Annotated in this window: 48 protein-coding genes and 1 pseudogene (2 of these 49 running past the window's edge); 25 read left to right on the top strand and 24 right to left on the bottom strand. The window is 59.1% G+C overall.

Annotated features, from left to right (window positions below):
• Window positions 1-1,149 carry the 5' portion of a hybrid sensor histidine kinase/response regulator gene (locus B0G73_RS20715; protein ID WP_106283148.1) on the bottom strand. It extends 1,425 nt beyond the left edge of the window, so only the first 1,149 of its 2,574 coding nucleotides appear in the window; it begins with the start codon at window positions 1,147-1,149; its stop codon lies off the left edge, out of view.
• 28 nt (window positions 1,150-1,177) lie between these two features.
• On the bottom strand, window positions 1,178-2,215 hold the full coding sequence (locus B0G73_RS20710) for a 3-oxoacyl-[acyl-carrier-protein] synthase III C-terminal domain-containing protein (protein ID WP_106283147.1): 1,038 nt from the start codon (window positions 2,213-2,215) through the stop codon (window positions 1,178-1,180).
• A gap of 592 nt (window positions 2,216-2,807) precedes the next feature.
• On the opposite strand from B0G73_RS20710, the gene B0G73_RS20705 reads away from it, so the two are divergent.
• Complete coding sequence (locus B0G73_RS20705; protein WP_106283146.1) at window positions 2,808-3,005, top strand: hypothetical protein; 198 nt, start codon at window positions 2,808-2,810, stop codon at window positions 3,003-3,005.
• Window positions 3,006-3,109: 104 nt separating this feature from the next.
• On the opposite strand, the gene B0G73_RS20700 is transcribed toward B0G73_RS20705, so the two are convergent.
• Window positions 3,110-3,295: a hypothetical protein gene (locus B0G73_RS20700; protein ID WP_106283145.1), complete on the bottom strand. Its 186-nt coding sequence runs from the start codon at window positions 3,293-3,295 to the stop codon at window positions 3,110-3,112.
• A 772-nt stretch (window positions 3,296-4,067) separates the two neighbouring features.
• On the opposite strand from B0G73_RS20700, the gene B0G73_RS20695 reads away from it, so the two are divergent.
• Together B0G73_RS20695 and B0G73_RS20685 are read left to right on the top strand one after the other, a co-directional pair.
• Complete coding sequence (locus tag B0G73_RS20695) at window positions 4,068-5,138, top strand: GlxA family transcriptional regulator (RefSeq protein ID WP_106283144.1); 1,071 nt, start codon at window positions 4,068-4,070, stop codon at window positions 5,136-5,138.
• 923 nt (window positions 5,139-6,061) lie between these two features.
• Complete coding sequence (locus B0G73_RS20685) at window positions 6,062-7,057, top strand: GlxA family transcriptional regulator (RefSeq protein WP_106283142.1); 996 nt, start codon at window positions 6,062-6,064, stop codon at window positions 7,055-7,057.
• A 57-nt stretch (window positions 7,058-7,114) separates the two neighbouring features.
• Here the strand turns inward: B0G73_RS20685 and rfbD are convergent, their stop codons facing one another.
• The 13 genes from rfbD to B0G73_RS20620 all read right to left on the bottom strand — a co-directional run bounded on the left by rfbD (window position 7,115) and on the right by B0G73_RS20620 (window position 19,373).
• Window positions 7,115-8,017, bottom strand: a complete 903-nt coding sequence (rfbD, locus tag B0G73_RS20680) for a dTDP-4-dehydrorhamnose reductase (RefSeq protein WP_106283141.1) — start codon at window positions 8,015-8,017, stop codon at window positions 7,115-7,117.
• Window positions 8,017-8,565, bottom strand: a complete 549-nt coding sequence (gene rfbC / locus B0G73_RS20675; RefSeq protein ID WP_106283140.1) for a dTDP-4-dehydrorhamnose 3,5-epimerase — start codon at window positions 8,563-8,565, stop codon at window positions 8,017-8,019. The genes rfbD and rfbC overlap by 1 nt, the downstream gene beginning before the upstream one ends.
• On the bottom strand, window positions 8,562-9,449 hold the full coding sequence (gene rfbA, locus B0G73_RS20670; RefSeq protein WP_106283139.1) for a glucose-1-phosphate thymidylyltransferase RfbA: 888 nt from the start codon (window positions 9,447-9,449) through the stop codon (window positions 8,562-8,564). Before rfbA ends, rfbC begins: the two co-directional genes overlap by 4 nt.
• Before the next feature lie 3 nt (window positions 9,450-9,452).
• Entirely contained in the window at window positions 9,453-10,514 is a 1,062-nt protein-coding gene (gene rfbB, locus B0G73_RS20665; RefSeq protein WP_106283138.1) for a dTDP-glucose 4,6-dehydratase, read from the bottom strand.
• A 115-nt stretch (window positions 10,515-10,629) separates the two neighbouring features.
• On the bottom strand, window positions 10,630-11,637 hold the full coding sequence (locus tag B0G73_RS20660) for a helix-turn-helix domain-containing protein (RefSeq protein ID WP_181196605.1): 1,008 nt from the start codon (window positions 11,635-11,637) through the stop codon (window positions 10,630-10,632).
• 219 nt (window positions 11,638-11,856) lie between these two features.
• Window positions 11,857-12,792, bottom strand: coding sequence for an SIS domain-containing protein (locus tag B0G73_RS20655; protein WP_106283136.1), 936 nt, complete (start codon window positions 12,790-12,792; stop codon window positions 11,857-11,859).
• Window positions 12,789-13,580, bottom strand: a complete 792-nt coding sequence (gene kdsB, locus B0G73_RS20650) for a 3-deoxy-manno-octulosonate cytidylyltransferase (RefSeq protein WP_106283135.1) — start codon at window positions 13,578-13,580, stop codon at window positions 12,789-12,791. The genes B0G73_RS20655 and kdsB overlap by 4 nt, the downstream gene beginning before the upstream one ends.
• Window positions 13,564-14,118, bottom strand: coding sequence for an HAD family hydrolase (locus B0G73_RS20645; protein WP_106283134.1), 555 nt, complete (start codon window positions 14,116-14,118; stop codon window positions 13,564-13,566). Before B0G73_RS20645 ends, kdsB begins: the two co-directional genes overlap by 17 nt.
• Window positions 14,115-14,975, bottom strand: coding sequence for a 3-deoxy-8-phosphooctulonate synthase (kdsA, locus tag B0G73_RS20640; protein WP_106283133.1), 861 nt, complete (start codon window positions 14,973-14,975; stop codon window positions 14,115-14,117). Before kdsA ends, B0G73_RS20645 begins: the two co-directional genes overlap by 4 nt.
• 114 nt (window positions 14,976-15,089) lie before the next feature.
• Window positions 15,090-17,330 (bottom strand): polysaccharide biosynthesis tyrosine autokinase, encoded by a 2,241-nt coding sequence (locus B0G73_RS20635; protein ID WP_106283132.1) that lies wholly within the window; start codon window positions 17,328-17,330, stop codon window positions 15,090-15,092.
• 42 nt (window positions 17,331-17,372) lie between these two features.
• On the bottom strand, window positions 17,373-17,810 hold the full coding sequence (locus B0G73_RS20630) for a low molecular weight protein-tyrosine-phosphatase (protein WP_106283131.1): 438 nt from the start codon (window positions 17,808-17,810) through the stop codon (window positions 17,373-17,375).
• Window positions 17,811-17,812: 2 nt separating this feature from the next.
• Entirely contained in the window at window positions 17,813-18,886 is a 1,074-nt protein-coding gene (locus B0G73_RS20625) for a polysaccharide biosynthesis/export family protein (protein ID WP_258193391.1), read from the bottom strand.
• A gap of 196 nt (window positions 18,887-19,082) precedes the next feature.
• On the bottom strand, window positions 19,083-19,373 hold the full coding sequence (locus tag B0G73_RS20620) for a hypothetical protein (RefSeq protein WP_106283129.1): 291 nt from the start codon (window positions 19,371-19,373) through the stop codon (window positions 19,083-19,085).
• Between the two features lie 83 nt (window positions 19,374-19,456).
• On the opposite strand from B0G73_RS20620, the gene B0G73_RS20615 reads away from it, so the two are divergent.
• The 10 genes from B0G73_RS20615 (at window position 19,457) to B0G73_RS20570 (ending at window position 31,650) form a co-directional block, all read left to right on the top strand.
• Entirely contained in the window at window positions 19,457-20,872 is a 1,416-nt protein-coding gene (locus tag B0G73_RS20615; RefSeq protein WP_106283239.1) for an undecaprenyl-phosphate glucose phosphotransferase, read from the top strand.
• A gap of 138 nt (window positions 20,873-21,010) precedes the next feature.
• Entirely contained in the window at window positions 21,011-22,150 is a 1,140-nt protein-coding gene (locus B0G73_RS20610) for an NAD-dependent epimerase/dehydratase family protein (RefSeq protein ID WP_106283128.1), read from the top strand.
• A gap of 28 nt (window positions 22,151-22,178) precedes the next feature.
• Window positions 22,179-23,045, top strand: a complete 867-nt coding sequence (locus tag B0G73_RS20605; protein WP_106283127.1) for a glycosyltransferase family 2 protein — start codon at window positions 22,179-22,181, stop codon at window positions 23,043-23,045.
• Window positions 23,046-23,092: 47 nt separating this feature from the next.
• Complete coding sequence (locus tag B0G73_RS20600; RefSeq protein WP_106283126.1) at window positions 23,093-24,373, top strand: capsular biosynthesis protein; 1,281 nt, start codon at window positions 23,093-23,095, stop codon at window positions 24,371-24,373.
• Between the two features lie 6 nt (window positions 24,374-24,379).
• Window positions 24,380-25,744: a lipopolysaccharide biosynthesis protein gene (locus B0G73_RS20595; protein WP_106283125.1), complete on the top strand. Its 1,365-nt coding sequence runs from the start codon at window positions 24,380-24,382 to the stop codon at window positions 25,742-25,744.
• 4 nt (window positions 25,745-25,748) lie between these two features.
• Complete coding sequence (locus tag B0G73_RS20590) at window positions 25,749-26,390, top strand: DapH/DapD/GlmU-related protein (protein ID WP_106283124.1); 642 nt, start codon at window positions 25,749-25,751, stop codon at window positions 26,388-26,390.
• Window positions 26,383-27,564 carry a hypothetical protein gene (locus tag B0G73_RS20585; protein ID WP_106283123.1) on the top strand — a complete coding sequence of 394 codons (1,182 nt, stop codon included), beginning with the start codon at window positions 26,383-26,385 and terminating at the stop codon, window positions 27,562-27,564. The genes B0G73_RS20590 and B0G73_RS20585 overlap by 8 nt, the downstream gene beginning before the upstream one ends.
• Before the next feature lie 149 nt (window positions 27,565-27,713).
• Complete coding sequence (locus tag B0G73_RS20580; RefSeq protein ID WP_106283122.1) at window positions 27,714-29,147, top strand: mannose-1-phosphate guanylyltransferase/mannose-6-phosphate isomerase; 1,434 nt, start codon at window positions 27,714-27,716, stop codon at window positions 29,145-29,147.
• A 379-nt stretch (window positions 29,148-29,526) separates the two neighbouring features.
• The gene (locus B0G73_RS20575) at window positions 29,527-30,117 is read left to right on the top strand and encodes a WecB/TagA/CpsF family glycosyltransferase (protein ID WP_258193390.1); all 591 of its coding nucleotides are present in this window, start codon (window positions 29,527-29,529) and stop codon (window positions 30,115-30,117) included.
• Between the two features lie 21 nt (window positions 30,118-30,138).
• The gene (locus B0G73_RS20570; protein ID WP_106283120.1) at window positions 30,139-31,650 is read left to right on the top strand and encodes a glycosyl hydrolase family 28-related protein; all 1,512 of its coding nucleotides are present in this window, start codon (window positions 30,139-30,141) and stop codon (window positions 31,648-31,650) included.
• 69 nt (window positions 31,651-31,719) lie between these two features.
• Here the strand turns inward: B0G73_RS20570 and B0G73_RS20565 are convergent, their stop codons facing one another.
• Complete coding sequence (locus B0G73_RS20565; protein WP_106283119.1) at window positions 31,720-31,905, bottom strand: hypothetical protein; 186 nt, start codon at window positions 31,903-31,905, stop codon at window positions 31,720-31,722.
• 536 nt (window positions 31,906-32,441) lie between these two features.
• Here B0G73_RS20565 and B0G73_RS20560 point away from each other — a divergent pair.
• From B0G73_RS20560 to B0G73_RS20550, 3 genes are all read left to right on the top strand, one after another.
• Window positions 32,442-33,437 carry a helix-turn-helix domain-containing protein gene (locus B0G73_RS20560; protein ID WP_106283118.1) on the top strand — a complete coding sequence of 332 codons (996 nt, stop codon included), beginning with the start codon at window positions 32,442-32,444 and terminating at the stop codon, window positions 33,435-33,437.
• 399 nt (window positions 33,438-33,836) lie between these two features.
• Window positions 33,837-34,718, top strand: coding sequence for a UTP--glucose-1-phosphate uridylyltransferase GalU (gene galU / locus B0G73_RS20555; RefSeq protein WP_106283117.1), 882 nt, complete (start codon window positions 33,837-33,839; stop codon window positions 34,716-34,718).
• 284 nt (window positions 34,719-35,002) lie between these two features.
• Window positions 35,003-35,311: a hypothetical protein gene (locus tag B0G73_RS20550; RefSeq protein WP_106283116.1), complete on the top strand. Its 309-nt coding sequence runs from the start codon at window positions 35,003-35,005 to the stop codon at window positions 35,309-35,311.
• Here B0G73_RS20550 and B0G73_RS20545 read toward each other — a convergent pair whose 3' ends face one another.
• On the bottom strand, window positions 35,312-38,053 hold the full coding sequence (locus tag B0G73_RS20545; RefSeq protein WP_106283115.1) for a glucosidase: 2,742 nt from the start codon (window positions 38,051-38,053) through the stop codon (window positions 35,312-35,314). It abuts the gene before it with no gap.
• A gap of 233 nt (window positions 38,054-38,286) precedes the next feature.
• Between B0G73_RS20545 and B0G73_RS20540 the strand changes: the two are divergent.
• Together B0G73_RS20540 and B0G73_RS20535 are read left to right on the top strand one after the other, a co-directional pair.
• A pseudogene (locus tag B0G73_RS20540) lies at window positions 38,287-39,236 on the top strand (pseudouridine-5'-phosphate glycosidase).
• Between the two features lie 71 nt (window positions 39,237-39,307).
• Entirely contained in the window at window positions 39,308-39,757 is a 450-nt protein-coding gene (locus B0G73_RS20535; protein WP_106283114.1) for a DUF2501 domain-containing protein, read from the top strand.
• Between the two features lie 147 nt (window positions 39,758-39,904).
• Here the strand turns inward: B0G73_RS20535 and B0G73_RS20530 are convergent, their stop codons facing one another.
• Window positions 39,905-40,867 carry a GlxA family transcriptional regulator gene (locus B0G73_RS20530; protein ID WP_106283113.1) on the bottom strand — a complete coding sequence of 321 codons (963 nt, stop codon included), beginning with the start codon at window positions 40,865-40,867 and terminating at the stop codon, window positions 39,905-39,907.
• A 148-nt stretch (window positions 40,868-41,015) separates the two neighbouring features.
• On the opposite strand from B0G73_RS20530, the gene B0G73_RS20525 reads away from it, so the two are divergent.
• Window positions 41,016-41,735 (top strand): GNAT family N-acetyltransferase, encoded by a 720-nt coding sequence (locus B0G73_RS20525; protein WP_106283112.1) that lies wholly within the window; start codon window positions 41,016-41,018, stop codon window positions 41,733-41,735.
• 328 nt (window positions 41,736-42,063) lie between these two features.
• Here B0G73_RS20525 and B0G73_RS20520 read toward each other — a convergent pair whose 3' ends face one another.
• Window positions 42,064-42,864: a hypothetical protein gene (locus B0G73_RS20520; protein ID WP_258193389.1), complete on the bottom strand. Its 801-nt coding sequence runs from the start codon at window positions 42,862-42,864 to the stop codon at window positions 42,064-42,066.
• 10 nt (window positions 42,865-42,874) lie between these two features.
• Between B0G73_RS20520 and B0G73_RS41340 the strand changes: the two genes are divergently transcribed.
• Both B0G73_RS41340 and B0G73_RS20515 read left to right on the top strand, forming a co-directional pair.
• The gene (locus B0G73_RS41340; RefSeq protein ID WP_258193388.1) at window positions 42,875-43,378 is read left to right on the top strand and encodes a hypothetical protein; all 504 of its coding nucleotides are present in this window, start codon (window positions 42,875-42,877) and stop codon (window positions 43,376-43,378) included.
• A 1,115-nt stretch (window positions 43,379-44,493) separates the two neighbouring features.
• Complete coding sequence (locus tag B0G73_RS20515; protein WP_106283110.1) at window positions 44,494-46,311, top strand: serine aminopeptidase domain-containing protein; 1,818 nt, start codon at window positions 44,494-44,496, stop codon at window positions 46,309-46,311.
• Window positions 46,312-46,333: 22 nt separating this feature from the next.
• Here the strand turns inward: B0G73_RS20515 and B0G73_RS20510 are convergent, their stop codons facing one another.
• Together B0G73_RS20510 and B0G73_RS20505 are read right to left on the bottom strand one after the other, a co-directional pair.
• Complete coding sequence (locus tag B0G73_RS20510) at window positions 46,334-47,593, bottom strand: RNA polymerase sigma factor (protein WP_106283109.1); 1,260 nt, start codon at window positions 47,591-47,593, stop codon at window positions 46,334-46,336.
• 6 nt (window positions 47,594-47,599) lie between these two features.
• Window positions 47,600-47,971 carry a YciI family protein gene (locus B0G73_RS20505; protein WP_106283108.1) on the bottom strand — a complete coding sequence of 124 codons (372 nt, stop codon included), beginning with the start codon at window positions 47,969-47,971 and terminating at the stop codon, window positions 47,600-47,602.
• A gap of 484 nt (window positions 47,972-48,455) precedes the next feature.
• On the opposite strand from B0G73_RS20505, the gene acnB reads away from it, so the two are divergent.
• Window positions 48,456-51,041: a bifunctional aconitate hydratase 2/2-methylisocitrate dehydratase gene (acnB, locus tag B0G73_RS20495; protein WP_106283107.1), complete on the top strand. Its 2,586-nt coding sequence runs from the start codon at window positions 48,456-48,458 to the stop codon at window positions 51,039-51,041.
• 6 nt (window positions 51,042-51,047) lie between these two features.
• Here acnB and B0G73_RS20490 read toward each other — a convergent pair whose 3' ends face one another.
• The gene (locus tag B0G73_RS20490) at window positions 51,048-52,487 is read right to left on the bottom strand and encodes a DEAD/DEAH box helicase (RefSeq protein ID WP_106283106.1); all 1,440 of its coding nucleotides are present in this window, start codon (window positions 52,485-52,487) and stop codon (window positions 51,048-51,050) included.
• A gap of 518 nt (window positions 52,488-53,005) precedes the next feature.
• On the opposite strand from B0G73_RS20490, the gene B0G73_RS20485 reads away from it, so the two are divergent.
• Window positions 53,006-53,797: an IclR family transcriptional regulator gene (locus B0G73_RS20485; protein ID WP_106283105.1), complete on the top strand. Its 792-nt coding sequence runs from the start codon at window positions 53,006-53,008 to the stop codon at window positions 53,795-53,797.
• A gap of 18 nt (window positions 53,798-53,815) precedes the next feature.
• On the opposite strand, the gene B0G73_RS20480 is transcribed toward B0G73_RS20485, so the two are convergent.
• A complete protein-coding gene (locus B0G73_RS20480) occupies window positions 53,816-55,150 on the bottom strand; it encodes an MFS transporter (RefSeq protein WP_106283238.1) in 1,335 nt (444 codons plus the stop codon).
• 247 nt (window positions 55,151-55,397) lie between these two features.
• Here B0G73_RS20480 and B0G73_RS20475 point away from each other — a divergent pair, with 247 nt between their 5' ends.
• Both B0G73_RS20475 and B0G73_RS20470 read left to right on the top strand, forming a co-directional pair.
• Entirely contained in the window at window positions 55,398-56,180 is a 783-nt protein-coding gene (locus tag B0G73_RS20475) for an enoyl-CoA hydratase/isomerase family protein (protein WP_106283104.1), read from the top strand.
• Between the two features lie 20 nt (window positions 56,181-56,200).
• A protein-coding gene (locus B0G73_RS20470; protein ID WP_258193387.1) for an acetate--CoA ligase family protein crosses the window boundary here: on the top strand, window positions 56,201-57,671 show its 5' portion. The gene runs 701 nt beyond the window's last position; the window shows 1,471 of its 2,172 coding nt (coding positions 1-1,471); the start codon lies at window positions 56,201-56,203; its stop codon lies beyond the right edge, outside the window.

Here is a 57,671-nt window from a genome sequence, read left to right as displayed (position 1 = left end):
ATTGCCCGCGGTGCGGAAAGGCTCGAAAAGATGAGGCAGGAGGTCGGGCGCGATGCCGGGGCCGGTGTCATGAACCAGCACCGTCTGGCGGTCGATCGTCAGCGTGAGTGTCGCCAATGGATGCGCCGCAATGTGATGCAGCGCGTTCTTGATCAGATTGAACAGCGTGAACAGATAGACGGTTTCGTCGACCTTGAAGATGAAGTCGTCCAGCACCACGAGCCGGACTTTGGCGCGCTCCTTCTGATCGCCGAAGCCGTATTCGTCCAGCGCTTTACGCGTGGTGGCCGCCGCGCTCAGATAGGTGAAATGATCCGCGCGGATGGGTTTCGCACTGACCTCATCGAGTGTCATCGCGATGATGCGCAGCCCCCGATCGATCGACAATTGGCCATGGGCAAGATGCCGATAAAGCAATGCCGCCCTGTCGTGCGACATGGCCGGCGTCGGGCTGACATCCGTCACCGCGGGCAGCGCCTCTTCCATGCGATCCAGCACGTGCCTCAACTGGCTCAGCGGATTGCGCATTTCATGAGCGATCGAACCGGCGAGCGCACGAAACGCCACATTCTTTGCCTGCGCGACGATGCCTTTCAGGTTGCTGTAGCTGAACGTAAGGCCGGCGAAAATGCCGAACGTGAAAACCGGCAGATACGTGTAGAGAAATAGCTGCCCGTCCACGTGCAGGGATTGCGGAATGACGATCCTGGCGCACAGGACGGCAAAACCAATACCCAGCATCAGATTGAGTGCTAACGCAACGACCGACGGAAAAATGGCGATCAGGAAAAACACCATGCCGAGCTCGGCCATCGACCAGAGCATCGAATAGTGACCGGCAATCAGGTAGTAAGTGAAAAAGAACGGTAGCGAATAGGCTACCGTTACGAAGTAATACCACGGCAGGAAGCGCGCGACCGAAGCGGGCCAGAAACGGTGCAATAGCAGCAGCGTACAGGCCGCCGTACCGATAACGCGCATCGGCAGGCTTTCGTTGGGTTGAGGATCGATGTACGTCCACCACAGCCAGTACAGCGGATGCCCGATCGTACCGATTACGCCAACAGCCAGCACGCTGTAGTCCGACACCTTGGCCGAGTCATAAACCAGTCGGTTGAGATAACGGATGCTCCCTGAAATGGCTCTCATGTCGTGCTTTATCTTGACTTGCCCAGCCTCAGAATTTGAAGCTGCTGACGTTGAACGACATGCCGGCGCTGCCGACCCAGCACAGCACTCTGTCGCCTCTCTTCAACCGCCCGCCGTCTTTTGCCAGTGAAATGGCAGCCGGAATCGACGCCGAAACGAGGTTTCCCGTCTCCGGATAGATGTGATACATCTTGTCGTCGATCCCCACCTTGGCGCCATAACCCTGCCACGCCGCCTTGGAGGATGCGTGGGTGAAGACGATGTCGATGTCCTTCTTGGGAACTGGCAGTTTAGTCAATACCGCGGACAACTCGTCCGAATTTTTGTGAAGCTCATGGCCGAATGACGTGAAACGCATATCGCCGTTCTTGCCGATCCGTTCGGTCGGGTGGCAATACCCTTCATAGCCGGGAATTGGAATAGTGCACAGGTCCGACACTGCCGGCTTCGCGCGGAACGCGAACGTGAAGTTATCCGGCTCTTTGGCGACGAGCAAAGTCGCGGTCGCCGCCTCGCCAATCGTGAACGACGGCAACGTATATTCGATTTGAGCCTGGCTCTTCAACGCGAAATTCCCCGGATAGAGTGGGCCGCCCGCAAGCATATTGAACTCGGCATTCACAATCATAGCGTTTCTGTACTGACCCGACTTGAAAAGGCTGTCGATGATCGCCATGGCCCGGGTCCAGCTCATGCAGGCGTCGACCACATCGAAACACTCGGCGTTCACGAAGCCGAGCGTGCTGGCCATCATGTGGCTGTTGCCGGGCTCGAGGAAGCCTCGTCCAATACCGACATAAATAAACAACTCGATGTGTTCCGGCTTCAGATACGTTTCCGATAGCGCCTTGCGCGTCGCCATGGCGACGTGATCGATAGGCGACTCGTGGCTTTCACACCAGCGCCGGTTGACCAGTCCGCTTCTGTCGAGCAAGGTCTTGATGGTGCGCATCCCCCGGTCGATATCACCCTCGTAGTCCCTGGAATGGAATCGAATCATATCGATCACTTCCTCGTTCGTCACGATCCTGGAGGGCAAGCTGACGGCTACGTCTTTGATAAGCATAAAGAATCCATGAATAAATTAACGCGGTGGGTAGAAGTACCTTTTGCGCCATGGCACGCGAGTATCTGGGACGCCAGATACGCGGCCTCGCGGCGCTGGTACATTAACGCGTCCACCGCGATTCATGAAAAAAGTCGCGTCTGGTGTGTTGGCAATGGGGATGTTGGGTGGTGGGGAGGGCTGGAGCGCCGATGGTGCCGTCGCTGCGGATCTGAGCGGTGGCGTTCGGCGGCGTGTCCTTCTGCCTGCGTGAGCCCTTTTTCATGTCCTGTTCCGTCAAGAACGTGACCTCATCCGCCGCGCGCGTCCGTAGCCTCCTTTGAGCGACTAGACTTGGCTTCGGTCTTTCGAGGGGGCGCTTCTCTCAAGCGAACCCCACCCCTCGATCTTTCAGCCTGCCGCTCCCTCGGGCGGCAGGCTCTTTTTTTTGTGGACCGCTTCAAATTCAGGCAATAGTCGCTCGTGAGCCGGGAGGATCAGGCCGCTGCATGCGGCTCCAGCTTCATCCGCGACGGCGGCTGCTGTCGTAACCCGTGGGTCGAAGACGAGTACCGTTCCAGTGGGAAAACCGCGTGACGCTTTCGAGGCAAGCATGCAGCTACCGAACGTAGACAACTTCATCAAAGACTCGCAGCACGGCGTCACCTACAACATCTGCGCCTATCGCAAGCTTTCGGTTCAAGAGATGACACGCGCGATGCAAGTCTTTATACAACAACAGGGCAAGCGTCAACCGAAGCAAGGAACAGTCGTCAAGATCTTTTCCCTGCTCGGGTTGGGGGATCAGTAGCCGTGTTGAAGCCTGGGACGTCGATTGACGGAGGTTGAACGGGCTCGCCATTGCAGGTCTGCCGGCATGCTGCGCGGCAAGATGAACAGTGTCGACTAAACCGTCTAATCCAACATTGACAGCAGATCGGCGAGGTTCGTGTCGGGCAAGCGCTTCGCAACCATGTCCCAGAAGATCACGTCGTGCATTGCGCTCGCATCTTCCGCCGTCTTCCATTCGCGCGCACCGACGATCGAATCAGCCGTTTCGCGAGCTGCGGATACGATGGTCTGAATGTCTTGTTTCTGCATGAACCCGTTAACGGTCGCATAACGAGCTTATTTAGCCTCATGCGCAATCGTTTGCCAAAAAAGTTTAATCACTGCCCCCCGCACGGGACGATGCCAGCGGTGACCTGACTGAACATGGCGCATCACGGAGTTCAAGCGTCCGCTGTGCCCGAGGAGGCGGGACAAGACGGCCGCTCTGCGACTCAGGTGAACCGCGGTGCATGTGAGCACGCACTTGTACTTCGCGCATCCTGAGCGTCGGGCGAAATTCTACCTCTTCCGCCGCGCCGCACCGTTTTGCGGCGTTTATTGGAAAACTTAAGTCCGAAACGAGCACATGGTTGGAGCCGCCTGACGACTACCTGAGACAGGTATTCCCGACATCGGCCATGACGCTCGCCGGCGACACCCGCGGGGCCGCAAATGCACCACCTTTGATCAACCCGACATGCATTCACCAAAAAATATTTCGCCGCTAATGGACTATGCACTTTTATAGAGCAGAATTATCATATCGACGAGATAAATCGATAAATGGATGCACTTTGCATGCCGCCCCTGTCTGTTGCGAACTACGATAATCATTTCTCAATCTTACCCATTACGGAACGAATCAGGCGCTCAGCAAGGCTGTTCGCCATCTTGCCACTCAACTCCGCAACAGCCAATGTGTTGGTTAATTCAGCCATGAAATACTGCCAAGAGAATTACACGTATAGCATGATCTAATAAGAAAAAAGACGGAGTCTTGGGGAGAAGTCTCTGTAGAACACATATTTCCGGGGGAAAATAAATGGATTTGGTACATACTCTGCCGCGCAGTTCGCGGCACAGTGCCGTGCCGATGCAAAAGAACGATCTGACTCGCATCGACATCGCGCTGTTCAACGGATTCGCATTGCCTACGGTCGCCGCACTCATCGAGATTTTTCAGCGAGCCAATTCGCTGGTCGCCGCACCGCGATCCGGCCGCGCACGTTACGACGTCTCGCTGCTTTCCGCCGCGGGCGGACGCATCGCCAGTTCATCATCGGTCTTTGTCTGGACCGACGACGTCCAGTCGCATCGGGGCACCAATGAGCCGCACTTGTTGTTCATCGCAGGCGGCGCCGGCGTGCAGCAGGCATGCCGCGACGAGCGATTGAGCGAGTGGCTTCGCCGCAGGCATCCGTTCAGCGAGATCGTGCATCCGATCGCGGAAGGCCAACTGCTGCTTCAGGCCGCCGGGCTGCCCAGCCGGTACTGCCCGCTTCTCTACGGAGACAACGAAGCATCCGGGTTGCATCGGGCGCGGTTGACGGAAGCGCCGGGCGCTGTATCGACCGCGTTGCGTATCGTCGAAGAGGATCTCGGCGCCGATCTTGCGCGGCGGGTTGCCGAGTCGATCGCACCGCAACCCAAGACGCCCTTTAGCTCGTCGGTCACACTTGACGTGACGCCGCAGATCAGCGAGAAGATCCTCGCGTCGGCGCGCTGGCTGGAAGCAAACGTCGCCCGGCCTATCTCGATCGACGACGCGGCCCAGGTCGCAGCGATGAGCGAGCGCAACTTCCTGCGCCGCTTCAAGAGCGAGATCGGCATGACGCCCTCCGACTATCTGCTTCGCGCGCGCCTGAATATGAGTTGCCGGATGCTGATTGAATCGCGCCTGCCTGTCGACAAGATCGCGCGCCACTGCGGTATCGGCAGTGGCGGACAGTTGTCGAAGCTATTCAGGAAATATCTGGAGACCACGCCAACGGACTATCGAATGCGCAACCACGTGGCACTGCAGAATCCCAAAACACCGCTACCGGATCAACGGCGCGAGTTCGATCCAGGCGTTCTGATCGAAACCGACTACGCAAGTCAAGTCGAAGCGTAGGACACAACCCAGCGGCACTTGAAAGAACATGCCGCGTTGAGCGCCTTCCATGTCATGTTCAGTCAACAGCGTGACGCAATCCGCCGCTCGCGTCTTGAGTCCGCTTCGAACGAATACACTTGGCCTCGGCCTTTCGAGGGGCGCCTCTCTTGGTCAACCCCCAACCCCTCGATTTTTCCAGCCTGCCGCTCCTTCGGGCGGCAGGTTCTTTTTTTCCCCGTCATATCAGGGTGGAGTCGCGTGTGCCACTATGCGCCAGGCTTCTCGCGAGGCACATGCATCCGCGTCCTTGATTCATACGAAACCTCCCTAACGGAGCGCGCATGGATGACAAAGTGACTTACGTGTACGAGTACACGGGTGGTTTCGGTACGTACCGTACTACTGGAAAAGGGTTCGCATGTCATCTTCCCCTTGTTGGCGACAATGTAGTCATGAAGGTCGATGAACTGGGATTCGACGATGTTCTTAAAGTGAAGTCTCGACTCTTCGAGTACGACAAAGCAGGGGCATTGACCGTTACGTTCACACTATCTCATACGGTCACATAGGATCACTATGTATCGTCGACAAGTTAACTTTTTCGTTAATCGCGCGCCCTATCAGGCCCACACTCGATATTCAAATTCCCTCCAAGGATGAAGGCATCCTGATTCTTTGCTCGATACTCCATTAGCGCCCGTTCAATAGAGCCGCATTTCATTCCCTCTCAAGACTTACCCGCGTTTAAAATTAAACCCACCTCCTATCCGACGGATAAATCCATTTCTCCCGAAACACCCCATGACTTGCCAATTCTTGCCAACACCTTGGCAAATTCGGCCAGTCATTAATGCAGTGCAACAACGTTATGTAGCATTCGATCAAACAATTAAGAGCGGCTTAGAGACGGCCGGCAAGTCACTCATTTCCGGGAAAGTACGATGGAGTTTCTTTGCAACGTGAAGCATAAGAATGCACTTCAAGCACCCGCTTTGCCGCAGAGCACCGGCGCAATCCATATCGGCATTGCATTGTTCAATGGATTCGCTCTGCCCGATGTGGCTTCCATCATCGAGATATTCCAGTCGGCGAATGCCCTGAGTGACACCGGCGAGCCCCGTCGAACGCGCTATGAGGTCTCGCTGTTGTCGGCATCCGGCGGGCGTATTGCCAGTTCTTCCTCGGTGTTCGTGTGGACCGACAGTGTCGAATCGCGCGGGCACGACGATAACTTCCGCGCGCTTTTCATTGCCGGCGGCACCGGCGCAACGAACGCGTTCCGTGACGATCGTCTGATCGTGTGGCTTCAGCAGGCGTTTCCGAGAAGCGGCATGGTCCATGCCATCGCGGAGGGACGCCTGATGCTCGAAGCGGCGGGTTTCTCGAACGCCTACGGCGCTCGCATGGAGAACGAAAGTTACGCACGGAGCGCATTCCCGTCGCGACCTCTCGTCGACTCGCCCAGCCCGCTGCGGACCGCGTTGCGCATCGTTGGCGACGATCTTGGCCCCGAGGTCGCGCGGCAGGTCGCCGACTGGGTTGCGCCTCAGGGCGAAACGCAATTCAGTGCCATCTTGCGCAGCAAAACGGCATCGCATATCAGCGACAAGATCCAGGCATCGGCGCAATGGCTCGAGGCCAATGGCGCTCGCCCGATATCCATCGACGATGCCGCGCAGATCGCGGCAATGAGCGAACGGAATTTCCTGCGGCGCTTCAAGAGCGAAATGGGTGTGACGCCGTCGGAATACCTGCTCTATGTGCGACTCGACATGAGCTGCCGCCTTCTCGCTAAAACGAGCTTGCCCGTGGACAAGATCGCGCGTCGATGCGGCATTGGCAGCGGCGGACGGCTCGCCAAGCTGTTTCGCAAGCACCTGCTTACCACGCCGACGGAGTATCGAATCAGCAAACAAGGTTCGCGCAGTGCGTCCTAACGCACGCCGGCGGTAAATCCACGGTCTCTTTCCAGAGCTCCGAGAACTCTGGAATCTTCAAGCGGTGCGCTCGAATCGCTCGTCTAGCGTCTGAGCAAGCGCATCCCACCAATGGGGTCGCACAAGGCCGAATCGCTCGTCGAAGCGGTCGTTGTTGAGAGCCGAATTGCGCGGACGTGCCGCACGTGTCGGAAACGCCTCGCTCGGTACAGGCTCGATGTGCGTGACGCGTACCCGGCCTGACGGCGCGAGATTGCGCGCATAGTCGATGATCGCAGAAGCATAGCCGTGCCAGCTGGTCACGCCTCGCGAGGTCAAATGAAAAAGTCCGCTTTGAAAACGTGCTTCCTGACGCTCGCGCATCGCTTGTGAAATAGCGTGGGCAGTGACGTTGGCAAGCATTCTTGCGGGCGTCGGTGTGCCGAGCTGATCATCGACGATCTTGAGCGCTTCACGTTCTGCGGCGAGCCGAAGCATCGTCAGCATGAAGTTTGCCCCGCGTGTCGCGTAGACCCAGGAAGTGCGGAAGATCAGATGATCGCACTCGGACGCGATGATTGCGAGTTCCCCATCGCGCTTGGTCGCACCGTACACATTCAGCGGCGCAGTCTCGCTATCTTCCGTATAAGGCTCCGCCGACTTTCCGTCAAATACGTAGTCCGTCGAGAAATGAACAAACAATGCGCCCGCACTTTTTGCCGCGCGGGCCATTACGTCGACCGATTCGGTATTGACGAGCCGTGCCGTCACGCAATCGTCTTCCGCCTTATCAACCGCCGTATAGGCCGCGGCGTTGACAACGACGTCCGGGCGGTAAAACCTCATCAACCCGTCAAGCAGCGCCGGTTTGCTGAGATCCGCGACTTCCCGATCCCAACGAACTACCTCACCCAGCGGCGAAAGCGAGCGCGCGAGCTCCCAGCCGAGTTGTCCTTGCACGCCTGTGACCGCGATTCTCATCAGTAAACCTCAGCTTCGTTGAAGCGGCTACCGGCGGCGTCTTTCGACGAAACGAACGGAACACCGTTCAGTTCCCATTCGACGGCGATGTCCGGATCGTCCCAACGCAACGTACGTTCGTGTTCCGGATGCCAGAATGCAGTCGCTTTATAAAGGAACTCAGCAACGTCCGACAATACGACGAACCCGTGTGCAAAACCCGGCGGAATCCATAGCTGCCGCCGGTTCGAAGCGGACAGCCGTACGCCGACCCACCGCCCGAACGTGGATGACCAGCGCCGCAGATCGACGGCGACGTCGAATACCTCACCCACTACCACCCGAACCAGCTTGCCTTGTGGATGCTGGACCTGGTAATGCAGGCCTCGCAGAACGCCTTGCGCTGAAATCGAATGATTGTCTTGCACGAACGTATAGCCGCGCGCCACTTTTTCTTCGAACTCAACCTGATTGAACGTCTCGAGGAAAGCACCGCGTGAATCTCCAAACACTTGGGGCTCGATGACCTTCACGTCAGGAATTGCGGTATGTCGAACTTGAATGGTCATGTGTGGATAGTCGGAATGAGAGATGACAGATATCGGCCGTAGTCAGTCTTTTGCAAAGACGCCGCAAGGCGGGCCAGTTGCTCGGCATCGATCCAGCCACGCCGGAATGCGACTTCCTCCGGACTTGCAACCAGCAAGCCCTGTCTCTGTTGTAGCGTCGCGATAAACGTCGCCGCATTGATCAGCGATTCGTGCGTGCCGGTATCGAACCAGGCAAAGCCTCTGCCCAGCGTTTCCAGATGAAGGGCTTCGCGCTCCAGGTAATGCCGATTCACATCCGTGATTTCCAGCTCACCGCGTGCGGATGGCTCAATATTCGCGGCAATGTCGCAGACGTCGCCGTCATAGAAATAAAGACCTGTAACGGCAAAATTGGAACGCGGTTTCTGGGGCTTTTCCTCGATACTCAGAACCTTACCGCGAGCATTGATCTCCACCACGCCGTAGCGTTGCGGGTCGTGCACGTGATATCCAAAGACAGTCGCGCCTTTGGTTCTCAAATGCGCATTGCTCAGATGCGCCCCCAGGTCCGCGCCATAGAAAATGTTGTCGCCGAGAATCAGCGCGGACGGTTTCCCACCGATAAACTCGCGGCCGAGTATGAATGCTTGTGCGAGTCCGTCCGGCGACGGCTGTACAGCGTACGTGATCTGCATACCCCACTGACTGCCGTCGCCGAACATCGCCGCGAAGCGCGGCGTGTCGTCCGGCGTCGAGATCAGCAGGACCTCGCGAATGCCCGACATCATCAGCGTGGACAGCGGATAGTAAATCATCGGCTTGTCGTAGATCGGCAGCATCTGCTTGGAGATAACCCGCGTGATCGGGTACAGCCGCGTACCAGACCCGCCGGCGAGAATAATGCCCTTACGGTTCGAGTCCATCGTTCAAGCTCTCTTGAGTACGCTTTCGGGGTTCCAGCGCCGATAGGCGCCGGAGCGGATTTCCTCGAGCCACGCATCGTTTTCGACGTACCACTGCACCGTCGTCGACAACCCGCTCTCAAACGTCTCGCGCGGCACCCAGCCGAGTTCGCGACGCAGCTTCGTCGCATTGATCGCGTAACGCCGGTCATGTCCCTTGCGGTCCGAGACGAAAGCGATCTGCTCGCGATAACTGCCACTCTCGCGCGGCTTTATCCCGTCGAGAAGATCGCAGATGAAATGAACGACTTCGACGTTGGTTTTTTCGCTATCGCCGCCGATGTTATATGTCTCCCCCGGTATGCCACGGGCGAGCACTGTGCGGATCGCCTCACAATGGTCGCCAACATACAGCCAGTCACGCACATTGCCGCCGTCGCCGTACACTGGCAGTGCGTCGCCGCTCAGCGCACGTTGGATCATCAACGGAATCAGTTTCTCCGGAAACTGATAAGGCCCGTAGTTATTCGAACAGTTCGTGGTTAGCGTAGGCAATCCATAGGTGTGGTGGTACGCGCGGACGAGATGGTCCGAACTCGCTTTCGATGCCGCATAGGGACTGTTCGGCGCGTACGGTGTCGTTTCCGTGAATGCGGCATCGTTGGCCGACAGCGAACCGTACACTTCATCTGTCGACACATGCAGGAAGCGAAACACATTACGGTCCGTACCGTTCAGCCGCTCCCAATACAGCCGCGCGACATCGAGCAGTTCACCGGTGCCCGTCACATTTGCATCGATAAACTCGCGCGGTCGGTCGATCGAGCGGTCGACGTGACTCTCTGCTGCAAAGTGCACCACGGCACGCGGTCGATATTCTTCAAAGATCGCGCTCATGGCTGCGCGATCGCCGATATCGCGGCACACGAAAACGTGACGAGGATCGTCGTGCAGCGCTCGCAACGTGCCGTAATTGCCGGCATACGTCAACTTGTCGATATTGAGTATCGGCTCATCGTGTTGGGCAAGCCAGTCGATGACGAAATTTGCGCCGATAAAACCGGCGCCACCCGTGACGAAGATCATTTGAAGTTCTCTTAGATGACGGCTCTTACACTGTGAATCGTAAAGGCGCGACTATTTTTCTATCGGCCATATCGTTGGCGCATTCCGACATTCGCCAGTTACCCGCGTGGATCGCTCACACTGACTCATTCGGATCGATCGCGTCAGTCGCCGAATTCAATCCCTGCCGATTCGCATCACGAAACTCGCTCGGCGTGAGAGAGAGTCGACGTCTGAATATTTTTGCAAGCCTCTCGCCACTTCCCATTCCGCAACGTCGCGCGATCGTATCGATCGGCAAACTGGTTCGCTGGAGCAGACTGCATACGACACCCAATCGAATCTCAAGCAAATACTCCGAGGGCGTGATCGACACCTCCGCCCTGAAACGACGCAAAAAGGTTCGCTCGCTCATATTCGCGACCTCGGCCGCGTGAGCAATCGAGATCGGGTGCATATAGTTCTCTCGCAGCCAATTTGCCCCCGCTCTGATCGGTGGCGTCCATTCCATCGATGACGCGCCGACGGTTTGCGCATCAGGACTGCTATTCGACGCCCGAGGACTCGCATGTTTTCTCACAGCATTACGCGACGATGTGAGATAAAGCAGAATCTGCGATTCGATCTGCTTTCGCGCATGCGTGCTGGTCGCCGCCAACGCCGCAACAAACGATACCCCTGCTTCTGTCATAGACAACGCCAGTCTCGAGCGCGTGCGAGCGCTGCTCAACTGTCGTCCGCGCCGCGCGGTACTCGGCGAAGCCATCACGAATCGATGCAACGAGCTATCGCTATCCCACACGACGATATCGGCTCGCGCCACCAAGGTCGACACGACGCGCAACACTTCAGGATCTTCAGCCGCACCCACCCTGCACTCCGCACCGACTACGAACACACCGTCGAATTTCTCCGATAACCGCGGTCCGATCGCCTCTGTCCAGATCCGGATTGAAAGCGAGTCATCCACATACCCACCTCCAATCGACAGTAACGACACCTTGAATATCAGGCCAGGTGACGGCGACCTTTCCTCCCCGATACCGTCGCCGTGATCGCGATTAAAGATATCCGCCAGCGCGTCGACCTCTTTGATAGAGAACCCGGCGAATACGACTATCGCAATCTTCACTTCCGATTCCATGGAAGGCGCCGCGGCGCTCTCGGAGAATGCTCCTTTAGCTCTTGTGCGGTTTGTGTACGGGTGCATGTTCCTGTTTCCGCGGCCAGCGCTGGCGTGTCACCTATTCTCACCGCCGATATTACTCACAGCGTGCTGTCGACAACGATCGCTGGCTACCGGTGCCATGGATTTGTCTGAAATGACGCTAGCCACTGTGCGAAACGCACCAAGCATGCACCTTTACTTCTTAAAGACACCGACAATGTGCTGTTGTTCCAATACCAGTAACGAAGTAATCCGCCGTTCGTCGAGCAATGCCAACGCGTCCTGCACGCGCGTGGCGGGTGACACCATCGTGGGCCCTCTCGACATGAAGTCTCGCGCGCATTTTTCGAATGCATGAGGTCCGTGGAGCTCGATCAAGCGGCGAACGTCACCGTCGGTAATCAGGCCCCAACCCGTTTCGTCGCGAACGATTGCAATCCCAAGACTGCCGCGCGTCATCTCGCTGACGATCTCCATGACCTTCGCATCGGGTCCGACGAACGGAAGCTTGTCGCGCACCATCTCGTCACCCACGGTGCTCAGCAAGCGCCGCCCAAGCGATCCTCCAGGATGAAAACGCGCGAATCCCTCCGGCTTGAAATCGCGCGCCTCCATTAACGTCACGGCGAGCGCATCGCCCATTGCCAGCGTCGCAGTCGTCGAAGCGGTCGGCGCCAGTTGAAGCGGACAGGCTTCTTTCTCGACACCGATATCCAGATGGCAATGCCCCGCGCGCGCAAGCGTCGACTCACGATTGCCCGTCATTGCGATCACGAAGTTGTGATTGTTTCGCAGAAATGGGAGCAGCTGCACAACCTCGTGAGTTTCACCCGAATTTGAAATGGCGAGAAACACGTCGTCACTGGTGACCATTCCGAGATCACCGTGGTACGCCTCGCCGGGATGCATGAAAAACGCCGGCGTGCCGGTGCTCGCGAAAGTTGCCGCGATCTTCTTGCCGATGATTCCAGACTTACCCATGCCGCACACGATCACACGGCCGCGCGTTTCGAGAATACGCGCTATCGCCTGCGTATAGTCGTCGTCCAAGGCCGACGCGAGCGCGGCAACGGCACTGGACTCCAAAGCGAAAACCCGTTTCGCCGACGAGATGTAATCGTGAGCCGTCATGATCTCCCCGAAGCGTTCACAAACAGTATTTCCCTTACTCGCGCCACATCCTCGTTCGTATCGACACCCGGCGGCGGAGCTTCAGGCCATTCGAATACGCGGATGGCCATACCCAGCCAGATCGCACGCATCTGTTCCAGCTTCTCGAGTTCTTCGAGTTCGCATGAAGGTGTCTCCGTCAATCGGTAGAGCGCGGAGCACCGATAGGCGTAGATACCGATATGACGCAAGTACGCGGCCAACGGCCAGTCGTCCTGCGGAAGATCGCGGCAAAACGGAACCGCCGAACGTGAAAACACGATTGCCTGCCCTTGCGCGCCGACCACGAGTTTGACGACGTTTGGATCAGTCAAATGGGACACTTGGGTCAAAGGGACCGCGACAGTCGCCATGTCGAGAGCCTGCGCATTCGCGCAGAATCGCACGAACGACGCAAGCAACGGCTGTGGAACGAGCGGTTCATCGCCCTGCACATTGACGACGAGATCGTCTGGATTCCAGTTCAATTCACGCGCAACTTGCGCGCACCGATCAGTTCCGGACTGATGTTCGGGGTCGGTCATCCGGACCGGAATCCGGTATGCCTCCAGACTGTCGACAATCCGCTCGTCGTCTGTGGCCACCACGATACCCACCGTCTCGGGCAATGCCGCTCGAACGGCTCCATACACACGCACGATCATCGGTTCGCCCGCCAGATCGATCAGTGGCTTGCCGGGCAGCCGAGTCGACCCAAAGCGAGCTGGAATCACCACGTGGATCGAAGCAAGGCTACTGGACGATCGCACTGCGCACCTCCCCAGTCAAAAACGATTGATACATCTCGTCGAGCGTCATCCCGTCGGCCAACAACACGTTCTCTGCGACTTCACGAGCGACGCCGTGGCCGCCACGTGCGCGCGTGACATGATCCGCGTGCCGCAATACAAGCACGTGTGCATCGCCGGGGGCGAACGCGCGGCCGGCGCGCAACATCACCGGCAAATCAATCACGTCGTCGCCGACGTAGACGATCTCCTCGTCCTGCAAGCCCCGCTCCAGCTTGATCGCCTCGTACGCGGACAACTTGTCGTGGCTGCCGGTCACCACCAGGTCGAAACCGAGTTCTTTCGCCCGGCGTGTAAGCGGCGCACTCGATCGACCGGACAATACGCCCGTCGCAATTCCGTATTCCCGCAGCAGTCCGATCGCCACGCCGTCGCGTACGCTGAAAGACTTGAGGTGTTCACCTTCGCCATTGAAATGCAACGAGCCGTCCGTCAGCACGCCGTCCACATCGAATAGAACAAGGCGGATTTTTCCCCGATACTCTCGTGGCCCGCTCATTGAATATCCAGCGCCGGGAAGCTCTTGACCAGATCGTCAAGGTCCTTCATTTGCTGGAGAAACGGTTCGAGCACGGCAAGCGGAAGCGCGCTCGGACCATCACAGCGCGCGTGATCGGGATCGGGATGTGCTTCCAGAAAGAGACCGCCCAGACCAACTGCCAGACCGGCACGTGCGAGTTCGACGACCTGGCGGCGCCGGCCACCTGAAGCGGCGCCCCCCGGATCGCGATATTGCAGGCTATGCGTCACGTCAAAGATCGCCGGCGCGCCATCCGACGCTTCGATCATCTGCCGGAAGCCAAGCATATCGACCACCAGATTGTCGTAGCCGAACGAACTGCCCCGCTCGCACAGAATGACGTTGTCGTTACCGACTTCACGGCACTTGCCGACAATGTGAGCGACCTGCGTCGGGCTCATGAATTGCGGCTTCTTGATGTTGATCACACGGCCCGTTTTCGCAATAGCTACGACGAGGTCCGTCTGCCGCGCGAGAAATGCCGGCACCTGGAGCACGTCGACGATCTCCGCGACACGCGCGGCCTGCTCGACTTCGTGGACATCGGTAATGACCGGCACGCCGAACTCACGTTTGACAGCCGCAAAGATACTCAAACCTTCATCCATTCCGACCCCACGGTAAGAATGGATCGACGAACGATTCGCCTTGTCGAACGAAGCCTTGAAGACGAATGGAATGTTCAACTTCGCCGTCGTCTCGACATAGTGGCGGCACGCATACAGCGTCGAGTCGAGGTCTTCGAGAACGTTGATGCCGCCGAACAATACGAACGGCAGACGGTTCGAGACCGTTACCGCACCTGTGATTTCTACCGCACGATCGTTTATCTTCATCGCACACGTCCACGCCAGAAAGAGTTAGAACGGTTGACCTGAATCGCCCTGCTCAGAGATATCCGAGCGCAGCGATCTTCAGTCTTTGGGTCTCATGCACTGCACGCGTTGACGTTAGCTACGCGTCTCGCCACCGTATTCATAGGCTGCATAGCGATATGAGCCATATTTGGAGCCGTAGCCATACCGCGCGTGCGACAGATTCAGCCCGTTAAAGAGTACGCCGTTTGCCTCAACCCCGTTTTGGGCGAGCCGCTTGACCGACTCCCCAATCTCACCCGCTTTCGTCACCGCCGCCCGCGCGACCAGGAACACAGTGCCGGCGTTCGGCGCGAGAATTCCGGCGTCGGCGGCTGCGAGTGCAGGCGCCGTGTCAATCAGCACGATGTCGTACATCTTCGACAGGTCCTGGATACAAGGCGTCACCCGGTCACCTAGCAACAACTCTGCGGGATTTCGCGGCAGTGTTCCAGTCGAAACAAAGTCCAGTCCCGGAATCAGATCGCGCCGCACGACCTGCTCGAATGTCGAGAGCCCCGACACCAGCTCTGAAAATCCGCCACCGCGTTCAAATCCGAACGACTGATGCAAATGCCCTTTGCGCAAGTCACCGTCGATCAGCAGCACTCTCTTGCCTCCCGCCGCCAGCACCGCCGCAAAATTCACCGACACGAACGACTTACCGACGGCTGGCGCCGACCCTGTCAACAGTACGACGTTGTTTCGCGCGTTGACCATGGCAAACTGCAACGCAGTTCTCAGACTACGTAAGCTCTCGATAGCCGGATCGCTGGGCGAATCGGCGGCGAGAACGTGTGTACCCGCTTTCTTTGCGCTCGACGTCTTGGTTAACTCCTGTTGACGCTTACTCAACGGGATCGTCGCGTACACATGAAGCCCCGTGCGGCGCTCCAACTCGGTCGGATCGCTGATGCCGCGGAACAGCATGTTGCGCACAAAGGCAAGCACCGCGCCCGCAAACAGGCCGACGACCAGCGATCCCGCAAGGACGATCAACTTTTTCGGCTTGACCGGCTTCTCAGGAATCGCTGCCGTGTCGACAAGCCGCACATTCCCCGTCTTGCCCGCCTTGACGAGCTGCAATTGCTGAAAGTTGTTCAGCAACGACGTGTAGAGATCGGTATTGACCTGAACGTCGAGTTGCAACTGAACAATCTGCTGCTGCACGTCGGGCAGTTGCTTGATTCTGGAGGTTGCCGCATCGCTGTATTGACGCAACGTCGCAATCTGCGAGTCGATCGTGCGGATCGCCGGATGGTGTCCATTGAATCGCGCCGCGAGCCCTTGGCGTTGTTCCTCGAGTTCGAGCAGCTTGGTCTTCGCATCGACGGACTGCTGCAATACCACCTTCGCTTCCTCAGTCAGGTCCACGCTGCCGAGTTTGTTGCGTGCCGCCGTATAGCGTTGCTGGGCTTCGTCGAGACGCCGCTTGATCACCGGCAATTGCGAGTTCAGAAACTCCAGAGACTGCGCCGCTTCAGCAGACTTTCGTTCGACGTTCTGCCGGATGTACTGATCGCCCACCGCGTTCAACTCCGCCGCTACGCGCACCGGGTCGGTATCAAGCAGACTCGCGATCAATACGCCCGATTGCTTCACCTTCTCTTGAACGTCGAGGTTGTTTTGCAAGTCGGTGATACTTTTCATTCTCGAATGGCGTCTAAGGACAAACTGCGTATCCGGCTTGCCTCGAATGGATTTCACCCAGAGAAGGATCTTTCCGCAGCACGACGGCACTGACTCGACCCGTCCAACCTGACCGACAAACGGTTCGGGGAGATCGTCGCCGGTCAACCGGTAGTGCGTCGCGTCAATGACCGTCAAGCGGAATTTGTCGTCCTCGAGCGATGTCGGTACGTCGAACTGCGTCACGTCGATACGCTCATTTCCCCATGCATAGCCGCCCATGCCGAATAGGCCTGGCGTGGAAAGCTCCTGATTGCGGCGGGCTATCCAGTTCCCGATCAATGGAAAGTAGCGCGGCTGTGCGTCGATAAACAGTTTGAGATTGTCGACCGCACGCGTAACGACAAGGCGTGATGCCAGAACCTGACTTTCCGCAGCCGCCGTCGACTTCACGTCGAACAACGATGAAACATCGCCCAGCAGGCCTTTTTCCGCCGAGCTTTCCGGGCTGTCTTCGACCTGTATGAGCAGATCGGCTTCATAGACCGGATTGCTCAGAAACGCGTAGAGCGTGCCGGCCACGACGAAGAAGGCGACGACAATGCCGATCAGCCAACGGCTTTCTATCAGCACGTCGAGGATCGTGACGAAGTCCAGTTCCTCTTCGCTATCGGGTGCCCCCGTGGGAGGCAATTTAGTTTGCGTCATCAAATAGGTGCCAAGGTAGCGAGCGGAAAAACGCCCGCTCGGTTAAGCCACAATTTTGAGTCGCTCGACCCAGTCTTCGATCGCGCGGTCAATCAAGGTGAGGCACGCTTGAAAATCTGAACGCTCGCCTCCGTAAGGGTCGAAAATATCCTGATCAATGAATTCGCCCAGCCGAAATACCTTTCCACGCGTGGTCGGATAACGATCGACCACGCTCTGCTTCTGTTTTGCGTCCATCACGAAGATCGCATCCGACTGCGCACACAGAGACGCCGAGAGCGGCCGGGCGCGGTGATCGTCGATCACAATGTCGCGCTCGCGCATCAACTCACGCGCAATCCGGTCGGCAGGGTGGCCGATGAGCGCGCCCAGTCCCGCGGACTCGACCCGAACATGGCGCAGCCGTGCACGCAAAAGGCCGACCGCCATTGGACTTCGGCAGATGTTGCCAATACAGACCACGAGAACCGATTGGACCATGGTCAGTTACCCGATGCGGTTCGTTGCAGGTAGTACGCACCGGTCGCACTGCCCACCAGAGGTGTCACGACGCGGTACCACCTGATTACGCCTGGCGCGTCCACATACACGACGTCATCCGGCTTCATTTCAAACCCGGCGGCAAGCACCATTCCGGTCGGCGACTTGCTGTCGAGATGGAATATCTTCGGAAGCCCATCGTCCGATTTCGCACGCACCACGTAGATTTCACCCGCATCGCCGGTCAACTGGCTGACACCGCCCGCGTCGCCCAGTGCATCGCTTAGCGTCAGGTGACCATTCGTCTTGAAGACGACAGGCCCCGGCTTCACGACTTCGCCCGAGACCACGACCCGATGTTCGATTAAAGGTGGGACCCGGATCGCGTCCTGGTCACGGATCGCAATGTCCTTCGGATTGAGCCCACGCTTCAGCATTTCAGGAAGATTGATCCGATACGTGATGCCGCCGCGGGTCAGTTCGATTCTGCTCAGGTCGCCGGTTGCCGCGACGCCGTTTGCCTGATTCAGCATCTCGGCCAGCGTCATCGGGACATCGGTGATTTGCTTGACGCCCGGCTGGCGCACTTCGCCGTCGATATAGGCTTTCTGACTGCGGTATCCAATGACGCGCACCGTCACCTGCGGATCGTTGAGGTTCTGCTTCAGGTGATCGATCAATTGTTGCTGCAATTGCAGTTCAGTCAGCCCACTGGCCTTGATCTTCCTGACATAGGGAAACTGGACGTATCCGTCCTTACTGACGACAAAACCAGGCAGACTCTGCGCCGTCATACCCACCGTAGCCGGAGAAGCGCCCGAGTCCGTGCCGATCGCGTAACTGAGGTTAGGCATTACCAGTTCAGGGTGGTCCCAAACGATGATGGACAGTACGTCCTGCGCTCCGATCCGATAGGGCGCGGGTGGTGCGATCAACGATGCATAGCTGGTGTCTGCCGCAATGGCCGCCTTGCGAGTTGACGACTCCTGCTCGATCAGCTTGAACGTAATCGGCGTGATAACCGGCACTGAAGAAGGATCCTCGGGATCGATCGGCTTATGGGGATCGAAACTCATCCCTGGCGCAAATGCGCAAGCGCCAAGTGCAAGCACCGAACACAAGGACAAGCGTTGAATAAGTAATGCAAAGCGATTTCTCATTGGCAGTGTGCTAGGGCAGTATGGATCTGCAGACTTCGAAATGACCGACTGCAAAAGCGAAGACCCGTGGACTATTCGAGGGCCCTTGAATGTCAGTCGCGCTTTACGGCTGTTAGACCGCATCGCACAGTCTGCCGTCGCTTTCTTGACGGCTTGTCTTACCGGGATCGGATATTACCGATGCTGCGACGCGGCGAATCGCGTTGACCGAAAACGGCATGCATTTGGCGAAATACGGAAAGTCCCGGGCGGCGCCGGGCGACTTCGAGGCTGGGTCTCCGGACTTTTTACCCAATATGACTGAATCGCACATCAAGGCGCCACGCGGCTTCCGGCCGATGTCAAAACGCCATGCATGAGCACGTTGAGTCGATTCGGACGATTCATTGCCGTTTTCCGTCATCGGAATTTTCGTCGCCAACCTCGTGGTTATGATGCGACGCAAAACCGGTTAGCGTCTGCAAACAAATCGCTAGGGGAATGAAAATGCAATCAGTCAAACCGCTTGAGTTTCATCCCGGTACTCGCGCACCTGAATTTCTCTTCGCGTTGCTTGATGCGTGTCTCGTATTGGCGGGCGCCGAGATTGCGTATGTATTCCGTTTCGAAGACTTCACTGCGTGGAGTAACTCCACGCTGCTTCTCGTCGCCTTCAATACGGCGATGACCGCACTGCTATTCCCCACGTTGGGTATCTATCAATCCTGGCGAGGACGGAATCCGCTGGAGATGGTGACGCTCGTTACGATCGGCTGGGTGGCCGTCTTCGTCCTGGGACTCGTACTGGTCTTCACGACACATCAGGCACACACCCTGTCGCGGCTCTGGTGCGGGACGTGGCTCGTCACGTCGCTTGCGCTGCTCGTCACCTTGCGGCTCGCGCAATATCACTTGTCGAAACAGCTATGGCGACGCGGCATCAATGTCCAACCGGTCGCCATCGTCGGCGCGAATCCGCTCAGCCTTACGTTGATCGATCGCTTGCGTAAGAACGCCCAGTCGGGTTTCTCTCCGGAATGTGTCTTCGACGAGGATCCGCAGGCCTCCACGTACGCCGGCGGACTTCCGGTGATCCCTTCTCTCGACGGACTTGCCGATGCGGTGCGCACCCGAAGCATCAAGGAAATCTGGCTCGTTCTGCCGCTGCGGGAAGAAGCGCGCGTACACGCCGTACTGAACGCATTTCGGCATGACTTCGTGAACGTCCGCTTCATTCCGAACGTGCGTGACATTTCCCTTTTCAACCACTCGGTCTCCGAGGTCGTGGGGCTATCCGCAATCAATCTATTGGCGTCGCCGTCAGCAGATCCACGTTTTGTACCGAAACAGATTTTCGACCGCACATTCGCGGCTCTTGCGCTGCTCTGTTTGTTGCCGCTGATGCTCATCATCGGAATTCTCGTGAAGCTGTCCTCGCCCGGTCCGGTTTTCTTCCGCCAATGGCGCAAGGGCGCGAACGGCAACGAATTCCAGATCTACAAGTTCCGGACGATGGTGGTCCATTCCGAAGATGCCGGCCAGTTGACTCAGGCCAAACGGCGCGATCCTCGTGTGACGCCGATAGGTGCGCTGCTACGCAAGACCAGTCTCGACGAGTTGCCGCAGTTCATCAATGTCCTCAAAGGCGACATGTCCGTAGTCGGTCCGCGCCCGCATGCGTTGCAGCACGACGAACTCTACAAAGACCTCGTGAACGGCTACATGTTTCGCTACAGGATCAAACCCGGCATTACGGGCTGGGCGCAAATCAACGGCTATCGCGGCGAAACCGACAAGATCGAAAAGATGCAAGGACGGATCGCGTTCGATCTCTATTACATCGAGAACTGGACGTTCGGTCTCGATCTCAAGATCGTGCTGAAAACCTTTATCCATGGTTTCAGCGGCGCCCAAGCGTATTGACGGCACGCGTTACTTTCGACCTGCACGCATTCGGGATTTGCCAGTCGCCAAATCCGTGTCTCGCGTCCCCGGTTCAGCGCTGCGATTCACAGTAAAAGCAGCCCTTTTTTTGACCTTTATCTCAATCTTCGAGCTCGCATGAATATCCTGATCACCGGCGGTGCCGGCTTTATCGGCAGTGCACTCGCGCGTACGCTTAACCGCCTCGGCGACACTGTTACGGTACTGGACAACCTTTCTCCGCAGATTCACGGGACTAATCCGGATGAATCCCCGCTGTTCAAGTCGTTGCCTGAATCCGTGCGCTTCATCAAAGGCGACGTGCGTCGCCGTGAAGACTGGCAAGCCGCACTGGAGGGTCAGGAAGCCGTCATTCACCTGGCTGCGGAAACGGGGACCGGTCAATCCATGTACCAGATCGACCACTATGTCGAGACCAACGTCCGCGGCACGTCGCTAATGCTCGATTTACTCGCCGAAGCGCGCGACGCTGGGCATGGCACCGTCCGCCGGCTCATCGTGGCGTCGTCCCGTTCGATCTATGGCGAAGGCAAATACCGCGGCCACGCGGGCTACGTATATCCGGGCACGCGGAAAGCCTCTGACATGCGTCTCGGACTGTATGATTGCCTTTGCCCGGAAACCGGCGAACGTCTCGAACTGGTCGCAACCGACGAGACCTCCAAGACCCATCCCAGCTCTGTCTACGGCATCACGAAACTGTTTCAGGAACAACTGGTTCTCACTGTCTGCGAGACGCTCGATATCGGCACGATCGCACTCCGTTTTCAGAACGTGTACGGACCGGGCCAGTCGCTGCGTAACCCGTACACCGGCATTCTCTCCATCTTCTCCACGCTGCTGCTTCAGGGCAAAGACGTCAACATTTTCGAAGACGGCCTCGAGAGCCGCGACTTCGTCTATATCGACGATATCGCCGAATCCATTGTGCTCGCGCTCGATGCAACGAATAAAGCCGGTGTCGCCTACAACGTCGGATCCGGTAAAGCAACGAGCGTGCTTCAGGTCGCGCAAACGCTGAAGCGCTTCTACGGCGCCACCGGCGCGCTCAACATCACGGGCAATTTCCGTCTCGGCGACATTCGCCATAACTACGCGGATTTGAAAAAGATTCGCAAGGAGCTCGACTTCGAGCCGAAGGTGTCGTTTGCAGAAGGCGCGATGCATTTCTGCAAGTGGGTCGAGGAACAAACCATCTCTGACGCAGGCTACGACCAGTCGGTCGCCGAGATGCGCAGTCGCGGGCTGTTGAACTAAGCGCCCTCACTCTTCAAGGAAATTCGTGATGAAAATTGGCATTGTGACCGTGCTTTTCAAATCGGCCCCGGTGATCGCAGGGTTTATTGCGAGCATGAACGCTCAACGATTCACGGATTTTCATGTCCTCTGTATCGAGAACGACGTCGACAACCGTGCGTGCGAAGCGGCAATTCGCGCAGATCTGAAGGTTCCGTTCACATTCATTCGCAACAAATCGAACCTGGGTGTGGCCACGGCGAACAACCAGGGACTGGACTTCTTTCTTCCGGATGAGAGCTTCACGCATATCCTCTTCCTGAATAACGACATTGAAGTCAACGCCGATTTCCTCCAGCAGCAAGTGGATATTCTGAATGCCAATCCACACGTCGATGCGCTCGCGCCAAAGAGCTTTTACTATGACACGCCCGGCAAGCCGTGGTACGCCGGTGGCAAACTGAGCTACCTCAAAGGCGGCTGCCGTCATTTCGGCCATAACAAACCCGATCGACTGACCAAAAATCTTTTGTATCCGGTTGACTACGCGCCAACTTGCTCGCTCATCGTCAGGTCGCGTCTGTTAAAGGAATCGGGGATCCGGATGTGGGAGGAGCTCTTCGTCTACTACGACGACACGATCTTCTGCCTCGAACTGAAAAGGGCCGGAATCAAGATGTATTACACGCCGACCATTCATCTTCAGCACAAGATCAGCTCTTCAACGGGCGGCAGCCGCTCAGATTTTTCACGTTATTACTTGACGCGCAACTGGCTTTACTGCGGATTGAAAACACGCAATCTCGCTGTCGCCGCGTCGGCAATCGTGTTGACCGTTTTTCATGCGGCGGCACGTCACAAGATCGAACTTCGCGCATTACGCGACGCGCTTCTGATGAAACGGGCTGTCGCATAACTACGTTCGACATCGTATCCGGCCGGCGCCTGGCTCGCTCACACACTATGAAAACTAAAGTTGTCACGCTGGTTTACTACCATCCAATGGCGCGCTTCTTCTGCGCGATAGAGGATGCATGGAAGCAGTTGGATCCCAACGTCGAATTTCTCCATCTGGCCGTTTTCCCAAGTGCGTGGGCGTACTTCCGGTTGCATGGGCGGGCGACCAAGGCGCTGTCGTGGAGGGCATTTCTGAAGAGGGCGAAGGACCGTTCGACCGACCCTGACGTCATTTCGGCTCTGATCCGCTTCCACTTGTCCGATCCGGGTATGACAGATCCGCAACGGGACGCGCTTGACCGCCACGCACGCAAAATGCTCGACGTGAGCCGATCGGTGATCGAGCAGTTCGATCCGGACGTAGCAATCCTGAGTGGCGACACACGTTTGCCCGCCGAGGTGTTGATGCGCACCCTGGCCGATTCGCGCGCGACCACGTGGTTTTTCGAGCAGGGACCGTATCGCACCACGCTTCTGGATCGCGAGGGAGTCAACGCGAATTGTTCGTTCCGTACGGCTCTTGCCGATCTTCCTGCGACGGGTCCTGAGCTGGTCGTACCTGGTCAGCGTCCGAGATGGAACAATCGTCTGTACTCGATGGTCGACAAGCTTGTCGTCGCACAATCGCGGCTTACCGGGTTGCTGCCTCCCGATCTCCGACCGTATCGCCTGGAGAAGTGCCCGTCTGCGCGTTACAAGGCATTGGTGCGCCAATCGGACACCGTGTCCGACCGGCGAAAGACGCTCCTGCTCGCAATGCAGGTGCCCGAGGACGCGAACAACATCTATCACAATCCACTTCAGCTCAGCGACGCTGGATTGATCGAGTTCGTCATGTCGGGTATCCCGCCGGACTGGAAGGTCGTCGTCCGTGAACATCCGCTGTACCGCCGCAAATACAGCGCGGCATTTTATGCGCTGGTGGAGCGCCTGGAGAGAATCGAACTCAGCGGTCGGTCGCTTCCCGAGGATATTGCCCGGACATGTATAACGGTCACGGTCAACTCGTTAACGGGACTTGATGCTTTCGCGGCCGGCCACAGGGTCATCGTGCTCGGCGAATCGTTTTACGATCATCTCAACGGAATTCTGCCGGCACGCACGCCAGCCGAACTCGGACATCTGATCGAACACCCCACCGACCGGTCCAATCCCGCGCCGAACATGTTGCTTGGCACGCTGGTCGACCGGTACTTCTTCCCCGGCCACTTTACCGACGTCGATCTCGGCTATACGCGCGGTATCGCTGCGCGCGTAATCGAGTCGCTCCGCGTCGAGACTCGATAAACAGTTATGACAGCAGCCGGACTTCCGCCGTCGCCGAGCATTGTCAAACGTATTGCGTCGAGTTTCGTCTTCAGACTCTCGGGCGCAGTGACGAATTTTTCGTTCGTGATCTTTCTCGGCCGTTACCTCGGCGCGTCGCAGACGGGTCTCTACATGATTGGCCTGGGGTTTCTGTCGGTGCTGTCGACATTCTGCCGTCTCGGTCTCGAACAGATCGTGATTCGCGAGGGTGGTCCGATGGTTCGCGATCGTCAGTGGGCACAGCTACGAAGCTTGTACCGCCAAACCATGCTCCTCGCCGCTGTCGCGAGTCTCGCCCTCACGCTGACGGTCATTCTTCTATCGAAACCCCTGGCGCTGTACGTCTTTCATAAGCAGGAACTTGCCTCTGTATTGGTGTGGTTCGCAGTAGCGTTAATACCTACTTCGATCGCGATGATGCACGTACCGTTTCTGCAGATCATCGGCAAGCCGGAAAGAAGCATTGCCGTGTTCAGCGTTTGGGTTCCGCTCCTCTCGTTCCTTTCACTATTCTGCATGCCGCCGTCGAACGCGGTGACGGCGGCATATATCTTCGTCGGCGCATCGACCGTTAACCTCGCTATTGCGTACATTCCCTTCAGCAGGTTCATGCGCAGTGCCGGTGGTCTCACCAGTCCGATCGGCCCGGTATGGAATGTCCGCTTGCTGCGGCCAGCACTGCCGCTGCTAATCGGCAACACCTGCCAGATGGCGCTGCTCTGGATCGCGGTTTTTGCGGTGGGCATCCACTCTTCTCCTTCCGACGTGGGCGGGTATTCGGTCGCACAACGCGTTGCGCTGACGCTTTCGGGCTTTCTGGTCCCACCCATCGACGCGCTAGTCGGGCCCAAACTTTCGATGATGCGCGGTACCGCCAGCAAGCACGATATCGAGTGGATTGTTCAACGAGTATCGGCTGCACTGCTGATCCTGGTGTCGGGTCTTTTCGTCGTCCTGGTCATATCGGGTCACCACCTGTTGCGACTATTCGGCAATGACTTTGGGGCGGGTTACGGCCCCCTTCTATTTTTGAGCGCGGGACAGCTCGCCGTGGTCGCAAGCGGTTCGATACGTCCTTTACTGGTCGTTCACGGACTGGAGAGAGTCATCCGTAATGCGATGGTTATAGCGACCCTGGCGTGCATTGCCCTTGCCGCGATTCTCGTACCGACGCTTGGCGGGACCGGCGCGGCACTCGCTACCGCTCTCGCACTGGCGGGCGAAAAACTCGTAGAGGGATTTGTGGCGTGGAAGGTTCTGGGTATCTGCGTCTATCCGTCGCTGTCGTTCTACCGACGTGAGATCACCACCCTCCTGAAGCCCCACGCCAAACGCACACAAACGGAATAGACACGTGAACATAGGCATCTTCTTCAAGATCCGGAATCGTCTTCGGACGTCACTTCAGAGCATCGTGTATCCATTTTTCTTCGCGCGGTTCGGGGCACGTTCCCGCATTCTCAGGCCAATCCGGATCGACGGATCGGACAACATCGCGATCGGCACAGACGTCTTCATTAACAACTTCGCATGGATCGAGACGATTCACGCGTTCTCCGTGCAACCCAGACTTGAGATCCGCGACCGTGTATACATCGGCAACAGCGCACATATTATCGTCACCCAGTCGATCGAAATCGGATGCGACGTACTGATCGCCGACCGGGCCTATGTCGCCGACTATATTCACGGATATGAAAACGTCGACAAACCAGTCAAGACACAAGACCTGATTCAGCGCCGCCCGGTCAGCATCGGGGATGGCTCGTGGATTGGCGAGAACGTCGTAATACTCGGAGCCAGAATTGGCCGCAACTGTGTGATCGGCGCTAACGCCGTCGTCACGAGCGACATCCCCGATTTCTGCGTCGCCGTCGGCGCACCTGCCCGCGTGGTTCGACACTGGCATCCGGATCATAGGCAATGGTTAAAGGGCGGTCCTTCTGCGCGCAACGCCTGTCCCGCTAGTGTCACAACCGAAATCAATCATGCTTAGTGCCCTCTTCCGGCGCGAAATCCGCGCCTCGTTACTGCTGACCGCAATCCTGCTTGTCAGCGGCGGTTGGATCGTTGTGGTCCGAGTTGGCAATTCCGCGATGATCGCCGCGATCCTGGTCGTTCTATTTTGCAGCTTCCTGGTATCCGTACGCTTTCCGCGAGCAATCCGCGGAAGCTACGGAATTCTGGTTATCGCGATCTTCGTTGCCAGCTACGCGCAGGACTTTCAGATCGACGACAAGGAACTCTTCGTCATTCTAAAAGCGCTAATCGCGGGCGTCGCTTGCATCTATTTCAAGCGGACACGCCGCGACTTCCGCGAGCTTTTCGTTGACGTGATGTATTACATGGCGATCATCTCGCTGGTACTTTATCCGCTCGCGTACGTGGCCCCCGGCATCGCACGCCATATCGATGACGAATACAGCACGGTCTTCGGTCTTCTCTATGTCCGCTCGACCGATCTGCAGCGCTTCAATCACTACCGCAATCAGGGCATCTTCTGGGAAGCCGGTGTTTACGGCGTCATGCTGACGATGGCCTTCGCATACAACTGTCTGAAGTACAAGAAACGACCCAACTGGGTATTTCTTCTGGCCGCTCTCTCCACTCAATCCATGGGAGCCCTGTCGGTCTTGATGCCATTCGCTGCCTATTGTTACGTGCATCAGCGCCAGCCGCGCCTCGCAAATCTCGCGGCCGTTATGCTGGGCATTGTGGTGGCACTTGTATTGGCCGCCCCTGGCGCGATCGACGACGCCTTCTCGACCCTCTTCGGCCGCTCGCTGCAAGGCGACTCGAGTATCACCGTGCGAATCAACGACATGACACTCGGGGCGCGCGCCGCAGCTGACAGCTTGCTGCTCGGCCGTCCAAGCGGCGATCTCGACGCCTACAACGCACTTGCACTGGACGAGTATGGGTACATCAAGGAAAACGACGCCGGCATATCGAACTCGATTACCGGCATGATCTACAAATACGGCGTACCTGTCACCGTGATCTATTGCTGGGTTCTCTGGCTCCGGGTGCGTAGGGATTTCGGATCTATGGCGCCACTTGTTTTTGCCGTTTTCGCCGGCTTGCTGATGATCGAACCACTCGGTCTGTCTATCTTCATCTTCATGCTTCTCGCCTATCGAGACTATCCGTCGGTAGCCGGCCGGCAATAGGTCCGACATGTCTCACGAAGCCCGTTTTCAAAGCGGTTGTAGTGGGTTACCCGGATCTGCCAAAAGTATGTCGAATAAAGACAGTCGACGCACAACACATAGGTTGCTCAGTAGAGTCACTCCGAACGAGGCACACAGGATAGAAGCACATGAGCATTTTCCCAGTTGTTCTATGTGGCGGCAGTGGAACGCGGTTGTGGCCGATGTCTCGTGGCGGTCAACCAAAACAGTTCCTTACGCTGGCGGGCGAGCACTCGCTGCTGCAGACTACGCTCAAACGCGTCAATGCCCTCGACAACACCAAGCCACCGGTTCTGGTTTCAAATGCCGAATACCGCTTTCAGCTTGCCGATCAATTAAAGGAAATTGCTCTCGACGTCTCTGCGATCATTCTTGAGCCAGTTTCGAGAAACACCGCGGCGGCGATTGCGGCCGCGGCACATTTCGCTATCCAGCATGATCCCAAGGCACTGTTGCTGGTACTGCCGTCCGATCACGTCATTCAAAACGTAGACGCGTTTCACAACGCCGTCGAAACCGGCATTGCTCTGGCGCGCGATGGACGGCTGGTCACATTCGGAGTAGTGCCGACTGCGCCGCACACCGGGTTCGGTTATATCCGCAAGGGTGAGTCGTTGGCGGACATGGAGCACGAGGCATACAACGTCAGCGCCTTCGTCGAGAAACCTGACGCCGCGCTCGCTACCGAGTTGCTGGCCAGTCGCGACTACTTGTGGAACAGCGGGATTTTCCTGTTTGGCGCAGCCGTCTACCTGGACGAACTGAAACGATACGAGCCAGACGTTGCCCGTCTCGCGGATCAGGCATACAAAGATGCACGTCCTGAACCGCAATTTTTCAGGCTCGGCAAAGAAGCCTTCACCGAATGTCCCAGCATCTCGGTGGACTATGCGGTCCTCGAGCGTACCGATCGCGCGGCGGTTATCTCTGTGGACAATCTCGGCTGGAGCGATATCGGATCGTGGTCCGCACTGCATGAGATTGCGCCGCAAGACGAGCAGCGCAATGCGCTTATAGGCGACGTATTGCAAGATTCCGTATCGAATTCTTATATCCGCGCTGAACATCGCATGGTCGCGGCAATTGGCATCAGCGACCTGGTAATCGTCGAAACGGCAGACGCTGTGCTCGTCGCCCATCGCGATCTGGCCAAAAACGTAAAGACTATCGTCGACAGCCTCAACGCAACCGGACGGCGCGAATCCGTTACCCATCGGCGCGTGACGCGCCCTTGGGGCTCGTATGAATCCATCGACCAGGGCGAGCGCTTCCAGGTCAAACGGATCGTTGTCAATCCCGGTGCTCAATTGAGTCTTCAACTGCACCATCATCGAGCCGAGCATTGGATCGTGGTCAAGGGCACGGCGTTGGTTACGAACGGCGACCGCGAGGACTTGTTGACGGAAAACCAGTCTACCTATATTCCCGTTGGGGTATCGCACCGACTGTTCAATCCGGGAAAGATCCCACTTGAGCTGATCGAAGTTCAATCCGGAGCGTATCTCGGCGAGGACGACATCGTTCGGCTTGAGGACCGCTATGGCAGAACCGGCACCGCATAGCGCTTAAGCGCTGCTCGCGCTTGCTTTTATAGAGGCGGGCCAGCGGATCTCACCGCGCGATCTTGGGTGTATCGGGCCGATACAAGGCAGATTCGACAAGATTCTCATTTACTTAGTTATCCAAATTCTCCGACGGAAATAAACCCTGTCGGAGTGCTTCGTCACGTCTTATCGACCTGAGGCCTGTTAAATGACCACCAAATGCACGATGTTCGGGATAGAGATAGACGCCATCTCAATGGATACGGCCGCAAAGACGTTGGCACGGTGGCTTGAATCGCCGCGCACCAGATGCCGTTACGTGGTCACGCCGAATGTGGACCATATCGTCAAACTTCGAAACTCGCCGGCATTCCAGGCTGCGTATGCAGACGCTTCGATGATACTGGCAGACGGTAAGCCGCTCGTGCTCGCATCGCGGATGATGGGGCGCGCATTAAAGGAGACGGTGCCCGGCAGCGATCTCGTACCCAGTATCCTTCATCAGGCGCGGTCAATGAATCAGCCGATGCGCGTGTTTCTGCTAGGCGCCGGCCCAGGTGTAGCGGAGCGCGCCGCGCGGATCATTGCGCAACGGTGGTTGAACGTTCTGGTAGTCGGTACGTACTGCCCTCCTTTCGGATTTGAGACAATGCCGTCCGAGTGCGATCGCATTCTCGACGAAATCGCCGCAGTTGAGCCGGATCTGTTGATCGTTGGACTCGGTGCGCCCAAGCAGGAACTATGGGTGCATGAATACAGGGCGCGCATCAGCGCAAAGGTGGCGATCTGCGCGGGCGCGACGATCGACTTCATTGCAGGCGAGAAGGTGCGCGCACCGGTCTGGATGCGCAGAACTGGTCTCGAATGGTTGCACCGGATCGTCACCGAACCCCGGCGTCTGTTGCGCCGCTATGCACACGACGCATTAGTCTTCCCAACCGTTCTGGTCAGGGAACTCGTGAGCAACGCCGTTGCGCGCAATAAATGATTGACGACAGAGAGTCATACCGTGACTAACCGACGACAGGCAATCAAGGGTGCCCTCGCAGGCACGATTCTCAGCGCGGCGGCGGCCGTCAACGGGCAAACGAAACCGGACGCGTCATCCGTAGATACGGGGTTGTCGAAGGACACGCCGCCGGGAGCAAGCAACGCTCAATCAATCGCATTCAAGGCGGCCGCGCCGACAAGTGTCGTCCGGACGGTGGCCGAAGAGTTGAACGATGCCGACATCAATCCCAAACGATTTGGTGCAAAGGGCGATGGCCGCACCGACGACAGCGCGGCGATCCAGTCTGCGATCGACCTGCTCGAAACACGTGGCGGCGGTGTGGTTCGCTTTCCTGCCGGGCGTTATCGCTGCAATGTCGTCCTCAAGAACGGCGTGTCGCTTGTATCGAGTAGCACGATGTTCGGCTATCTTCCGGGCCATATTTCCGGCGTAACGCTGGTGCAGGCAGACCACGGCTTCGTGGTCGATACGCCGGCGACACTCGTGCGTGGAATCGGCATCAGCGGCATTAATTTCGAAGGACGCGGCGCCAATTTCCCCGGTGGCGGGGTGCGCTTTCAACTGGTCAAATGGGCGGCTATACGACGTTGCACGGCCAACAATTTCGCCGATCAGGGCTTTCAGCACCTCGCGGGGTTTGGTGTCGTGTTTGAAGATATTCTGACGACGAACGTCTTGCTCAATCGCCAGCGCGATCGAATTTCCGGATGCATCGAAACGTTCGGCACCGACGATTTCCTCAACCGCATCGAAGCCAACCCTTCTCTGATCGCGGGTCGCGGTCCGGTCACGCCGGACCTGCTTCTGTGCGGCATTGTCGTGGGCGGGGCAAACAACTTCCTCTCGAATTGCATTGGCGAGGATGCCGAACGCGGTATCTACATCGCACCGTTGCGAGGATCACAGCACCGCATTTCGCAATGCCGCGGCGACTCCAATATCGGCCACGGCTTCTATGTGGATGGCAGCGCCATATGGAGCACATGCTTCGGCTACAACAATAGTTCCGCCGAGGTCGGCACCTACAGCGGCTTCTACATGTCGTCGAAGTCGCGCTCGAACGTGCTGACCTCATGCCGCTCCGAGGGTCGAAAAGAGCGTCTTCAGAAGTATGGTTTCGAGGACTACGTCAGCGAATCCGATCCGGATGCGCGCAATCAATACTTCGCCTGCGCGGGCAGCTTCAATCAGGCTGGATTATTCCTGGTGCAGAACCATGAAGGGTCGAGCGTGTCAGGCGCGCCGCTCACCATTAAGCCTCCGGCTGGGACGCGGATCGTCAACGTCACCGGTTCAGGTCTCGTTGTGCTTGATAACTACATGACGCCCACGGACATCTCGTACTTTTCCGGCGCCGCCGATGGTCAAACGATTCGCGTACTGGGGAATCCGAATGTGACGATCGTTCACGGATCGGGCATCGTGACGCGTTCGTCTAAAGACGTTGTGCTGAAAGCGGACACGATCTACGCATTTACCCGATACGTGGACAAGTGGTACATGAATTGAGTGGAGCGGAAACAATAGGGTCCGTGCGATGCGAAATGTTGCCTCACCTTGAGCGAGCCTCGCACGGTGCTATTTAAGAATGGCCAGCAGATCGGCAACGCTTATATCGGGCAATTGTTTGGCAAGCATATCCCAGAAGATCAGATCGCGCATAGCACTCGCATCTTCGGCCGTAGTCCACTCACGCGCGCCGACGATGGAATCGGCCGTCTCGGAAGCGGCGCTAACGATTGTCTGAATTTCTTCTATACGCATGAATGCGTTATCGGCTACGTTCAGGACTTATTTAGCCCTGCGCGTTGAGAAAATGGCAAACCGCCGAAAAATTCTGCTTGGATCCGGTTTTTAGGCGGGTGAACTGGCAGTGGCAGTCCCATGATAGCTGGAGTTTTTGCCGCAAATTACCCAGGAAAGCCCTACCTTGAAAAAGATCGGCTCGAGTGACATCCCGTCAGGGTGCGCGGAGCGGCGACCACCGTCCTGCCGATTCGTTTTACATCGCGTTCTCGCATAACCCATATCTATAAATGTGCTATACATCCCGTCTCATTTCACGGGTAAATTTATGCATATACGCATAAATCCCGCGCAAACGGGATTACGGATGTATCCGATACCGGATTCTCTCCGCTAAAACGGAATTTCTGCAGTCAGGTCGTGAACGGCCAATGTGTTGGCCAAATCGGACATGTAATAATTAAGCTAGAATTGATGCTTAGCATGCAAAAGACAAGAAAAATACAGAGTCCAGGGCGGGGCTTCGAAGGCTAAAACATTCCGGGGGAAAACAAATGGAGCTGGTACATACTCTGCCGCGCTGTTCGCGGCAAAGTGCCGTGAGAGCACAGACGCGTGAGATGACTCACGTCGACATAGCGTTATTCAACGGATTTGCACTGCCAAAAGTCGCGGCAATCATCGAGATTTTCCAGAAAGCGAATGCGTTCAGCGCATCACAGCAATTACATCGCGCGCGTTACGACGTCTCTTTGCTGTCGGCGGCAGGCGGCCGTATCGCAAGCTCGTCTTCGGTATTCGTCTGGACCGAGAGTGTCGACTCGCATCAGGTCAGGAATGACAGACATCTGCTGTTTATTGCAGGCGGCGCGGGCGTACCGCATGCGTGCCGCGACGAACGCCTAAGCAATTGGCTGCGCCGCAGGCATCCGTTCAGCGAGATCGTTCATCCGATCGCCGAGGGCAGGCTGTTACTGGAAGCAGCAAAGCTTCCCAGCCGCTACTGTGCCCTCTTATATGGCGAGGATGAGACGGGCGACTACTATCAAACACGAGCACTGAGCGAAGCTCCGACCGAGGTCGCCACAGCACTGCGTATCGTGGAAGAGGATATGGGACTGGAAGTGGCGCGTCATGTCGCTGAATCGGTTGCCCCTCAGCAGGATGTGCCCTGGGACACGTCCATTTCCCGCAGCGGAGCGCCCAAAGTCAGTGAAAAGATCATGACATCGGCGCGCTGGTTGGAGGCAAACGTCGACCGGCCCGTTTCTATCGACGCGGCCGCGAAGGTGGCCGCGATGAGCGAGCGCAACTTCCTGCGCCGCTTCAAGAGCGAGATCGGGATGACCCCCTCCGACTATCTGCTTCGCGCTCGTCTTAACATGAGTTGCCGGATGCTCGTGGAGTCGCGCTTGCCTGTCGATAAGATTGCGCGACGTTGTGGCATTGGCAGCGGCGGTCAGTTGGCCAAGTTGTTCAGGAAGTATCTTGCGACGACACCCACCGATTACCGCTTGGGCAGGGCACCGGCTCCCGCGGAGCAATCTTGAGCGAACGTCTCGGCTAAGTTCCTCCGGTAAAGCACGTCGCAATTCCGTTGGCCGCCCGTTCCTCCCGAACTTTCCGCGAAGAGATTATTTCTAGCATCGTTATGCGTGGACTAGATCGCAACAGAACCTCGCCGCTGCCATCGACGCCATGGATCCACGCGCTATACGCACTGCGCCGTGGTGCTCATCACCAGGCCTTCACGTATCCGCTTTAGCCAAAAGTGGCGCTTCTTCCGCCACCTCGCATCCATAGCCGGTTTTCGCCCCTATGGTTACGCTCGACCACCCGAGTCGATCTATCCGACACTACGCAGACGCTGCCTGGTCAGCTTCGCTTTGGCCCGTCTTGGAAGGCCGGCTACTCTCTAACGTCTGTATCGCGAACACCCCGGACAACTCATGCTCAAAGTTACGAAGGCCATATTTCCGGTGGCGGGTCTCGGCACCCGGTTCCTTCCTGCCACGAAGGCGAGCCCGAAAGAGATGCTTCCGATTGTCGACAAGCCGCTGATCCAGTACGCGGTCGAAGAGGCAATGGCGGCCGGCATCACCGAAATGATCTTCGTCACGGGCCGCAGCAAGCGCGCGATCGAGGATCACTTCGATAAGTCATATGAAATCGAGGCCGAACTCGAGGCGCGCGGCAAGGACAAGCTGCTGGAACTCGTGCGCAGCATCAAGCCGAGCCATGTGGACTGTTTCTATGTACGTCAGCCGGAAGCGCTGGGCCTGGGCCACGCGGTGATGTGCGCCGAAAAGCTGGTGGGCGACAACCCGTTCGCCGTGATTCTCGCGGACGACTTGCTGTACGGCACGCCGCCCGTCATGACGCAGATGATCGAGGTGTTCGACCACTATCACAGCTCGGTGATCGGCGTCGAGGAGATCCCGGCTCAGGAGACGAAGTCGTACGGTATCGTCGACGGCAAGAAGTGGGAAGACTCGATCATCAAGATGTCGGGCATCGTCGAAAAGCCGGAGCCGAGCGTGGCGCTGTCGAATCTCGGCGTGGTCGGCCGTTATGTGCTGAAGCCGCGCATCTTCGACCATCTGCGTGCGTTGAAGCCGGGCGCGGGTGGCGAATTGCAGCTCACCGACGCGATTCAGTCGCTGCTCGCCGACGAACAGGTGCTGGCGTACAAGTATCACGGCACGCGTTTCGACTGCGGCAGCAAGCTGGGTTATCTGAAGGCAACCGTCGAGTTCGCCTTGCGTCACCCGGAAGTGGCCGCCGATTTCGAGGAATATCTGCTTGCGCGCACGCCAGTGACCGCAGGCTGACAGACTGATCTGCCGCGGATACGTCCAACACCTCCGCAGGTTTTGCGACCGAAGGAATGGACATTCGTCCGGCGGCCGGTGAATCTTGACCATATCGGCCAAGACTATGGTTCATTCAGCCGCGCTTTCGTGCCGCTAGCGCGGCATCGGTAATATCAAAACCTGTCGCGCCGTCTCTCGACGTCGAAGAGCGATTGTCCCAAGGCAGTCGACCATTCGACCGCAAACTTCGAACGGACGGTTTTCATTCAAGGCGGTTTAACGTAGCGGGCGCACAGGAAGTTATGGGCGAGTTTATTCCAGAGTATCTGGTCCGAGAACAGGCAGCCGTGGGTGCGCTCGTATTGTTCGCCATTCTGCGCATTGTCTGCGCCGCTGTCGCCGTCGAGAAGGGCTGGCGCATATCCGTCGTGCAATCTTATTGCATTGCGATTGCAGTACTTTACTGCGCACCTCAGTTATTTGATCTGTTCGTGCACTCGTATGGAATGCGGGCCGCGGCTGCGGCCGCGGAACTCGAAGGTAAGGCGGCGGGCTCAGCGGTTGCGCTCTTTTTCGCGCCCATTCTGAGTCACAAGCTCGGCTACGAATAGTTACCGCGCCGCAGCCGACGCAGCATCCTCTCCCACCGCCGCATCCGCCGACGCAACATCGGCCGCCACATGCGACAGTTTCATCATGCGCGGCTGGAGCAGCAGCGCGACGAGCCCGCTCCAGCCGGTCTGGTGCGAAGCGCCGACGCCGCGTCCGTTGTCACCGTGAAAATACTCATGAAACAGGATGAGATCCTGCGAACGCGGGTCGGCCTGCAGCATCGGATAAGCAGCCATCACGGGCCGGACGCCTCGTGCATCTTTAAGAAAGAGCGTGGTGACGCGCCGCGCAAGGTCGTCGGCAATCTCGCTCAGCGAACAACGCTTGCCCGATCCTGTCGGATAGTCGATGCGGAATTCATCGCCGTAGTAGCGGTGGAACTCATATAGCGATTCGATCAGCAGGTAGTTGACAGGAATCCAGACCGGCCCGCGCCAGTTCGAATTGCCGCCGAAAACGCGCGAGTCCGATTCGGCCGGCTGATATTGAATGCAGACATTCACGCCGTCATGGTCGAAGACATAAGGTGCATCGCGATGCACGAGCGACAGCGCTCGCACGCCGTGCTCGGAGAGAAATTCGTTTTCGTCGAGCGCGCGGCGCAGCAGTGTTGTCATACGGTGTCCGCGCAATAACGAAAGCAACGTGGTATTGCCCTTACCGGGTTCGGTCCAGCGCGACACCAGCTTGGCCAGATTCGGTCGATGATCGAGAAACCAGGCTAGCCGTTCGCGCAATCCCGGCAGATGACCGTACACGCGATCCTCTAACACGTGAACGGCGAACATCGGAATCAACCCGACAATCGAACGGATGCGCATTGGCACACGGGTTCCGTTCGGAAGGCGAAGTACGTCGTAGAAGAACTCGTCCTGTCCGTCCCATAGCCCCGTTTTGCACCCTTCGCTGCAACTGACCGCTTCCGCGATATACAGAAAGTGCTCGAAGAACTTCACCGCGATTTCAACGTACGCGCTGTTCGTCATTGCGAGTTCGAGGCCGATCTGCATCAGGTCGAGTGCGTACGAGGCCATCCATGCCGTGCCATCCGCCTGATCGATGCGGCCGCCGGTGGGAAGCGGCGAAGACCGGTCGAAGATACCCACGTTGTCGAGCCCGAGAAAGCCGCCCTGAAAGATGTTGTGATCATCGGCGTCCTTGCGGTTGACCCACCACGAGAAATTGAGCAGGAGCTTGTGGAACATGACTTCAAGAAACGCGTGATCGCCGACGCCCGTCACCTCGCGGTCGAGTTCATACACGCGCCATGTGGCCCACGCATGCACCGGTGGGTTGGCGTCGCCGAACGCCCACTCGTAGGCGGGCAATTGTCCATTCGGATGCATATAGCGTTCCTTCACGAGCAGCAGCAATTGCTTCTTCGCGAAGTCGGGATCGATCATGGCGAACGCGACCGCATGAAAGGCGAGATCCCACGACGCGTACCACGGGTACTCCCACTTGTCGGGCATCGACACGATGTCGCCATTGCACATGTGCCGCCAGTCCGCATTGCGGCCGTTCCTGCGAGCTCTCGGTGGCACCGGTTGGCCAGGGTCGCCGTCGTGCCAGCGCGTCACGTCGAACTGGTAGTACTGCTTCGACCACAGCATGCCGGCGAGCGCCTGGCGCTGCACGAGCCGCGCATCGGCGTCGGCGATGTCGTGCTGAAGCGCCGCGTAGAATTCGTCGGCTTCCTCTTGCCGGCGCGTGAAAAGCGCTGGCATGTCGAGACGCACGGTATCCGCAGCCGCTTCGGGACGCCAGCGCAGGTACACCACCGAGCGCTCATGTGGCGCAAACTGCAGGGCTACATGCGCGGCGGCACGAGTGCCCTTGTCGCGCCGGATTGCCTGCTCGTCGCCGTCAACGAGGTAGTCATTGAAGCCGTCTTTAAACGGCCCTGCTCCATCGACGCCGAAGATACGGCGCACATTCGTTTCGTTTTCGCAGAAAAGCCACTCGACCGGCTGTTGCGCAGACGCCGTCACGATCATCGTTGCGAGTGCGGGGTGGCGCGCGACGACACGCGTGCCGTCCTCTCTATTCGACTCCAGCGTAAGCGACGGTTTGCCGGGCTTACCCGACCAGGCCCATCTGTTGCGCGCCCAGAATTGCGGCAGTAGATGAAGCGCCGCGCGCTGATCCGCGCGGTTTTCGACGGTCACCCGCATCACGATATCGTCAGGTGTGTGCTTCGCATACTCGACGCAAACGTCGAAGTAGCGGTTGTCGTCGAACACGCCCGTATCGAGGATTTCATATTCGGGCTGGTCCGCGCCCCGCCGCAGATTTTCGTCGATGAGGTCCTGGTACGGGTACGCGTCATGAGGATACTTGTACAGCATCTTCATGTACGAATGCGTCGGCGTGCCGTCGAGATAGAAGTAAAGCTCCTTCACGTCCTCGCCGTGATTGCCCTCCTCATTCGCCAACCCAAAGAGCCGTTCCTTGATGATCGGATCGTGCCCGTTCCAGAGCGCGAGCGATACGCACCAGTCGAGTGGGTCGTTGCCGAATCCGGCAATACCGTCCTCGCCCCAGCGGTACATGCGGCTGCGCGCATGATCGTGCGGAAAGTAGTCCCATGCGGTGCCGTGTTCGCTGTAGTCTTCGCGAACAGTGCCCCATTGCCGCTCGCTCAGATAAGGCCCCCAGCGGCGCCAGCGGTCGAGTTCGGGACCATGAAGACGGGCACCTTCGTTCGACTGGAGCAGATTGGTTGCGTGTAGCGGTGACATGGCACCTCCGGGACCCGACATCGACCATCCAACACGTTCAGTACATCAAGCGTCTGTCCTTTTTCATCAGGAGTACCGTTGCACGGCGCACCGCCGTGCTTCAACAAACGCTTCCAGCAAGGGCGGCCAGACACTTCTCTAATGATAAGCGCCATCGCGCTGCAATGAGTGAACCTCGCAGCCGCCTCTTGCTGCATACTTAAACGAAATATACCGCCGGGAAGATCGTGACGATGACGAACCTTGCTCACTCGTGGTTGAGTTTCAGCGGGCCTGTGGCCGCTGCACAGTCCGCCGGCCGCCCGCTCGTCGCGCTGGAATCGACCATCATCGCTCACGGCATGCCCTATCCGGAGAACGTTCGCACTGCGCGCGAAGTGGAGGCCGTGATCCGCGGGCTGGGTGCCGAGCCCGCGACTATCGCATTGATCGACGGGCGAATCCGCATCGGCCTTTCGAACGACGAACTGGAACTGCTCGGGCGCTCGGACCAGGTACACAAGGTCAGCCGCCGCGATCTGCCGGCCGTGCTGGCCGGCGGCGGCCTTGGCGCCACCACGGTAGCCGGCACGATGATATGCGCCGCCTTGGCCGGCATCGAGGTCTTCGTGACCGGAGGCATTGGCGGCGTGCACCGGGGCGCGCCGGAAAGCTTCGACATTTCGGCCGACCTGCAGGAACTGGCGAAGACTTCGGTGGCGGTGGTCTGCGCGGGCGCGAAGTCCATTCTCGACATCGGACTCACGTTGGAATACCTGGAAACGCACGGCGTGCCGGTGCTCAGTTGCGAGCAAGACAATTTCGCCGCGTTTTACACGCGCGACAGCGGTTTTCGCGCGGACTTCAGGCTGGACGATGCGGCGGAGCAGGCACGCTTCATCCGCACCAAGTGGGACTTGGGCCTCGTGGGCGCGTGGTGTTGAGCACGCCAGTGCCGGAAGCGGCAGCGATGAAGTCCGAGGAGATCGACGCGCTGACCCAGCAGGCGCTCGCGGAGGCCACGGTGAAAGGTATCACCGGTAAAGCCGTGACGCCCTTCCTGCTGGCTCGCATCAAGGCATTGACGAGTGGACGCAGCCTGACGACAAACATCGCGCTCATCAAACACAATGCCGAAGTCGGGGCGAGATTGGCGCTGGCGTTGGCACATGCAGCGCGCGGGGCCTGTTCAAATCGTCGATGACCTCGTTCTTTGTTTGAGTCCGTAAGGCACTATAGTGAAGACTACTTTCACTCCACGGCAAGAGGGCTTCCATGATCGCATGCAACCGTCGCACCTGGGCCAACGGGCTCCTGGTCGCTACATTGCTCTATTTCCCAACCGCCCACGCCCAACTCGGCAACCTTCTCAATCAGAGTGGAAACGGCGCCGCCGCTGGCGGACTCGACAGCCTGGGCGGTTTAGGCAGCGGGTTGTCGTTGCAGTCGCTAACGTCCGGCAGCACGGGCAACGTCGCGGGCGTGCTTGAATTTTGTATCAAGAACAACTATCTCGGTGGCAGCGCGTCGTCGATCAAAGATGGGCTCATGAGCAAGCTGCCGGGCGGTTCATCGTCGAGCGACAGCGGGTACACCGACGGCGCCAAAGGCATCCTGAACAGTGGCGACGGTAAGCAGGTGGACCTGAGTGGCGGCGGTCTGAAGGAGCAGATCACGAAACAGGTCTGCGACAAGATTCTGGCCCAAGGGAAATCTTTGCTTTAAGCAAGTGACGGCGCACTCAATCCGAAGAGAGTGGCGATGTGACTTCGTTCACGTTGAAAGCGCGTTGGCAGCTATACCGAAACGAAACCGGTTGACCACGGCTATTCCGTTCAAGTCGCGATGGTTCGGCGATCCGCCGTCGAAACGCTAGCGCATTTCGGCGCGAAGTTCCCGCACTCCGCGGCCGAGCCTCCGGCGCAGCAAAGTCCGCAACGTCGCCGAGTCGGCGTAACCCACCTCGCTCGCAATTCTCTCGAGGTCGTAGCCGATTGAGACGAGGTTCTGCGCCCGCTCGATTCGCAAATCCTGAAAGAAGGCCAGTGGCGACTTGCCGAGCACGGCCTCGGTACGGCGCTGCAAAGTGCGCGGTCCAACGGACAAAGCAGCCGCTGCCGCCTGAAGCGAAAACCCTGCCGAAAGATTGTCGCGAGCCCATCGCTCGAAACGCGCGACCAGCGGATCGGCGTGAGCGAGGTGATCCGGAATGATGTATTCGGACTGGGAAGAACGCTTGTCTATGAGCATGAAGCGGGCAACCAGCGTCGCAAGTTCGGGGCTTGCCTGACGCAGCAGCCAGAGCGCAAGGTCGAGATGACCCATCGCGGAACCCGCCGTCACCACGCGTTGTGAGGCGACGACCATGCGCGAATCGTCCAGATTGACAGCCGGATAGCGTTGGCGGAAGAAAGGCGCGAGCGACCACGTGGTTGTCGCCTCGCGGTTATCCAGAAGCCCGGCTTCGGCCAGCAGGAAAGTCCCGATACAGGCAGCCGCGACGCCGACGCCGTCGGCATGCCAGCTGCGAAGGTACGCCATCGTGTCGCGCATGTCTGGACGGCTCAGCGCCTCGATCAGGCGTTCAGGCTGTCTGACATTCGGCGCAGGCACCACCACCCAATCGGGACGGCTAACGGTGCTTGCGGGTTCGACCGCGGTCGACAAGCCATGCGCGGTCCGAATGCGTTTGCGCACGCCGACGACTCTGACATCGAAAGGCGGTGCGGCGAAGCCTTGGGCCACGGCGAGCTCGTTGGCAGTCGCAAAGGTATCCAGCAGGACCGTGAGCCCGGTATCGAACAGGCCGTCCAGTGCGAAGATGACCACTTTCATGTCGCAAATAGCTCCATTAATGTCATTTGCGACTATAGCCTCGCGTCTGTCGGGCGTCTAGACTGCACAGCAATACGGCCAGCGTGACGCGCTGGCTGATCATTCAGTCAAGCCGCCGGCACTCAGTCGCGCTTGCAAAGGAGAAAGCATGAGCGGTTCGATAGACGCTGACCTCGACCGTCCGATCTGGGCGGCCCTCACGACGAAGCAGGCGCACCTCGGATATGGCGATGCCCTTGCCCGTCGATACCACCTCGATGTGGCGCCCTTCGCGGCTCTGGCATCGGAAACGCCCGCGGCATATCGGGCGCTGCTTCAGCTTTTGCTGCCTCACGAGCAGGCCGCCGTGCTGCGATCCGACGAATCGATCGGTCCGCTAGACGGGCTTCAGATCACGCACGCGGGCGTGATCCATCAAATGATCGCGCGGCATCGCACAGCAGCGAGCGTGGACGACCACGACGTAATTCGCTTGGGTGACGCGGACGGGAAAGATATGCTTGAGCTCGCCCAGAAGACCAAACCCGGTCCTTTCGGCAAGCGAACGGGCGAAATGGGCAACTACATTGGAATTCGCGAGCAGGGGCGTCTTATCGCAATGGCCGGCGAACGAATGCGCGTTGACGGATACGTTGAGATCAGCGCTGTTTGCGTAGATGAAGACTATCGGGGACGTGGCCTTGCGGGGCGGCTCATCAAAGTCTTGCGAAGAGAGATCGAGCAACGGGGGGACACGCCGTTTCTTCACGTGTTCAGCAACAACACCTCCGCGATCGGGTTGTATGAGCGTCTGGGATTTGAATTGCGTCGCACGTTTCAGCTTACTCGTGTTGGACATGCTGATTCACGTTCGGCCGCAGTCGCTTAAACCTATTCCGGGAGATGTCGAATCAGGGGCTTCGGACGGTTCGTATCGCTTCGCGATTCTTCCTTAACTTCCCCTCGTCCTCGACGAGTCACGAAACTTCGACGCGCCATATAGCCCGAAGAAAGGGAGGTCAACCGGCGGAGACATGCAGCGTCGATTCAGGCCCAGTTGATGGAGGGTTTCGGTCTTGGACAGTTCGCGGCACCACGAACGGGTTTCGCAGCAGCCTGAAACACCTCTTGGGCCGGCACCAGGCCGGCCCAACCTGCTCGTCAGGCAGCCGGGGCGCGATCCGTTGCGGCATCGCACCACCGGCCGAACGCTTGCATCAGCCGATGCGCGCGTTGCTAACCGTCACCGTCGGGCCGCCCTTGTCCCAGTCTTCCAGGCTCAGCCCGGTTTTCTTCCAGACCGGGTTGGCGCTGGTAATCGATCCATTCACGACGTAGCCATTCAATTGCAGGCCCTGTACGTTGAATGAACCGCCGGGACTGCCCGTATCCGTATGGCCGGTAATGCTGATGCTGACCGTCTTGTTGACCGGACCCGGGAAGAAGCCAAAATAAACGTTAATCCCGCCGCCGGCGCAGTTATTCGTCGTCGGGCTGACGATGCGGATGTTTTGAAACACGGCGCTATTGTCATTCGGTTCGATATCGAGACCGGCGCCGGGAGCCGTTCCGCCGATATTTTCCCAAAGCGGACTATTAAACGTGATGCCACTGCCGCTGATAATCGATACGCCCTGGCGTCGGCATCCGGTCGCGTGGTGCGAATTGACCGTGATGTTCGTGCTGTAGCCGTTGCTCTTTTTATCGCTGTTGTTGATATAAATGCCGTCGCCCCAGCAATTGATCGTGGTCGGAGACGTAATGGTGCAATTCGTCGCGCCGTTAATCGAGATCCCCATTCCCCATTCGCCCGACTTCGCCGAATTCAATTCCTTGCTGCCGTCGAGATACGGGCTTTCAAGCGTGACATTATCCACGTCCCCCAAGCGCAGGATTTCATACGTATCGGTATTATGCGCCAGCAGTTTGATCGAAGCGCCGCTTGCAAACCGCACGTGGCTATTGGTGCGCAGGTCGAGGCCGGCCACATCGATCCGGCTCTTGCCGGTAATCAGCAAAATCTGGCCAATGGAGCCGTCGATTGCGCGCTGGAGTGCGACGCGATCGTTGGTGGACCCATCGCCCTTTACGCCGAACGACGTGTCGAGAAGAACGCCCTGCGTGCTCGTCGGCGAGCTCGCGCCAGCCGGGGAGCTTGCCGCCGGCGGGGAGCTTGCCGTTGCCGGCGCGCTCGCGCCGCTCGACGAACTGGCGCCCTTCGGGTTTGATGCGCCGCCGCCGCGTCGGTATCGGTCCGCGACCGCGTCGGGACTGGCGGCATCGCCACCACCGCCGCATGCGGCAAGCACGAACGCGCCGCCGCCGGCCAACAACGACGTCAGAAATTTCCGACGGACCGTGAGTTCAGTATTGGAAACAGAGAGTGTTGCCGCTGGTGTATTCTTAATCATTCAAGTCTTTCCAACTATGCCGGCGCGATCAAAAGCCAAAGCCCAGGCGAACGACCGCAACCATACAGGCGTTAACAGGGAATTTAAGCGAGATAATGGGCGCAAAAGCCCGAACGCTTAAGTACGAGTTACCCCGCGTAATCGGCGATGCGAATACGCGCGGGCGCAAGCGAATACCTGAAGAGATCTCCGCTTAAAGCAAAGAGAACTTCAGGATTGGTAAAGCAGATCTTCCGGAAGGGTTCGCCAGACTTGCATTTCGATGGCGCTAAAGCGGCCGATGAGACGCACAGTAATAGCTAGAAGGTAAATTATTACCATCTATTAATAATCGTATCAGATTAACAAAGTCAGTCCTACGTCACACTTGTTACAATATGTACATCATATCATCATACTTTTTATAAAATCCGGAACAAATTCCCTGAACCTCTATCTTTTCAACGACTTCCGTACCGACAGTTTTGTCTGCTGAATGGTAAATTTTTATAAATGTATGAAGATAAAAACGTATCAGGAACGACACACTTTTATTGTCTGATTAAATATAAATAAATATATGAGTAATTTAATCGAAAGGAATAAAATCCGGAGAATTCGCATTATGCGTGCTTTCACGCACCAGCGCACGACGCGGAGGCCGAATCGAGCTGCATTGGCGGTTTCCAGCGAGCGTCGGACACCTGCGCGCGAGCGGGCTTGAACGTCGCTTGCCTACTCGTCCGATAAATCGATTTATCGGTGTCCCGTATCAAAACAACGCATTTGGCGTATTTTAATTTTGTCGGACGAGTACTGCCGAACAATCTCATTCCGGTTTATGCGCCGGCTTTGTCCGGAGGACGATTTTCCCCGAGAATAAATTAGTGGGGCAATCGCCAGCGCTGTGTGCGAATTCGCACAGTGCGCGTTAAATTACCTTGAAACACAACAGCTACGGGTAAATCCTTAATCGACTTTTTTTAAAAAAATACGCGCAATCAGTGAACGTTTGTTAAAGGGCAAACGTTGTTCAGATCAAATTCATTCTCTGCCTCGTGCAATGTTGTTTAGCGCACCGAAGCGGCCTCTAAAGAGCGATCCAATCGACCAAAACGCTCAAAACAAAAAGAGGCTCACACTGATGCACTACGAGACAAGAACATTGCGCGGTGCAGTTGCAAAAGACCTTGCAACGCCCGCTTTTTGCAACCCGGCCCCAGTCGGCGACAACAACCAGACCGATCGAGGCTAGCCATGAAACCGATCGCATTCGGTGGACGCTTTGGATGGCTTCATGCTGGAGAAGGCACGCATGGCGTGGTGCTCTGCAGCCCGTTCGGCCATGAGGAGCCGTGGTGCCACAAGGGCATCCGATATCTCGCCGAAGAACTGTCCGCGTACGGTATTCCCACACTGCGCTTCGACTATCTGGCAACGGGAGACTCCGCGGGAGTCGACGGCAATGCCCATCATCTTGAAGCCTTCGTGTCCGATATCGTCGCGGCCGTCAAGCGCCTGAAGGAACAAACCGGCGTGACCAGCGTGACGCTCTGCGGCTTGCGTCTCGGCGCGACCCTCGCTGCGCTGGCGTCGCGTGCATGCGCGGCCGACTCGCTCGTGCTGCTCGCGCCCGTCACCCGCGGGCGCACCTATCTGCGCGAACTGGCGGCACTGCGCAAGGTCTGGCTCGACAATCTCGCCCCGTCCTTGCGCGCAACGCAGCGCGACAAGCCGTTCAACGTGCTGGGACAGGTTTACAGCGACAGGCTTTGCAGTGAACTGGACGCGCTCGATCTGTCGAAGGCGATGGACATGCACTCTGCGGTTCTCACGCGCGCGCTCGTGCTCGATGCGCGCGCCCGCGCCAGCGCCACGCTGTGTTCGACGCTGCGTGGACGCGGCGTCGCGGTCGAAACGGGCGTGCTGGAAGGCTACCTCGAATATATGGATGAGACGAAGTCGTCGACTGTGCCGGCTCGCGCGTTCGACGAGGTCGTCAAATGGATCGTGGACGGCGCCCCGGGAACGCGCTTCCACAACCAGGTGAATAGAGGCGCACGGCCGAGCGTATCCCTCGACGACGAAGCGATCATCGAAACGCCCGAAGCGCGCGAGCGCCCGGTCATCTTCGGCGCCAACGGCCTGTTCGGCATGCTGTGCGAACCGCGCGGCAGGATCGCGTACGGGCCCGTCATGCTGATCACCAATACTGCCGGCAGCGTGCATCATGGCGACAGCCGGCTTTCGGTTCGAATCGCGCGGGAAATGGCCCGGCGCGGCATTCCATCCATGCGCATCGACGCGCGCGGCATCGGCGACAGTCCTCCGCGTACGCCACAAGGTCCACTCGATCTGGTGCCGAAGATCCACGCATCCACGACTATCGAGGATGTCGCGACGGCCGCCGCCTGGCTCAAGCGCAAGGGCTATCAAACGGTCATCTCGTTCGGGATCTGCTCGGGCGCCTACAGCGCCTTGCGCGCGGCGCTCGTGGAGCCTGCTCTCACGGCCGTCATCGCGGTCAATATCGTGCGTTTTTACATACCCCCGCACATGTCGATGGCTGAACTGGAGGAGTTGCAGCGTAACTCGCTGAAGCGTGTCGGGCCCGCGATATTCAAGCCGTCCAAATGGTGGCTCGTGCTGAGCGGAAAGCGCAAGTTCCGGCCCATCGCGCAGGCCGTCGCAGCAACTCTGCTCGCGCGTCTGCATTCGCATCGGCTGGACGCAGCCGGCCACCGTACTGGCGCGGCCGAAGCCGATACGCTGACGCACCCGCACGGCGTCGTTCACACGCTCGAACGCAAAGGCGTGCGGACTCTCTTCGTCTACGGTTCAAGCGACGAAGGAATGGATCAGCTCAATGCGCATTTCGGTAAGCGCGGGAAGAAGCTGTCGCGCTTTTCGCATGTCAAGGCGGTCGTTCTGGATGAGCTCGATCACGCGCTCTTCGATCCGCGAGCGTCGGCAAAAGTCATTGCGCTGAGCGAGGCGTTCATCAAGGATCTGCATCAGAAGGCAGCGGCGCCGAAGGTCGTCAATCCGCTATTGGCCGTGCAGCAGCAGCGTTGAGCGAGAAGCCGGGGCGATTTTTCTACCTTCCCGCCGATGACACCTCAGCGCGCTTGCGCTGCAGAAATCGGCGCACGGACGGATCGCGCTCGAGTCCGATCGCGAGATCGTACGCGCCGAGCGCTTCAGCCGTCGCGCCGGCACGCGTGAGCAGATCGGCGCGCGCGGCCCAGTACGGCTGGTAGTCGGCCAGGCGCGGATCGTCTGCATACGGCTCGAGCGCGTCGAGCGCCGCCAGCGGGCCGTCGCGTTCCGCCAGCGCGAGCGCGCGGTTCACCGCGACCACCGGCGAGGCTGCAATCGCGAACAGCGCATCGTAGAGCTGCACGATCTCGTCCCAGTTCGAGCGATGCGTGCGGCAGCGGTGCACATGCGCCGACTGCAGCGCGGCTTCCAGCTGAAAGCGTCCGATTGCGTTGAATGCGCTCGCGCGCAGTAACAGTGCGTCGGCTGCGTCGATCATGGGTGCGTTCCATGTCGCCGGATCCTGAGCCGACAGCGGCACATAGTCGCCGGCCGCATTGCGTCGCGCGTCGCAACGCGCCTGCGCATACAGCATGAGCGCGAGCAGACCCAGCGTCTCCGGCTCCTCGGGCAGCAGTTCGACGAGCAGGTGTGCAAGGAACAATGCCTCGCCGGTGAGATCGCGCCTCTCTGTATCGCGGCCGAGCGGGTCGGTCCAACCTTCCGCATACGCCGCATAGACCGCTTCCAGCACCGCAGCAAGCCGGCCAGGCAACTCCTCGCGCTCGGGTACGCTGAACGGAATGCCCGCCGCCCGGATCTTGTTCTTCGCCCGCACGAGGCGCTTGCTCATCGCGGCGGGCGACATCAGGAACGCGGAGGCAATCGTCTTCGCTTCGAGCCCCAGCACGACTTGCAGCATTAGCGGCGTGCGAATCGCGGCCTCGAGCGCAGGGTGCGTGCATGCGAACAGCAGCGCAAGCCGCCGGTCGGGCAACGCGGCTGCTTCACGCTCGTCGATCTCGTCGGCGAGGATCGTGAGCTGGTTCGTCACTTCGTCGCCGACGCGGCGATGCCGCGCGCCGTCGATTGCCCGGCGACGCGCGACCGTCATCAGCCACGCTTCGGGATTCGCGGGGCAGCCGCGCTCCGGCCAGTCGGCGAGCGCGGCCGCAAACGCGTCGGCCAGCGCGTCCTCGGCCGCGGCGACGTCGCGCGTGCGCATTGCCAGCAGCGCGACGAGCTTGCCGTAACTGCGACGCGCGACCGCCTCGGCGATCGCACGCGCCGCGCTGTCAGCGCTCACGGCCGCAGCCATCCCGACTCACGCAACGGAAGGCGCATCGTACGGAGCCGTCCAGACCGGGCGCACCTCCATGAGGCCGTGCGCCGCGCCGGGGCAACGCGACGCCCACGCGATCGCCGCGTCCAGGTTGGGCACATCGATCAGGTAGTACCCGGCCAACTGCTCCTTCGAATCGGAGAACGGTCCGTCAAGCACCTGCGGCTTGCCGTCGACGAGCCGCACCGTGGTCGCCGTGTTCGTGTGCTGCAGCCGGTTGGCGCCGACCAGAACGTCCGCTTTTTTCAACGATTCGGTGTACGCGTGATATGCGGCGACGCCTTGCTGCCGCTCACTGTCGCTCATCTGGTTCCAGCCGTTTTCTTCCGAATAGATCATCAACAGGTATTGCATAGGAGCCTCCGTCATGGGTTGAGGCGGGTGACTACATCGGGCCGCCATCACAATGACGCGTGGGCCGCATGCTGACGGACAGCAGGCCGCGAAAAATGTCGGACGGCAAATGCATGGTAAAGCTAATCAGCCTCGCGCAGCGCATGGAGATCGTCCAGCGCTTCGGCAAGGCAGGCGGCAAATGCGTGGCAGGTTCCGCTGATCGGGTCGGATTCGAGGGGTGCTATCCCGGCCACTTGCGCGGCACGGCGGGGTGGCTCACGAACCGCCCATGCCCACTGTTCATCCGGGTTTCAAGGACCGCCACCGTTGAGCCCGCGTCTCTCGGCCCCTAAATCCGCTCTTCAGCCGCCACTCTTATATAAGATATAAGACAATTGACCTCGAGCGCCCATCCCTTTAAAATTGCACCCAAACGCTATCCGGCACAGCCATGGCGGGCCGGAAGCGATCCCCTGAAACGCCAACATCAGCAGGTTCTTTCATGCTTGAAAACTTTCGCGCTCACGCAGCCGCACGCGCCACGCTCGGCATTCCGCCCCTGCCGCTGACCGCCCAGCAGACCGCCGAACTGGTTGAGCTCCTCACCAACCCGCCCGCAGGCGAAGAGCAAACCCTGCTCGACCTGATCACCAACCGCGTGCCCGCCGGCGTCGATGAAGCCGCCCGCGTGAAGGCCGGCTTCCTCGCTGCCGTCGCCAAGGGTGAGACCGCCTGCGCGCTGATCTCGCGCGCTCGCGCCACGGAACTGCTCGGCACCATGCTGGGTGGCTACAACATCCAGCCGCTGATCGAACTGCTGTCGGACGCGGAAGTCGGCACCGTTGCCGCGGACGCGCTGAAGAAAACCCTGCTGATGTTCGACGCGTTCCACGACGTCAAGGAACTGGCAGACCAGGGCAACGCCAACGCGAAGGCCGTGACGCAAAGCTGGGCCGACGCCGAATGGTTCACGAGCCGTCCGGAAGTGCCGCAAAGCCTGACCATCACCGTCTTCAAGGTGACGGGCGAAACCAATACGGACGACCTCTCGCCGGCGCCGGACGCCACCACCCGCCCGGACATCCCGTTGCACGCGCTGGCAATGCTGAAAAACGCGCGTCCCGGCATCACGCCGGAAGAAGACGGCAAGCGCGGCCCGATCAAGTTCATCCAGGCGCTGAAAGAAAAAGGCCATCTGGTCGCCTACGTCGGCGACGTGGTCGGCACCGGCTCCTCGCGCAAGTCGGCCACCAATTCGGTGCTGTGGTTCACGGGCGAAGACATCCCCTTCATCCCGAACAAGCGCTTCGGCGGCGTGTGCCTCGGCGGCAAGATCGCCCCGATCTTCTACAACACCATGGAAGACGCGGGCGCGCTGCCGATCGAACTCGACGTGTCGCAAATGGAAATGGGCGACGTGGTGGAACTGCGTCCCTACGAAGGCAAAGCGCTGAAGAACGGCGCGGTAATCGCCGAATTCCAGGTCAAGTCCGACGTGCTGTTCGACGAAGTGCGCGCGGGTGGCCGTATTCCTCTCATCATCGGCCGTGGCCTGACCGCCAAGGCGCGCGAAGCGCTCGGCCTCGCTCCGTCCACCCTGTTCCGCCTGCCGCAGCAGCCGGCCGACAGCGGCAAGGGTTTCTCGCTCGCGCAGAAGATGGTCGGCCGTGCGTGCGGCCTGCCGGAAGGCCAGGGCGTGCGCCCGGGCACCTACTGCGAACCGAAGATGACCTCGGTCGGCTCGCAGGACACCACAGGCCCGATGACCCGTGACGAACTGAAAGACCTGGCGTGCCTCGGCTTCTCCGCCGACCTCGTCATGCAGTCGTTCTGCCACACCGCCGCTTATCCGAAGTCGGTGGACGTGAAGACGCACCGCACTCTGCCGGACTTCATCAGCAACCGCGGCGGCATCGCGCTGCGTCCCGGCGACGGCGTGATCCACTCGTGGCTGAACCGTATGCTGCTGCCCGACACCGTCGGCACCGGCGGCGACTCGCACACGCGCTTCCCGATCGGTATCAGCTTCCCGGCGGGTTCGGGTCTGGTCGCGTTCGCCGCCGCCACTGGCACGATGCCGCTGGACATGCCGGAATCCGTGCTGGTTCGCTTCAAGGGCAAAATGCAGCCGGGCGTCACGCTGCGCGACCTCGTCAACGCGATCCCGCTGTACGCAATCAAGCAAGGCACGCTGACGGTCGCCAAGCAAGGCAAGAAGAACATTTTCTCGGGCCGCGTGCTCGAAATCGAAGGTCTGCCCGATCTGAAGGTCGAGCAGGCGTTCGAACTGTCGGATGCATCGGCCGAGCGTTCGGCTGCCGGCTGCACGGTGCACCTGAACAAGGAACCGATCATCGAGTACCTGAACAGCAACGTCACGCTGCTCAAGTGGATGATCGCGCAGGGTTACCAGGATCCGCGCAGCCTGCAGCGCCGCATCAAGGCAATGGAAGCATGGCTCGCCGATCCGCAACTGCTGTCGCCGGACGCGGACGCCGAGTACGCAGCCGTGATCGAGATCGACCTCGCCGATATCCACGAGCCGATCGTCGCCTGCCCGAACGACCCGGACGACGTGAAGACGCTGTCCGAGGTGGCCGGTGCGAAGATCGACGAAGTGTTCATCGGTTCGTGCATGACCAATATCGGTCACTTCCGTGCCGCGTCGAAGCTGCTGGAAGGCAAGCGCGACATTCCGGTCAAGCTGTGGGTCGCGCCGCCCACCAGGATGGATCAGAAGCAACTGACCGAGGAAGGCCACTACGGCGTGTTCGGCACGGCCGGTGCGCGCACCGAAATGCCGGGCTGCTCGCTGTGCATGGGCAACCAGGCACAGGTGCGCGAAGGCGCGACGGTCATGTCCACGTCGACCCGTAACTTCCCGAACCGTCTGGGCAAGAACACGAACGTGTACCTCGGCTCGGCCGAACTGGCGGCAATCTGCTCGCGTCTGGGCAAGATTCCGACCAAAGAGGAATACATGGCCGACATGGGCGTGCTGACCGCCAGCAGCGACAATATCTACCAATACATGAACTTCGACCAGATCGAAGACTTCAAGGAAGTGGCAGATAGCGTCGCGGTGTAAACAGGCTTAGCGTTTGCCGCGGCCACCCGCGGATCTGGCAGCCGGCTTGCGTGACCCCGCAACCGGCTTGCTGGCGGATTTGCTGCGTGGCTTTGGCACGCCGAATGAGTGACCGCTGGGCGAGCTTGTGCCTTTACCTGCGGCCACAGCGCCCTGCGCCGCCGGCTTGCGTTTGTTTGCGCCACTTTGCGGGCGTGATTTTTTGCTGGGCACCTGCACGGCGCCCGGCGCAGCTTGCGGCACTTTCGGCTTCTTAGGCTTCTTGGGTTTCTTGACGATCTCGCCTGTCGCGCTAGTTTGCGGCACGCGGTGTTCGGCCTCGAAACCCGGCTCTTCCTCACGGCGCAGCGTTTGCCGGATCAGCGCTTCGATCGCGGCCAGTTGCGGCGCTTCATCGGCGCAGACAAGGGACACCGCCACGCCACTGGCACCCGCGCGGCCGGTACGGCCGATACGGTGCACATAGTCTTGCGCCACGATCGGCAGATCGACGTTGATCACCAGCGGCAGGTCGTCAATATCCAGCCCACGCGCCGCCACATCGGTGGCTACCAGCATTTGGACTTCGCGCGTCTTGAAGCGCTCCAGCGCACGCAGGCGCGCGGGTTGCGGTTTGTCGCCGTGGATGGTGTCGACCGCATAGCCCGCGTCATCCAGCATGGCCGCCAGGTATTCCACGCCGTTGCGGGTTTTGACGAATACCAGCGCGTGCTGCCACTTGTTCTTGGCCACAAGGTGAATGAAGAGGTCTGGCTTGTTCTTCTTATCCACCGGCACCACCCACTGCTTGATCCTGCTGGCCGTGACGTTGGGCGGGCTGACGCTGATATTGACCGGGCCGCGCAGAATGCCCGCCGCCATGGCGCGGATATCGTCCGTAAACGTGGCGGAGAACAGCAGGGTTTGGCGCTCGGCAGGCAAGGCAGCAAAGACGGCGTTGAGTTCGCGCGCAAATCCCAGATCGAGCATGCGGTCGGCTTCATCCAGCACCAGCGTTTGTACCTGATCGAACTGCACTGCGTTCTGGCGATTCAGATCCAGCAAACGGCCCGGCGTGGCAACGAGCACATCCACGCCTTTGCGCAGCTTCATCATCTGCGGGTTGATACTCACGCCGCCGTAGGCGGCCAGAAATCGTAAGTCGAGACCTTTGCCGTAATCGATAAAGCTTTGCAGCACCTGTTCGGCCAGTTCACGCGTGGGCACCAGCACCAGAACGCGCGCGCGGTTGCTGGACACCGCCGGGCCGTGTTGCACCAGCCGTTGCAACAGCGGCAGCGCAAAACCCGCCGTTTTGCCCGTCCCGGTCTGTGCCGCAGCCATGACGTCCTTGCCGCTGAGCACAGCGGGAATCGCCTTGGCCTGCACCGGCGTAGGTGTCTGGTAATTGAGGTCCTGCACATTACGCAGCAAAGGATCGATCAGGCCAAGCGAGGCAAAAGACATTGGCGTATTCCAGGCTAAAGCCGCAATTCTAACGGTTACCGTCTGACACATTGCAATCGGAGCAGTTGGGCGACGATGAATGCGTTAGACGTCCGGGTGTTTCGTGAACACCGTCGGTCTCCGGATGGCGGCGGGAATGCAGCGTACGCGATCCGTGCTCTACGCACGCCTTCTACGCGGCTCGGCAACGCCTGATGTCTCGCCGGTAAACCATGGATGGCTGTGATCCATATCACCTGGGATCAATACTGCTTATCGCAAGAACGTGGAGCGCCAGGCCAAAGCTGGGGCGAAGGGAATTGCCGCGGGCGGCGAAGCGCAAGGTGGGTGCGACTGCCAATCGCACAAGACACGCAGGAGGCGTACCATCTGCTGCGTCGATAAAACGGCGCCCCGACGGATTGCCGTTCGCTACGGCAACCGCGAGATAACTAGCGGGCTCGGCTGCGGCGCTACCATGCTGTCCGATCCGGCATCGGCAATCGATCTCTCAAGTAAGCACGGCGAACCCACGGTCTATGGCGAACCACGCGAATCAACAACCGGAATCGAACGCTACTCCATCGAATCGATCGCTCGAACGCGGGCTCGAACTGTTGCGCGCGTTCGGCCCCGGTGCGACGCTTCTCGGCAATGGAGAACTCGCGGAACGCACTGGCCTGCCGAAGGCAACGGTGAGCCGGCTTACGCGAACGCTCGTCGAGGCGGGTTATCTCGAGCACGATGCCGCGCGCAGGGCATACAGACTGGGCCTGCCCGTGCTCAGTCTGGCGCAGGCGTTGCGCAGCGGATCCACAGTCCTGACTGCGGCAGGACCGCTAATCCGCGACACTGCCCAGGCGAAGCGCATCAATGTCGGAATCGCCGGCGCCGACCGGGAAGAGATGGTCTACCTTGAATCCATTCGCTATAACCAGCGGGCCTCATTGCGTACGATCGTCTCGGGACAACGCGTGCCAATGGAACTGACCTCGCTCGGCCGCGCGTATCTGGCCACGCAGCCGAAGCCCGAATTCACTCGTCTGATGGACGCGTTCAAACGTCGCGGACGCAGCGGTTGGGAGCGCCTCGCGCGAGAAATCGCCGAGGCCGTGGATGACGTGCACCGAAACGGCTATTGCGTCGCAAGCTGGCAGCCCGAAGTCATTGCGCTAGCGACACCGCTCGCCATTCCCGGACACCGGATGTTGATCCTTAACTTTAGCGTCCGCACGGCGGCCTCGAAAGACAGCGTGATAAGCGAACTGGCAGCGCCCCTGCTGCGTCTGCGCGACGACATCAAAGCCGCATGCGCGCGCCAGGAAGATTGAAGCCAGCCAGCGAATCCTTCACTCGCGACGCTCACTGATCGCGCGGGCCGGAACGCCCAGCACCACCGCAAGGCCGCCGAGAATGGAGACGGCCGCGACCGCATAGAGGCCCATCGCGCTGCTGCCGAAGTGCGTCGATGCATAGCCGATCACCGAGGGCGCGGAAATCCCGCCGAACTGGCCGAGACTACTAATCAGGCCGATGCCGCTAGCCGCGGCGGTGCTCGACAGGTACGCGGGTGGGATCGTCCAGAACAGCGACAGCATGCCAAGATAGCCAGCCGTGGCAACGCAAAGCAGTGCCACCAGAATGCCTGCGTGATTCGCCGCCGCCGGCAGTAACGCGACGCCGACCGCGGCCATCAATGCGCTTGCCATGAAATGCCACCGTCTCTCCAGCATGCGATCCGAGCTCCGGCCGAACAGATACATCGCGACTGCGCCGACCACATACGGAATCGCGGAAAGAAGTCCAATGTGCCAGTAGTTCGTTACGCCGCTTTTCTGGATCACGCTCGGTGCCCAGATATGCACGACGATGCTTGCCCACGGCACGCTGAAATAGGCGAACGTCAGGAAATAGAATTTTGGCTCCTTCAACGCAGCCCAGATCGAACCATGAGCACGTGAGGCCTTCGTTTGCGCGTCGCGCTCGAGTTCCGCCAGCAGAAGCGCTTTTTCGTCGTCGAGGAGCCAGCTCGCCTGCTCGGGACGGTCCGTCAGATAGACATAGGCGAAGACACCGGCGACGACTGACGGAAGTCCTTCCAGAAGGAACAACCATTGCCAGCCGTTGTAGCCGAGCAAGCCCGTCATGCTATTGAGAATCCATCCCGACACGGGTCCACTGACAATGCCGGATGCGCAGATCGCCATCATGAAGATCGAGGTCACGCGTGCGCGGCGTGCGGCCGGAAACCAGTAGGTGAAATAGAGAATCACACCCGGAAAGAATCCCGCCTCCGCTGCGCCCAGCAACACGCGCGCGATGTAAAACTGCGTCGGCGTCTGCACGAACGCGCTGCCCGCCGAAACGATGCCCCATAGCGTCATGATCCGCATGAGCGTTTTTCTCACGCCGACGCGGGCAAGCCATAAGTTGCTCGGCACCTCGAAAATCATGTAGCCCACGTAGAAGAGTCCTACGCCCAGACCGAACGCGGCATCGGAAAGACCGATGTCGCGCGAGAACTGCAGGTGCGCGAAGCCGATATTGGCGCGATCCAGATAAGCGAAGACGTAGCAAACAAAGAGGAACGGCAGCAGCCGCCAGGTGACTTTCCGGTAGACGGCTTCGGTCTGCGGTTGCGCGACGGCGCTGACGTCGATTGGATTTGAACGGGCTGCGTGCATCATGTCTCCGGAGCTTATATGGACCGCAGGTGGGTCATGGCAAGTCCCTGCGTTGGAATCCATTATCGATACCGAACGGCCGATGACAATGCGCCAATTCCATGCAGTGGAATTGACGGCTCCGGGGGACAAACGCGCTCCGTTCCACAGAGTGGAATTGATGGGATGTCGCGAGCGACTAGTGAAGCTAAGCTGCATTGGCAGATTAACCCAGTCGGCCGACTCCAATTCAACCATCGAGACGCGCATGAGCACATCCACCATTCAAGTCACTATCGAATCGCAGATCGCTACGATCGCGCTGAATCGACCTGAAAAACGTAACGCCATTACCAACGAAATGCGCGCCGAACTGATCGGCGCGCTGGACACCGTTTCGCGCGACCGCGAGGTGCGCGCCGTCGTGTTGACCGGCAACGGCAAGGGATTTTGCGCCGGCGGCGACGTTAGCGGCATGGCGCAACGCATGGAAGCACCCGCCGGCGAGGTCGCGTTCAATGGATGGTCCCGCCAGCAACTCGTGCATCACACGGTCAATCTGCTCTACTCGATACCCAAACCAACCATCGCCGCGGTCAACGGGGCGGCGGCGGGCCTCGGCGCCGATATGGCGCTCTCATGTGACTTCATCATCGCGTCGCAGGAAGCGAGCTTCGCGTGGAGCTACATCAAGCGCGGTCTGATCGCCGACGGCGGCGGCATGTACTTCCTGCCGCGACGCGTCGGCCTCGCACGGGCGAAGGAACTGATCTTCAGCGGGCGTAAGGTCGAGGCGAACGAAGCATTGGAAATCGGCATCGCGGATCGCCTGAGCGCGCCGGACTCGCTCATTGCCGATGCACGCGCCTGGGCCGCTGAATTGAGCCAGGGCTCGGCCACTGCGCTCGCCCTCGGCAAAACCATTCTCAACCAGAGCTATGAACTGTCCGCGCATCAGGTGTTTGCGCAGGGCAGCCAGGCACAGGCCGTCTGCTACACGAGCCGCGAGCATCGTGACTCGGTGCTCGCGTTTCTGAACAAGACGAACTGAGCACGCAGGAGAAGACCCACATGAATGCAATTGCAAAATTGATGCGCCCTGCAAGCGTTGCGGTGATCGGCGCGTCAGCGGACGCCGCCAAGACCTCAGGCCGCCCGATCGCGTACCTCCGGAAGCACGGCTTCGGCGGCGACATCTACCCGGTCAACCCGCGTTACGAGTCGATCGATGGCCTGCCCTGCTATCCCGATGTCGCCTCACTGCCGTGCGCGCCCGATGTCGGTATCGTGCTGCTCGGTGCCGAACGCGCTCACGTCGCTGTCAGGGATCTGGCGAGCCGTGGTACGAGCGCTGCCATTGTGCTGGCGAGTGGTTATGCGGAGATCGGCGAGGAAGGCGCCAGGCGTCAGGCGCAATTGATCGAAGCAGCAGGCTCCATGCGTCTGCTCGGACCGAACACGATCGGGCTCGTGAACCTGACCGATCGCATCACGCTGTCGGCAAGCGGTGCGCTCGAAACGGACGCGTTCACAGTCGGTGGAATTGGCGTGGTATCGCAAAGCGGCGGGATTCTCGGCTCGCTGCTTTCACGGGCGGCGGCACGCGGCATCGGCTTGTCGAAGCTCATCTCGACGAGTAATGAGGCCGACCTCGACATGGCAGACTTCGTCGACTATCTGGTCGACGATGATTCGACTTCTGTCATTGCGCTTTACATGGAAGGGCTCCGTCACCCGGACCGATTTCGGCGTGCGGCGTTACGGGCGGCGGCAGCAGGCAAGCCGGTCGTGGTCTTCAAGATCGGGCGTTCGGAGTCAGGCGCGCGTTCGGCGGTCTCGCATACGGGCGCGCTGGCGGGCTCCGACCGCATGTACGATGCGCTGTTCAAGCAGGTCGGCGTCATTCGTGCGCAGACGTTTTCCGATCTGCTCGATATTCCTCATGCACTCGCTGCGCACCGCAAGCTTGCCGGACGACGGGTGGCTATTTTGACCTCGACTGGCGGCGCCGGCACGCTCGTTGCCGATAGCCTCGGTATGGCAAACTTCGAGACCCCACCTCCTGACGAGGCGACCGCTGCAAAGCTGCGAGCGCTCCAGACCGGCGATCATGCGGTGCTCGACCGCAACCCGATCGATGTGACGCTCGCGGGCCTGCAACCGGCGCTTCTGCGCGGCGCGATCAGCACGCTGCTCGACAGTCCGACTTACGATGCGGTCGTGGTCATCGTTGGATCGTCGGGTCTCGCAATGCCCGACCTGATGGCCTGCGCGATTCGCGATTCGCTGCCCGGCAGCGACAAACCTGTGATGGCGTTTGTGAGTCCGCACGCGCCGGAGATCACGCGCATGCTCAACGAGCAGACAGTGCCGGCGTTCCCGTCGCCCGAGAGCGTAACGAGCGCGCTGGCTGCAATGTGGCAGCATCGCGAGTACATGCAACGTGCTGTGAGTTCGCACGAACAACACGCTGCAGCAGAAGTCGACGTAAGCGATCTACCTGCCGGATCGCTTAACGAAGCGCAGGCGAAAGAGCTGTTTG

This window comes from Paraburkholderia sp. BL25I1N1 (assembly GCF_003002025.1).
In the GTDB taxonomy this organism is placed as follows: Bacteria; Pseudomonadota; Gammaproteobacteria; order Burkholderiales; family Burkholderiaceae; genus Paraburkholderia.
This window is presented reverse-complemented; position numbering and strand designations above follow the sequence as displayed.

Excerpts from the sequence above, each read along its gene's own strand:
- B0G73_RS20710 (WP_106283147.1), bottom strand. The coding sequence starts at position 2,215 with ATGCTTATCAAAGACGTAGCCGTCAGCTTGCCCTCCAGGATCGTGACG.
- B0G73_RS20705 (WP_106283146.1), top strand. The coding sequence starts at position 2,808 with ATGCAGCTACCGAACGTAGACAACTTCATCAAAGACTCGCAGCACGGC.
- B0G73_RS20700 (WP_106283145.1), bottom strand. The coding sequence starts at position 3,295 with ATGCAGAAACAAGACATTCAGACCATCGTATCCGCAGCTCGCGAAACG.
- B0G73_RS20695 (WP_106283144.1), top strand. The coding sequence starts at position 4,068 with ATGGATTTGGTACATACTCTGCCGCGCAGTTCGCGGCACAGTGCCGTG.
- B0G73_RS20685 (WP_106283142.1), top strand. The coding sequence starts at position 6,062 with ATGGAGTTTCTTTGCAACGTGAAGCATAAGAATGCACTTCAAGCACCC.
- rfbD (WP_106283141.1), bottom strand. The coding sequence starts at position 8,017 with ATGAGAATCGCGGTCACAGGCGTGCAAGGACAACTCGGCTGGGAGCTC.
- rfbC (WP_106283140.1), bottom strand. The coding sequence starts at position 8,565 with ATGACCATTCAAGTTCGACATACCGCAATTCCTGACGTGAAGGTCATC.
- rfbA (WP_106283139.1), bottom strand. The coding sequence starts at position 9,449 with ATGGACTCGAACCGTAAGGGCATTATTCTCGCCGGCGGGTCTGGTACG.
- rfbB (WP_106283138.1), bottom strand. The coding sequence starts at position 10,514 with ATGATCTTCGTCACGGGTGGCGCCGGTTTTATCGGCGCAAATTTCGTC.
- B0G73_RS20660 (WP_181196605.1), bottom strand. The coding sequence starts at position 11,637 with ATGGAATCGGAAGTGAAGATTGCGATAGTCGTATTCGCCGGGTTCTCT.
- B0G73_RS20655 (WP_106283136.1), bottom strand. The coding sequence starts at position 12,792 with ATGACGGCTCACGATTACATCTCGTCGGCGAAACGGGTTTTCGCTTTG.
- B0G73_RS20645 (WP_106283134.1), bottom strand. The coding sequence starts at position 14,118 with ATGAGCGGGCCACGAGAGTATCGGGGAAAAATCCGCCTTGTTCTATTC.
- kdsA (WP_106283133.1), bottom strand. The coding sequence starts at position 14,975 with ATGAAGATAAACGATCGTGCGGTAGAAATCACAGGTGCGGTAACGGTC.
- B0G73_RS20635 (WP_106283132.1), bottom strand. The coding sequence starts at position 17,330 with ATGACGCAAACTAAATTGCCTCCCACGGGGGCACCCGATAGCGAAGAG.
- B0G73_RS20630 (WP_106283131.1), bottom strand. The coding sequence starts at position 17,810 with ATGGTCCAATCGGTTCTCGTGGTCTGTATTGGCAACATCTGCCGAAGT.
- B0G73_RS20625 (WP_258193391.1), bottom strand. The coding sequence starts at position 18,886 with ATGAGTTTCGATCCCCATAAGCCGATCGATCCCGAGGATCCTTCTTCA.
- B0G73_RS20620 (WP_106283129.1), bottom strand. The coding sequence starts at position 19,373 with ATGACGGAAAACGGCAATGAATCGTCCGAATCGACTCAACGTGCTCAT.
- B0G73_RS20615 (WP_106283239.1), top strand. The coding sequence starts at position 19,457 with ATGCAATCAGTCAAACCGCTTGAGTTTCATCCCGGTACTCGCGCACCT.
- B0G73_RS20610 (WP_106283128.1), top strand. The coding sequence starts at position 21,011 with ATGAATATCCTGATCACCGGCGGTGCCGGCTTTATCGGCAGTGCACTC.
- B0G73_RS20605 (WP_106283127.1), top strand. The coding sequence starts at position 22,179 with ATGAAAATTGGCATTGTGACCGTGCTTTTCAAATCGGCCCCGGTGATC.
- B0G73_RS20600 (WP_106283126.1), top strand. The coding sequence starts at position 23,093 with ATGAAAACTAAAGTTGTCACGCTGGTTTACTACCATCCAATGGCGCGC.
- B0G73_RS20595 (WP_106283125.1), top strand. The coding sequence starts at position 24,380 with ATGACAGCAGCCGGACTTCCGCCGTCGCCGAGCATTGTCAAACGTATT.
- B0G73_RS20585 (WP_106283123.1), top strand. The coding sequence starts at position 26,383 with ATGCTTAGTGCCCTCTTCCGGCGCGAAATCCGCGCCTCGTTACTGCTG.
- B0G73_RS20580 (WP_106283122.1), top strand. The coding sequence starts at position 27,714 with ATGAGCATTTTCCCAGTTGTTCTATGTGGCGGCAGTGGAACGCGGTTG.
- B0G73_RS20575 (WP_258193390.1), top strand. The coding sequence starts at position 29,527 with ATGATACTGGCAGACGGTAAGCCGCTCGTGCTCGCATCGCGGATGATG.
- B0G73_RS20565 (WP_106283119.1), bottom strand. The coding sequence starts at position 31,905 with ATGCGTATAGAAGAAATTCAGACAATCGTTAGCGCCGCTTCCGAGACG.
- B0G73_RS20560 (WP_106283118.1), top strand. The coding sequence starts at position 32,442 with ATGGAGCTGGTACATACTCTGCCGCGCTGTTCGCGGCAAAGTGCCGTG.
- galU (WP_106283117.1), top strand. The coding sequence starts at position 33,837 with ATGCTCAAAGTTACGAAGGCCATATTTCCGGTGGCGGGTCTCGGCACC.
- B0G73_RS20550 (WP_106283116.1), top strand. The coding sequence starts at position 35,003 with ATGGGCGAGTTTATTCCAGAGTATCTGGTCCGAGAACAGGCAGCCGTG.
- B0G73_RS20545 (WP_106283115.1), bottom strand. The coding sequence starts at position 38,053 with ATGTCACCGCTACACGCAACCAATCTGCTCCAGTCGAACGAAGGTGCC.
- B0G73_RS20535 (WP_106283114.1), top strand. The coding sequence starts at position 39,308 with ATGATCGCATGCAACCGTCGCACCTGGGCCAACGGGCTCCTGGTCGCT.
- B0G73_RS20530 (WP_106283113.1), bottom strand. The coding sequence starts at position 40,867 with ATGAAAGTGGTCATCTTCGCACTGGACGGCCTGTTCGATACCGGGCTC.
- B0G73_RS20525 (WP_106283112.1), top strand. The coding sequence starts at position 41,016 with ATGAGCGGTTCGATAGACGCTGACCTCGACCGTCCGATCTGGGCGGCC.
- B0G73_RS41340 (WP_258193388.1), top strand. The coding sequence starts at position 42,875 with ATGGAGCCGTCGATTGCGCGCTGGAGTGCGACGCGATCGTTGGTGGAC.
- B0G73_RS20515 (WP_106283110.1), top strand. The coding sequence starts at position 44,494 with ATGAAACCGATCGCATTCGGTGGACGCTTTGGATGGCTTCATGCTGGA.
- B0G73_RS20510 (WP_106283109.1), bottom strand. The coding sequence starts at position 47,593 with ATGGCTGCGGCCGTGAGCGCTGACAGCGCGGCGCGTGCGATCGCCGAG.
- B0G73_RS20505 (WP_106283108.1), bottom strand. The coding sequence starts at position 47,971 with ATGCAATACCTGTTGATGATCTATTCGGAAGAAAACGGCTGGAACCAG.
- acnB (WP_106283107.1), top strand. The coding sequence starts at position 48,456 with ATGCTTGAAAACTTTCGCGCTCACGCAGCCGCACGCGCCACGCTCGGC.
- B0G73_RS20490 (WP_106283106.1), bottom strand. The coding sequence starts at position 52,487 with ATGTCTTTTGCCTCGCTTGGCCTGATCGATCCTTTGCTGCGTAATGTG.
- B0G73_RS20485 (WP_106283105.1), top strand. The coding sequence starts at position 53,006 with ATGGCGAACCACGCGAATCAACAACCGGAATCGAACGCTACTCCATCG.
- B0G73_RS20480 (WP_106283238.1), bottom strand. The coding sequence starts at position 55,150 with ATGCACGCAGCCCGTTCAAATCCAATCGACGTCAGCGCCGTCGCGCAA.
- B0G73_RS20475 (WP_106283104.1), top strand. The coding sequence starts at position 55,398 with ATGAGCACATCCACCATTCAAGTCACTATCGAATCGCAGATCGCTACG.